The sequence below is a fragment of the Ochrobactrum teleogrylli genome (assembly GCF_037482325.1).
GTDB classification, from domain to species: Bacteria; Pseudomonadota; Alphaproteobacteria; order Rhizobiales; family Rhizobiaceae; genus Brucella; species Brucella teleogrylli.
Window position 1 is genome coordinate 2,410,413 of sequence record NZ_JBBHKQ010000001.1, and the last position, 55,917, is coordinate 2,466,329.

A 55,917-nucleotide genomic window follows, 5' to 3' on the forward strand; every position below is an offset into this window, starting at 1 on the left:
ACGAGCTGTTGAAGACGCTGCGTTCCGGCAAGGCCGCAACCTTCATCGTCTTCCAGACACCGGAAGAAGGCGTCGGCATTCCCGTGGATTTGAAGGGGTTTGGTGAAGGCTTCGACGCCCTGCCCTAAGAACTATCGATATTCCGGCGCTGGCGGGCTGCAAACCGCATCCCGCTGCGCTTCCGGTGCTCATGTACCCTTAAGTACATTCCGCTCTGGTTCTTGCGGGCAACGGTTTTCGCCTCACCATCACCAGAATCTCAACAGTTCTTCATCGCGTGGTTGTTCTCAACCGTTTTAAGGCTTACATCCTGCAGCAGACCCATGCTGCAGGATTTGTTTTTATGAAAAGCCTGATCGACAGTTTCGATACCGGACGTGACGATATCGAACGCCTCGTCGCCGCAAGCCTCAAGGGCAGCGACGACGGCGAACTCTTCATCGAATATCGCGAAGCTGAAGCGCTCGTTTTCGACAATGGCCGTCTCAAGACCGGTTCCTTCAATCAGGATCAGGGTTTTGGCCTGCGCTCGGTTGCCGGTGAAGCCATCGGCTATGCCCATGCGGGCGACCTTTCGATGGCCGCGCTGAAGCGCGCCTCCGATGCGGTTTCCGCCACCATTAAGGGCTATGGCGGTTCCTATGCCGCTGCACCGGCGGGCACCAATCGCCATCTCTATACCGACGAAAACCCCATCGGCTCGCCGACCTTTGATGCGAAAGTGCAGCTTTTGCAGCAGATCGATGGCTATCTGCGCGCCAAGGACCCGAAAGTTCGTCAGGTTTCCGTCTCGCTGGCCGGTTCATGGCAGCAGGTTGAAATCCTGCGCGCCGACGGCCATTTCGTGCGCGATATCCGCCCCATGGTGCGGCTCACCGTTTCGGTCGTGGCAGGCAGCGGCGACCGTCAGGAATCCGGCTCGCATACGCTGGGCGGGCGCAAGGGTTTTGGCGAATTTATCACTGTTGAAAGCTGGCAGCACACAGCCGACGAAGCTCTGCGGCAGGCGCTGGTCAATCTGGAAGCGATCCCCGCCCCGGCAGGCACGTTCGACATTGTTCTCGCCAATGGCTGGCCGGGCGTCATGCTGCATGAAGCGGTTGGTCACGGCCTTGAAGGCGACTTCAACCGCAAGAAGACCTCAGCCTTTGCCGGACTGCTCGGCCAGCAGGTGGCATCCAGGGGCGTGACCGTCGTGGATGACGGAACGATTGCCGAGCGTCGCGGTTCGCTGACCATCGACGATGAAGGCACGCCGACCAATCGCACGGTGCTGATCGACGACGGCAAGCTGGTCAATTACATGCAGGACCGGCAGAACGCCCGCCTGATGGGCATGGAGGCGACCGGCAACGGACGCCGTGAATCCTATGCCCATGCGCCGATGCCCCGCATGACCAACACCTATATGCTGTCGGGCGACAAGACACCGGAAGAGATCATCGCCTCCATGAAGAAAGGCATCTATGCTGTTTCGTTCGGCGGCGGACAGGTGGACATCACCTCCGGCAAGTTCGTGTTCGGCTGCACGGAAGCCTATATGATCGAGGACGGCAAGATTGCCGCGCCAATCAAGGGCGCCATGCTGATCGGCAACGGCCCGGATGCCATGCAGCGCATTTCGATGATCGGCAACGACATGAAGCTCGATACCGGCAGCGGCAATTGCGGCAAGGGCGGCCAGTGGGTTCCCGTTGGCGTCGGCCAGCCGCATCTGCGTATGGATCAGGTCACCGTCGGCGGTACGGCGGTCTGAGGACCGTCGTTTAGCCAGAAACGCGGCGCATTTGATAAACCGCACAGAAGGCGTTTATAAAGCTCTCTGAAGGCTTATAGAAAATATAGGCCGATCTGGAGATGCATATGCCTGGTTCTTCATATGACTGGACAGGGAAGCAGCCCGACAAGCGCAACCGGCAAAAGCGCATGCTCATCATCACGGCGATCACGATGGGCGCGCTCATCCTGCTATTGGGCATGGTGGACGGACTTTTGATCCTGCTCGGTTGATGGTGCCCGTTTACGAAATCGACTGCGCAGGCGTGACAACGCCAGACGAACTCTGGCGACGCTACCTTGCCGCGGTCCCGGCGCAGGATGTGCAATCCTTCGGCTATACGCTCGATTCTTTCTGGGATGCGGTGCAATGGCAAGGGCCAGGTTGGCCTGGCGAATGCCAGCTTGTGTTTAAAAACACAGAAGCGCTGAGCAAATTGCGCACGCTCGGAGGCAAGCCTTTTCTGGAAGCCTTCAGACGGCTGGTGCATGACACCAGCCGCATTTCGATAAGGCTAAACTAGATCGTCAGATATTCTGACCGCCGGACACTTCGATGCGCTGGCCGGTGATCCAGCCCGTGCCGCCCGACAGAATGGCCGCTACTGCACCGCCAATATCATCCGGACGTCCCACGCGACCCATGGCAGTGGAGTTCGCCACCATCTTGTTGACTTCCGGCATGTCGCGCACCACGCCACCGCCGAAATCCGTTTCGATGGCGCCCGGCGCAATCGCGTTCACCGCAATGCCGCGCGGGCCAAGTTCGCGGGCGAGATAGCGGGTCAGAACCTCAATGCCGCCCTTCATGGTGGCATAGGCCGAATAGCCCGGCAGCGCGAAACGCGCGAGACCGGTCGAGACATTCAAAATCTTGCCGCCATCCTCGATCAGCGGCAGCAGGGACTGCGTCAGGAAGAAGACGCCTTTCAGATGCACATTCACCAGACCGTCGAAATCTTCTTCCGTGGTTTCGGCAAATGGCTTGTGAACGCCATGACCGGCATTATTCACCAAATAGTCGAAGGTTGTGCGGCCCCATTTTTCCTGAAGCGCCTGCTGCAACTTTTCAGCAAAAGCAGCAAAACTTGCCACCTTCCCCGTGTCGAGCGGCAGGGCAATGGCGGTGCCGCCCTCGGCTGCAATTTCAGAAACCGCCTCGTCCGCCGCCTTCGCGTTGCTCTGATAGGTCAGGACGATGCCGACGCCCTGTCTGGCCAGATGCAGCGCTGCGCTGCGGCCAAGGCCCCGGCTACCGCCTGTGATGAGTGCAATCGTCATGTCAGTTTCCTTTCGCTCAACGAATTCTGGTTTCTATATTGCCGCTTTCCCGTTCGTTCGGCCTGCCACATTCTCCATGAAACATGCCCATTTCTCCGAAGGCTCCGATTTCTGTGTCACGGAAAACAAAGGCTTGCTATGCTTTTCCCATGTCCGAACACGCTTTAAATCTCGCAGCCCGCTGCATCGAAATTGCCCGCGAAACTGGGGTGGGGCCTTATCCTGCGCCGACCGGCATCGACGGCGTAACCGTGGTCTGCTCCCCGGCCATATCGGCCATTCGGCCCGATATGTATCAGCCGATGATTTGCCTGGTCCTCCAGGGCGCCAAAGAAATCCTGCATGGCGAACGGGCCGTTCGTTTCGATGCGGGCATGACGGCGATCGTCTCGCACGAATTGATCACAGGTGCGCGCATTGTCGAAGCCAGCCCCGATAATCCCTATATAGCCCTTGCTTGCCGGATCGATCTGGAGATTTTGCGCGCCCTTCAGGGCGAGATTGAGCCGGAGATGATCGCGGCGGCGCGTAGCGAAGCCGTGGCCACCGGCAGGGCGGATGCAGGCGTGACCGATGCCATGACGCGTTTGCTCGATCTGCGCGACAAGCCGCTGGAACGCCGCGTTCTTGAGCCGATGATCCGCAAGGAACTGCATTTCCGCGTGCTTCTGACCCGCAACGGCGCGATGTTGCGTCAGCTGGCCCAGCCGGGCAGCCCGGCAAGCCGCATCGCTAAAGCAATCACCCATATCAAGCAGCACTGGAACAATCCGATCCGCACGGAAGAGCTGGCGGATATTGCCGGAATGAGCCCTTCCAGCTTTCACGAGCATTTCAAATCCGTCATGGCCACCACGCCGCTGCAATATCAAAAGGCGTTGCGGCTTCTGGAAGCGCGCCGCCCGTTGAGCGAAACCGCCGTGCCGGTTTCATCGGTTGCTTTTGCTGTCGGCTATGAAAGCCCGACGCAGTTCAGCCGCGATTATCGCCGCGCATATGGCGCCCCGCCTCGCGACATGCGGACGCGATAAGGACTATTCTCCCGGCAAGGCCCGCACATAATCGATGAAGGCGCGCAATGGCTTTGGCGTGAACCGGCTGGAAAAATAGAGATGCGGCCCGTCAAAGGCTGGCCACCAGTCGGACAGCACCGGCACCAGTTCGCCGCGCTCGCGAAAGGGTTCCAGCCAGTTGCGGAAACTGTAGATCAGGCCATGTCCCGCCACTGCCAGATTGAAAGCGCCCCAAACACCCGTCGTGCCGATGATCAGCCGCCCCGGCGGATCGACAGTGACGGTCTCGCCGTCCTTTTCGAACTCCCATTCGGTCAGCGCCCCGCTGACAAACCGCATGCGGATGCAATCATGCTCCAGCACATCGCCCGGATGCTGTGGCATGCCCCGCCTCTCGATATAGCCGGGCGCCGCCATCAGCGCGCCCCATTGCCGACGCGGCCCAATGGGCACCGCGATCATATCCTGCGCCAGATGCTCGCCATAGCGGATGCCCGCATCACAGCCAGCGGCGGTGAAATCGATGAACCGGTCATCCACCATGACTTCAATCTGGACGTCTGGATGCTGGGCAAGAAAACCGTCGATCAGCGGCGGCAGAATGTCATACATGACTGCGCCCGGCACATTCAGCTTCAGCCTGCCCCGCACCGCGTTTTGCGAACTGGCGGCTTCATCAAGGGCAGCGCGCGCTTCGGCCATCACCGGGCCAAGCCGTTCCACAAGGGCGCTGCCCGCTTCGGTCAGGTGAACGCTGCGCGTGGTGCGGATCAACAATGGCACGCCCAGTCGCGCCTCAAGCCGCGAGACCGTCTCGCTGACCATGGATGCCGACACACCGAGCCACCGCGCCGCATTGCGAAAACCGCCGGAACGGGCGACCGCTAAAAAGACCGACACATCATCAAGGGGGAGTATCTGACTATTGTTCGCCATATCGAACAAGCTATCCGCTTCAGGCCCGGTTATCAATCCAAGGGCGATCAGTCACAGTTCCGAAAAAGGAGAATTCAGATGAGTGATCATTCGGCCACGGCCCCTGTAACGGACAACAAAGACGCCCCGGCAGCCGCTGCCGGACGCTTCACCTTCCCCGGCACCGCGATTTCCGTCAACAGGATGGGTTATGGCGCTATGCAGCTTGCCGGATCGCATGCGTTTGGAGAACCGCGTGATCCCGATGAAGCCCGCGCCGTGCTGCGCGAAGCGCTGACGCTCGGCATCGACCATATCGACACCAGCGACTTCTACGGTCCTTATGTGACCAACCGCCTCATTCGCGAGGCGCTCTATCCCTACCCCGACCAGCTGACGCTGGTGACCAAGATCGGCGCACGACGCGACGACAAGGGCGGCTGGGTCTTGCAGCGCGATGCGGATTTTCTGCGCCAGTCTGTCGAAGACAATCTCGAACGCCTTGGCCTCGACCAGATCGCCATCGTCAATCTGCGGATGGGTGGACCGGACGATGATATTGTCGCGCCCATGAAAGCCATGCGGCAAATGCAGGATGAAGGGTTGCTCGCCCATATCGGCATCAGCAATATCGACGCAGCGCAGCTCCAGACAGCGCGCGACATCGCGCCGATTGTCTGCGTGCAGAACCTCTATAATCTGGTGAACCGGACCGATGACGTGATGATCGACGGTCTTGCCGAAGACGGCATCCCCTATGTTCCCTTCTTTCCGCTGGGCGGTTTTACACCGTTACAAACGGAGGAACTGAACCGGGTCGCGGAAGAAATGGGCGCGACGCCGCAAAGCGTGGCGCTGGCCTGGCTCTTGCAACGCAGCCCGAATATCCTGCTGATCCCCGGCACGTCACGCAGAACCCACCTGCGCCAGAATATCGCCGCAGCCGCCTTGGCGATCAGCCCCGAACACAAGGCCCGTCTGGACGCCATAGCCGGACTTGCCCAATGATCAGATAAAATAAAACCGCCTCAAGGGCGGTTTTATTGTGATTGCGATGCTCAGATGCCCGGCTCTTCTTCGAGCAGGCCGGTCACGAAATCGAACAGGCCGGGGCGGCGGTCGCGACGCAGGCGCTCGGCCTCAATGATCGACTTGATCGCCGCAAAGGAGCGGTCGAGGTCTTCATTGATGACGATATAGTCGTATTTCACCCATTTCTGGATTTCAAAACGGGCATTCTGCAAGCGCGTTTCGATCACTTCCGGCGTGTCTTCCGCGCGGCGATTGAGGCGCTGCTGCAATTCGCGCATCGTCGGCGGCAGGATGAAGATCGACACCACATCGGCGGGCATCTTGGCCTGAAGCTGGTCCGCGCCCTGCCAGTCGATGTCGAACAGCATGTCCTGTCCGTCGGCCAGTGCAATCTCGGCGGTTTCGCGCAAGGTGCCGTAGAAATTGCCGTGCACTTCCGCCCATTCGATCAGCTCGTCATTGTCGCGCAGGCGCTCGAACTCGCGAATGGTCTTGAAGTGATAATGCACCCCTTCGATCTCGCTTGGACGGCGCTGGCGCGTCGTCACGCTGATCGACAGCGAGAGGTCCATCTTCTTGTCTTCCAGCAACAGCCGGGCAATCGTGGATTTTCCGGCGCCCGATGGCGACGAGATCACCACCATCAAGCCTCTGCGTGCGACGCCATGTTCAACTGAAGTGATGGCCATGTTACTCTTACTCCAGATTCTGTACTTGTTCGCGAAACTGATCGACGACCGCTTTCAGTTCCAGCCCGATGGCCGTGATCGACGCCGCGTTCGATTTGGAACACAGTGTATTCGCTTCACGATTAAATTCCTGTGAAAGAAAATCGAGCTTGCGCCCGACCGGCCCGCCATCGGCGAGCAATTTATGTGCGGAGGCGACATGGGTGTCGAGCCGGTCCAGCTCTTCCTGAATATCCGCCTTGGTCGCAAGGAAGGCCGCTTCCTGATAAAGCCGGGCCTCATCCAGTTCACGCGGGCCGTCGAGCAGCAGCGCAACCTCGGTGGCAAGCCGCGCCTTGATGGCATCCGTGCTTCGTGACGGGTCCTGACGCGCTGCTTCGGTAAGACGGCCAATCGTATCGACATGGCCGGACAGGATCGTGAACAGCGCCTTGCCTTCCTGCGTCCGCGCTTCGGCAATGGCCTTCAGCGCGCCTTCAAAGGCTGCCACGACGGCTGCTTCCAGTACCGCCCGGGCATCGTCGTCTTCCGAAACCTGCGCCTGATCGATCATACCGCGCAGCGACAGCACACCATCGACGCTGGCAGGCGCCAGACCGTGCTTTTCCTGCAATTCGGCACCGAGTTTCAGCACCTCGGCCAGCATGGCGTGGTTGATGACGAAATTGGCCTGCTCGTCGGTCCGTTCGACACTCAGGCTCGCCTGAAAATTGCCGCGGGAAAAATGACGCGCCAGCATGGAACGCACCGGATGCTCGGCCGCTTCCAGCCCCTGCGGCAGACGCAGGCGCAGATCAAGCCCCTTGCCATTGACCGAGCGCACTTCCCAAACGATACGCGCTTCGCCATTGGCGCCGTCATGCTGCGCGGCATAGCGCGCAAATCCGGTCATGCTCTGGAGCGCCATGCGTCCCTTCCCCTCAACCTGAGCCCGGAAGCGATAGTTCGCCGCCCGTGCACCGAAACTCAATCATGCACTCCAATACGCGGAATGCTGCATTCCTTTAGACATACAGAGCCGGCGCTTTTCAGCAACCGGCTCTGTCGAATCACACACAGATATGTCTGGCAGTCAGGTCACTGCGCAACCTTCTGGCTGCCAGCAGCGCCACCGGCGCTGTTCTGCTGTTCGACATTGCGCCACTTGCGGACATTGGCATTGTGTTCCTGCAAGGTCTTCGAGAAGACATGCCCGCCGGTGCCATCGGCAACGAAATACAAATCCTCGGTCGCAAGTGGATTGGCGACCGCTTCCAGTGCCGCCTTGCCCGGATTGGCAATCGGCGCCGGTGGCAATCCGTTGATGACATAGGTGTTGTAGGGCGTCGGCTTTTCGATATCCGACTTGAAGATCGGACGGTCGGACGGTTTGCCCGCACCACCGAACAAGCCATAGATGATCGTCGGGTCCGATTGCAGCCGCATGCCCTTGTTCAGACGATTGACGAAAACCGAAGCGACATGCGGACGCTCCGACGCGATACCCGTTTCCTTCTCGACGATGGAAGCGAGCGTCACGAATTCATTGCGGTCCTTGACCGGCAGGTCGGGGCCGCGCTTCGCCCAGATATCGTCAACCAGCTTCTTTTGCGAAGCGATCATGCGGTCGATGATTTCGGTCCGCGTGGTGCCACGCGTGAAATGCAACGTGTCGGTGAAGAGCGAACCTTCCGGCGGCATGTCTTTCGGCATATCGCCGACCAGAATCGGATCAGACGAAATACGATCGAAAATCTGCTTGACCGTCAGCCCTTCCGGCACCGTCAGCGGATACATGATCGACTTGCCGCTGATGAGAATATTCATCACGTCGCGCATGGTTGCACCCGCTGGAATGGCATATTCACCGGCCTTGAGGTCGTTTTCGTGACCATAGGCGCGCATGCCGAAACGGAAAATACGTCCATCGCTGACGATATCGCGGGCTTCGAGGCTGTTGGCGACTTCGGAAATGCCCGCGCCGCGCTTGACCACGAAAGTCGTCTCGCTTGCCAGCGGGCCCTGCCCGTCAAATTGCATCTTGCCGAAATAAAACAGCGCCGACGCGCCCAGCAAAGCGAGCACGACCAGCGACAGCATGAAATTCATGAAGACGACGATCTGGCTGCGCGCATGGCGCGAACGCTTGCGCGGCGGCGGCGTGCCGGGTTCAGGACGCAGAGCTTCCGACGCAGATTTGGGAACAAACGGCTTTGTGGCCGCAGCCGTTTCCGCCGGCGCTTCCGTTGGCGTCTCCGGCTTGCCAGCCTTGGCTTGCTCTTCAGCAGAGTTGGTTCCGGGTTGTGCCCCGGGCTGTACCTCTGAATTCACTCCGTCACCTCGGTCCTGTAGCCTTGACCGGCCTTGCCGCCAAGAGGCGTCAACGACCTGTCCCGAGCGGCTCTCCGCACTTGATGCCCAAATCCGCTCAGGCCGAAGCCTTCCGTCAATTCGAGCGTGCTCACCCTAACCACTATTAGCGATTTTAAATATCGCATCCGGTTATATTTTGACAAAAACGCGGAGAAATCCCCGCGTTTTTATTTATTCCTATCAGATTTGGTCTGTCCGGCCAGAAATGCCGGTCAGGAATAGCGACGCAACACCAGCGAAGCGTTGGTTCCGCCGAATCCGAAGGAGTTCGAAAGAGCCACGTCGATCTTGCGTTCGCGTGCCTTGTGCGGCACCAGATCGATCTTTGTCGAGACAGCCGGATTGTCGAGATTGAGCGTCGCAGGTGCGATATTGTCGCGAATGGCCAGCGTCGAGAAAATCGCTTCGGCAGCACCGGCAGCACCCAGAAGATGGCCGATGGACGACTTGGTCGAGGACATGGAAATCTTCGAAGCCGCATCGCCGACCACGCGCTCCACAGCGCCCAGTTCGATCGTATCGGCCATGGTCGATGTGCCATGGGCGTTGATGTAGTCGATCTGGTCCGGCGTGATTTCAGCGCGCTTGAGAGCCGCAACCATGCAGCGCTCCGCACCTTCGCCGCTCTCGGTCGGAGCCGTGATATGGTAGGCATCGCCCGAAAGGCCGTAGCCGATCACTTCGGCATAGATCTTCGCGCCACGCGCCAGCGCGTGTTCGAGTTCCTCCAGAACCACAACGCCTGCACCTTCGCCCATGACGAAGCCGTCACGGTCATCGTCATAGGGACGCGATGCGGCGGTCGGATCGTCGTTGCGCTTGGTGGACAGCGCCTTGCAGGCGGCAAAGCCCGCCAGCGAAATGCGGCTGACCGGCGATTCCGTGCCACCGGCAACCATCACCTCGGCGTCGCCGAAAGCGATCAGGCGGGCTGCATCGCCAATGGCGTGCGTGCCTGTTGCGCAAGCGGTGACGACCGAATGGTTCGGGCCGCGCAAATTGTGCTTGATCGACACATGGCCGGAAGCCAGGTTGATCAGACGGCCGGGAATGAAGAACGGGGAAATGCGGCGCGGGCCCTTGTCGCGCAGCGTGTAGCCTGCTTCGACTATGCCTTCGATGCCGCCAATGCCGGAACCGATCAGAACGCCGGTGCGCACCTGATCTTCGTCGCTTTCGGGATGCCAGTTCGCGTCATCCAGTGCCTGATCGGCCGCGCCGACGGCATAGACGATGAACGGATCGACCTTGCGCTGCTCCTTGGGCTCCATGTGGAGATCGGCATTGAACGTGCCGTTGGTGCCGTCGCCAACCGGAATGCGGCAGGCAATCTGGCAGGCCAGATCGTCAACCTCGAATTCCGTGATGCGGCGAGCCCCGCTTTCGCCAGCCAGAAGCCGCTTCCAGGACTCTTCCACACCGCTTGCAAGCGGTGACACCAGACCGAGACCGGTGATGACGACACGCCTCATATCCACCCCTTAAAACTGTTATGTCACGAGCATCTACCCGCAGGCTTTCACCGGCAGATGCAATGTCCGGGCCTGACTTTGAAAAGGGATGATGCTCCAATCGTTAAATCGGAGTCTGCCGCAAGAGCCTGTCGAAACGATCCGACACCGGCATGCCGGCAAATTCACTTGGATGCCGAAACGGCCCGTACAGACATGTCTGTACACTGTATTTTCTACACGCTTTATTCCCGACCATTCCCGGATGCGAGGCAACCTTCATTAAAAAGGCGCAGCATCCGGCAATGTCGGAATAGAGCTCAGAATACAGGCAGGGCCGGGTTCCGAAGAGCCCAGCCCTCAGCTCTGGTCCTGATTAGGCCGAAGCCTTGTCGATGAACTTCACAGCGTCGCCGACCGTGAGGATCGTTTCTGCAGCGTCGTCAGGAATTTCAACGCCGAATTCTTCTTCGAAAGCCATGACCAGCTCGACGGTGTCGAGGCTGTCTGCGCCGAGATCATCAATGAAGCTTGCGCCTTCCGTGACCTTGTCGGCATCTACGCCCAGATGTTCAACAACGATTTTCTTGACGCGCTCTGCGGTATCGCTCATGTCGGAACCTCGACCTGTTTGTTTGTTGCTCTGCCTTGGTTAGCGGCATGCAGGATTGTAATCAAGTTCTAAGATGACTGCCAGTTTCGAGCGAAGCCGCCCGGACAGTCATCCTGTGGATATTCCTTTCGGAACAGGATCGCGGCAAATTCTACGAAATGCCACAACTCTCGATGGGCGCATTACCATGCTTCTTGAGCAAGGCAAAGCGCCTTTTCCCGTCACGCCCCATGTATTAAGGTGTTTTATACCATAAACTGGCGGCGTGAAGGGGCTTAAATCATGGCCATGCCGCCATTGATATGCAGCGTCTGACCCGTCACGTAGCCGGCCTGATCGCTGGCGAGATAGACCACGGCAGCAGCAATATCGGCGCCAACACCCATGCGCTTCATGGGAATATTGGCCATGATCGCTTCTTTTTGCTTGTCGTTCAGCTTGTCGGTCATGGCCGATTCGATGAAGCCCGGCGCAATGCAGTTCACCGTCACATTGCGGCTTGCGATTTCCTGCGCCAGCGACTTGGAGAAGCCGATGAGGCCCGCCTTCGACGCGCAATAATTCGCCTGCCCCGGATTGCCGGTCACGCCGACGATGGAGGTGATGTTGATGATGCGGCCATTGCGGCGGCGCATCATCGGATGGGTCAGCTCACGCGTCAGGTTGAAAACCGAGGTGAGATTGACATTCAGAACGGCATCCCAGTCTTCATCGCTCATGCGCACGAACAGGCCGTCACGGGTGATACCGGCATTGTTGACCAGAATATCGACGCCGCCCAGCTCTTCTTCCGCCTTCTGGCCGAGCGCCTTGACGGCTTCGCGGTCCGACAGATTGGCCGGGAAGATGAAAACACGATCGCCGAGTTCGGCGGCCAGTTCCTTCAGCTTTTCTTCGCGCGTACCGTGCAGGCCGACAATAGCGCCCTGTGTATGGAGAGCGCGAGCAATCGCTTCACCCAGACCGCCGGTCGCACCGGTTACGAGAGCCTTGCGGCCAGTCAGATCAAACATATCGGATCCTTTTAGCTAATGAGCTTTTAGAGCAGCAAGCGCTGCTTCGATTTCTTCAGCCGAACCAACAGCGGAGCCCGACACATCCTTGGAGATGCGGCGCGCCAGACCGGTCAGAACCTTGCCCGAACCTACTTCATAAAGCGAGGTCACGCCATTGGCGGCAAACCATTCCACGGTCTCGCGCCATCGCACCTGACCCGTCACCTGCTCAACCAGCAGATCGGCGATTTCACCGGCGTCCGTCACCGGCGCGGCGCGCACATTGGCGATGAGCGGGACAACCGGATTGTGCTTCTCGACACTGGCCAGCGCTTCGCGCATTGCTTCAGCAGCCGGAGCCATCAGAGTCGAATGGAAGGGTGCGGAAACCGGCAGCATGATGGCGCGCTTTGCGCCCTTTTCCGAAGCAAGCTTTGCCGCCAGTTCGACCGCAGCCTTGGAGCCGGAAATTACCAGCTGGCCGCCGCCATTGTCATTGGCGATCTGAACAGAACCGGAAACCCTGGCTTCCGTGCAGATTGCTTCCACATCGCCATGCTCCAGACCGATGATGGCAGCCATCGCGCCTTCGCCAACCGGAACAGCCTTCTGCATCGCATTGCCGCGAATGCGCAGGAGGCGCGCCGTATCGGCAAGCGAGAAGGTGCCGGCAGCGCAAAGTGCGGAATATTCGCCCAGCGAATGACCGGCCACATAGGAAACCTTTTCCTTCAGCGAGAAGCCACGCGCTTCCATGACGCGCAGGACGGCCATCGACACGGCCATCAGTGCGGGCTGGGCATTGGCGGTGAGCGTCAGAACGTCTTCCGGGCCTTCGAACATGGTGGCGGACAGCTTTTCGCCAAGCGCTGCGTCCACTTCGTCGAAGACGGCGCGCGCTTCCGCGAACTGTTCGGCCAGGGCTTTGCCCATGCCTACCGCCTGGCTGCCCTGTCCGGGAAAGGTAAATGCTACCGCCATTGATGCCTCGTTCTGGTTCTATGCATATGATAAAGGTGAAACCGGTATCCGTTTTCGCCGCCATGCCTGCAATGAAATGCACAATTTGGCGCGATGTGCCTTAGCCTTGGGCGAAAAGTCAAGCTTTTGTCGGTTTTTCGGGGATATCGCGCTTGCAAACAAGGGGAAAAACACGTAATAGCCGCCCGTTCATTGCTCGGCACCAGCTGGGGGCTGAACGGAGGGCCGTGTCTTCTTGCCGTTAAAAGCAGGATAGCACGTTGGAAGTCATAAGCGCTTCTGCCTCCCGTGTCTCCGCTCTCGACCGTCTCAAATACGCGTCCTTTCTTCACCGGTTTCCGGCAAAAGAGAAGTCGCAGGGGCTTAGCCGCTGGTGTCGGCGTGATATAACGAAGAAAGGCAAAGCCAATGGCTCTTTATGAACATGTGCTTCTTGCCCGCCAGGACATTTCCCAGCAGCAGGTCGACGCTCTCGTCGAACAGTACAAGGGTGTCCTCGAAGCTAATGGCGGCAAGGTCGGTAAGGTTGAAGCTTGGGGTCTGCGTCCCCTCACCTACCGTATCAACAAGAACCGTAAGGCGTATTATACGCTTCTGAACATCGACGCTCCGGCTGCTGCCGTTGCTGAAATGGAACGTCAGATGCGTATCAATGAAGACGTCCTGCGCTTCATGACCATTCGCGTTGAAGAACACGAAGAAGGCCAGTCGGCTATGCTGACCCGCCGTGACGACCGTCGCGAGCGTGATGGTGATGACCGTCCGCGCCGCCGTGAAGGTGGTTTCGACCGCGGTGATCGTGGCGACCGCGGTGATCGCGGCCCACGTCGCCCACGCGACAACGAAGCTGGTGAAGGAGCATAATCATGGTTGATATCAATCAGATCCCGACCCGCCGTCCTTTCCATCGCCGTCGCAAGACGTGCCCGTTCTCCGGCGCAAACGCACCGAAGATCGACTACAAGGACATCAAGCTTCTGCAGCGTTACATTTCCGAACGCGGCAAGATCGTTCCTTCCCGTATTACGGCTGTCAGCCAGAAGAAGCAGCGTGAACTCGCCAAGGCGATCAAGCGCGCCCGTTTCCTCGGCCTGCTGCCTTACGTTGTGAAGTAAGACTTTTCGGGAGGCATCTCATCAGAGTTTGCCTCCCGGACCCTTTCCTCCCTTGCGATGGGCGCAACGGAGCGTACTGAAAACCCAAGTTGGGGCATTTGCCTCTAACTGCACGAGCCGGCAAGACCGGGGCAGGACAGCGAAACTGATGAAATTCAATGGAACCATAGTTGGTGTCGGCATATTGGCGGGGCTTGCCTCGGCACTGATGTCGTCCGGCGTCATTGTCCAGTCGGGCATGGCGATGGTTCTGTATTTCCTGACACCGCTTCCCATTTTCGTTGCAGCACTCGGCTGGGGTTCGACCGCCGGTATTGTCGCAGCAGCCGTAGCAACTGTAGCGGTCGGCGTTTTCGCCGTTCCGATGGCGGCCCTCCTGATGGCGCTGACGAGCTATATTCCTGCGGCCATCGGTGCATATCTGTCCGGCCTTGCGCGCCCCGCCGAAGAACTGGGCGGACCGAAAGGCGTGATGGTCTGGTATCCGCTGTCGGATATCGTTTTCCGCCTTGCCCTGATGGTGGCGGTTTCCTTCATCATCATCGGCGCTGTTCTGGGCTTCGGCCCGGATATGGCGCGCGAGCTTGCCAATGCGGTTATCGACCGCGTTGCCGAAGCCGACCCGCAATTCACCGCCAGCGATGAAATGCGCAACACCATGTCGGCGCTGCTGATGTTCGCCCTTCCGGCGATCCAGCCCGCCACGTGTCTTGCCATTCTGGTCGGCAATCTCTATCTGGCGCTGCGCCTGACTGCCATGTCGGGCCGCCTGCGCCGTCCGCGTGACGACTGGCCCGCAACGCTGCGCATGCCGCGCACGGCGCTGATCGTTTTCGCGGTTGCACTTGCAGTCGCTTTCCTGTCGGGCGCCGCCGGTCTGGTGGCAACCGTCGTGGTCGGCTCGCTCGGCGCAGGCTTCATGATGGCGGGCCTTGCCATCATGCATATGCGCACACGCGGCAAGGTATGGCGCCCGATGGCGCTGTGGTTTGCCTATTTTGCGATCATTCTTTTCGCATTTCTGCTTTTCGTCTTCATGGTTCTCGGACTTTTCGATACGTCGCGTGGCGCGCCGATCTCGAAAATTCCGGGCAATGACAAACAACAATAACCTGGATTAAACACTCGAAAGGAAACTCCAATGGAAGTCATTCTTCTGGAACGCATTGGCCGCCTCGGCCAGATGGGCGAAACCGTCAAGGTCAAGGACGGCTATGCCCGTAACTTCCTGCTCCCGCAGGGCAAGGCTCTTCGTGCCAACGAAGCCAACAAGAAGAAGTTCGAAGGCCAGCGCGCTCAGCTCGAAGCCCAGAACCTGGAACGCAAGAACGAAGCCAGCGCCGTTGCTGAAAAGCTGAATGGCCAGAGCTTTATCGTCGTGCGTTCGGCTGGTGAAACCGGTCAGCTCTACGGTTCGGTTTCGACCCGCGACATCGCCGACATCATCACCGCAAACGGCTTCACCCTGCACCGCAACCAGGTTGAACTGAACCATCCGATCAAGACCATCGGCCTGCACGAAGTTTCGATTTCGCTGCATCCGGAAGTTCAGGTTGAAGTGACCGTCAACATCGCTCGTTCGAACGAAGAAGCTGAACGTCAGGCAAAGGGTGAAGACCTCACCTCGATCGAAGCCATCTACGGCATCGAAGAAGCCCCGCTTTCGGAAGAAATCTTCGACGAAGACGAAGAAGCTGAAGACCAGGCTTAATTGTTACACTTACCGCCGGAAAAGCCAGCGTTGTCAGCAGGCGTTCCAATGGTGGTAAACTTTAAATGATCATGCCCGGCGACCTCCGCCGGGCATTTTCTCTTTCCAGAACGGGAAAACTGCCTATTCTTCTCCATGGTAATGTATTGGAGAGGGTGCAGACGGAAACGTCCGCGTTGCTTAAGACAGCGTTCCCAGGGCCGGTAGACCTTACGGAAACTGCCTGAAAATCTGATGACAGTGTGGCTCGAGAAGAGGATACACAAGCCGCCTGCCATGCAACCGCATGGATGCTACGCCTGTCTCACTCCATAAAAGGAGATGGGGCCGATGTATGGAATGATGCGTACTGTTCTTTCGCATATGATTAAAACCGGAGACCTGACGGTCACCGATTCTAGTGGTGCGCGTTCGCAGTATGGCGACAAGACCGGGGTGCCGGTTCATATACACTTCAAGACAAAGCACGCCGAGCGCGCCGTAGCGCTCGACCCCGAACTGAAGCTCGCCGAATGTTTCATGGACGGCGAGATCGACTTTCTGGACGGCGATATCTACACGCTGCTTCAAATCGTGTTCGAAAACACCGGGCCGACCGCCGCGACAGAACCGTGGATGAAGGCGCTGGCGAAACTGCGCATCCTGTTCCGCCGCTTCCAGCAGATGAACACGATTGCGCGCTCGTCCGACAATATCAAAAGTCACTACGACCTTTCGGGCGAGCTTTACGACCTGTTTCTCGACCCGGACAAGCAGTATTCCTGCGCCTATTTCGAAACACCGAATGCAACGCTTGCCGAAGCGCAACTTGCAAAAAAGCGCCATATCGCCGCGAAAATGCTGGTGAAGGAAGGCGACAAGGTGCTCGATATCGGCTGCGGCTGGGGCGGCATGGGGCTTTATCTCGCCCGCCATCTCAAGGCCAATGTGACCGGCGTGACCCTTTCGGAAGAACAGCACGGCATCGCCAACCAGCGCGCCGCCGATGAAGGACTTTCCGACCGCGCCAAGTTCGAGCTGACCGACTATCGCAATATCGAAGACAAGTTCGACCGGCTGGTTTCGGTCGGCATGTTCGAGCATGTCGGTGTCGGCCATTTCGCGGAATATTTCCAGCATGTGGCGCGACTGATGAAGCCGGATGGTGTGTTCATGCTGCATGCCATCGGGCGTGCCGATGGACCGGGCGCGACCAATCCGTTCATCCGCAAATATATCTTCCCGGGCGGTTACATTCCTGCTTTGTCGGAAGTGCTGCCGCATATCGAAAAGGCCGGGCTCTATGTCACCGACATCGAAATCCTGCGGCTGCATTATGCGGAAACGCTGAAAGCCTGGCGTGAGGCCTTCATGGCCAATCGCGAACGGGCCAAGGCGCTTTATGACGAACGCTTCTGCCGCATGTGGGAGTTTTATCTGGCCGCATCGGAAAGCGCCTTCCGCTGGCAGAACATGATGGTGTTCCACATCCAGATCGCGCACCGGCAGGAATCCGTTCCGCTGACGCGCAACTATATCGAAGCGGAAGAAAAGCGCCTCAAGCGGCTCGACAGCGCTCCGAAGGGAGCCAATAGCGAGGCCCGCGCCGTCAAGAAAAGCGCGAACGCCTGATCCGGCGAGCACCGGTTCACAAAAAGGGCTGCCGTCTCCGGCAGCCCCTTTTGCATTTTCACTCGACCTTCGGCACTGATCCTTGTTTTAGTCGGCCTTCGGCACTCCGGTTTCCCACTTGTCCCAATGGGTAACGATATCATCGACCAGCGGCGAACCGACGAGATAGATGTTCTGCACCGTCTCCGCAAAACCGCCTGCCGTCTGGCCCGGCGCTGGATCAAGATGCTGCAAGGTGGTTTCGTTCGGGTTGCCCTGATCGAAGTTCACCGAGCCGCGCAGGCTGGCGATACGATCCGTGCCGAACTGGCGCTTAATGACCAGCGTAATTGCAGCCGCTTCCATTTCCGTCACCAGATAATCGTCCGCACCGTAGAGATGCGCGATATATTGCGCCTCTTTCGACAGGCCGGGCCCGTGGAAGAACGTATCGCCGGTCATATGCGTGCCTGTCTTGAGCGACGGCTTGGCCTGTGCCGCCTTGTCGGGATAACGCATGCGATAGTTCTGAGCGTCCTGCGAATCGAGCAGTTCGACCTTCGAATCGAGGCGAAGCGCGGCGGCGATCAGATCTGGATTCAGCTTGAAGACCCGGTAGTCCTCATAACCCTTGCGCGGCATGAAAACCGGCTCGCCGGGCTTGCCTTCTTCCGGCGCCCAGCGATGGCCGAGATCGTAATCGACTAGCCAGGTCGCCCAACTGACATCGCCGATGGTGCCGCGCGATGGCGGCGTACCACCGACGCCCGACAGAATATAATAGCTCTTCGAGAAATCGAAGGCCGGATCGAGCAGAATAGCCTGCAAGCTGGAGGAGGAATTGACCTTGCCCATGCCAAGCACCGAGCCGCAAACGCCGTCATTGTTGCAATAGACCGGCTTCAGCGCGCCCTTCACTTCGATGGGCTTTGCGTCTTTCCAGTAACGGTCATACCACCACTGGAATTCACCGGCGCGATCACCGCTATTCTGTCCGATTTCGAACATGGCGGCGATGAAGACCTTGACCTTGATCGGCTCGGCAGCCGTAGCCGGTGCCGTAAACGAAGCGAGATAAGCAAGGCAGGAAAGCCCGGCTGCGATCAGACGATGCCGCATGAATGAACCTTTGCATGAAGAACCTGTCATCGGGATCTGGCACGACGGTGGACAGGGTGAATTTGATGATCGGGAGGCAGAGTAATATCCACTGCTATTCGCGGCAACGCCCGTCAAGAACATAGCGCTCATGCACAGGCGCAAACTGTGAATCAGTGTGAATCATGGTATAGCTTATCCCTTCCAGCAGGAATCATCCGAAGCCGCGTTGCGTTTGGCATCACATGACGGTTAGCTGGCAGCATCAGGGACAGGATCAAGAATCATGGCGGAAGCGGCGGTACGCAAACTCGAGGATGTGCACGATCAGAAGGACGCACTCTATCGGGAAGCACCACACAATATCGAAGCGGAACAGGCATTGCTGGGCGCAATCCTGATCAACAACGATGCCTTTTACCGCATATCGGACTTCCTGAAGCCGACCCATTTCTTTGAGCCGCTGCATCGCCGTATCTACGAAATCACCACCGATCTGATCCGCGTCGGTAAGATGGCCAATCCGGTTACGATGAAGACCTTTCTGCCCGAGGGCAAGGTCGGCGATCTTTCGATCTTCCAATATGTCACCCGCCTTGCCACCGAGGCCGTCACCATCATCAATGCTGCCGATTATGGCCGCGCGATCTACGATCTGGCGACCCGCCGCGCGCTAATCGGGATCGGCGAGGACATGGTCAATCTCGCCTATGATGCGCCGGTCGACAACGCGCCGCAGGAGCAGATCGAGGACGCCGAGCGCCGCCTGTTCGAACTGGCAGAAACCGGTCGTTACGATGGCGGATTCCTGCCGTTCAAGGACGCCGTGACCACCGCCGTGGACATGGCCAATGCCGCTTTCATGCGCGATGGCCACCTGTCGGGTATCTCCACCGGCATTCACACGCTCGACGGCAAGATGGGCGGCTTGCAGCCGTCCGACTTGATCATCCTCGCCGGACGTCCGGGCATGGGTAAAACCTCGCTCGCCACCAATATCGCCTTCAACATCGCCAATGCCTATGAGGGCGAACAGCAGGCCGATGGAACGGTGAAAGCCAAGAATGGCGGTGTAGTCGGCTTCTTCTCGCTCGAAATGTCGGCGGAACAGCTCGCCACCCGTATCATTTCCGAGCAGACGGAAGTGTCGTCCTCGAAAATCCGCCGTGGTGATATCACCGAGACCGATTTCGAAAAGCTGGTCGCCTGCTCGCAGGTGATGCAGAAAATCCCGCTTTATATCGACCAGACCGGTGGTATTTCCATCGCGCAGCTGGCCGCCCGCGCCCGTCGCCTCAAGCGCCAGCGCGGCCTTGATGTTCTGGTCATCGACTACGTGCAGCTGATGACCGGCTCGTCCAAGGCCTCGGCACAGAACCGCGTGCAGGAAATCACCGAAATCACCACCGGCCTGAAGGCGCTCGGCAAGGAACTGAACGTTCCGATCATCGCGCTTTCCCAGCTCTCGCGTCAGGTGGAAAGCCGCGACGACAAGCGCCCGCAGCTCTCCGATCTTCGTGAATCGGGCTCGATCGAGCAGGACGCCGACGTGGTGCTGTTCGTGTTCCGCGAGGAATATTACGTCAAGAACCTCGAACCGCGCGACGAGTTCGACCCGAAATACGAAGAATGGAAGCAGCATTTTGAAAAAGTGCGCGGCACTGCCGATGTCATCATCGCCAAGCAGCGCCACGGACCGACCGGCACGGTCAAGCTCGCCTTCCAGTCCGAATTCACGCGATTTGCAGATCTGGCCGAGGGTTCCTATCTTCCCGAACAGTATGAATAATATCTCTTCGAAAAAGGCGCGTCTCTGATGGCCAAGGCGCGCATTCAGTTCATCTGCCAAAATTGCGGCACAGTGCATACGCGCTGGGCGGGCAAGTGCGATTCCTGCGGCGAGTGGAACACGCTTGTCGAGGAAGGCACCAATAGCGGTATCGGTTCCGGTCCGGGCGCCATGTTGTCGAAGCGCAAGGGCCGCGCCGTGGCGCTGACCTCGCTGTCCGGCGACATTGAAGATGCCCCGCGCATTATTTCCGGCATCAGCGAACTCGACCGTGTAACCGGCGGCGGCTTCGTGCGCGGTTCTGCGCTGTTGATCGGCGGCGATCCCGGCATCGGCAAGTCAACGCTTTTGACGCAGGCGGCAGCAGCCCTTGCCAATCGCGGCCACCGCATCGTCTATGTTTCAGGCGAAGAAGCGGTCGCGCAGATCCGCTTGCGCGCGCAGCGTCTCGGTGTCGCCACATCGGCAGTGGAACTTGCCGCCGAAACCAATGTCGAAGACATCATCGCCACCATTTCCGACGGCAAACGTCCCGATCTCGTCATCATCGATTCGATCCAGACCTTGTGGACCGACATGGCGGATTCTGCCCCTGGCACGGTCACACAGGTGCGCTCCTCGGCACAGGCCATGATCCGTTACGCCAAGCAGACCGGCGCTGCGGTTGTTCTGGTCGGCCATGTCACCAAGGACGGCCAGATTGCCGGTCCCCGCGTGGTCGAACACATGGTCGATGGTGTTCTCTATTTCGAAGGCGAAGGCGGGCATCATTACCGCATCCTGCGCACGGTGAAAAACCGCTTTGGCCCCACCGACGAAATCGGCGTTTTTGAAATGTCCGATGGCGGCTTGCGTGAAGTGTCCAATCCGTCGGAGCTTTTTCTGGGCGAACGCAACGAAAAAGCGCCGGGAGCGGCGGTTTTTGCCGGGATGGAAGGCACGCGCCCGGTTCTGGTGGAAATTCAGGCCCTTGTCGCACCCTCCTCGCTCGGCACGCCGCGCCGCGCGGTGGTGGGCTGGGATGGCGGGCGTCTCGCCATGATTCTCGCCGTGCTGGAATCCCATTGCGGGGTGCGTTTTGGGCAGCATGACGTCTATCTGAATGTCGCGGGCGGCTATCGGATCAGCGAACCGGCTGCCGATATTGCGGTTGCATCGGCGCTTGTTTCCTCCATGGCCGGTATTGCCCTTCCGCCAGATTGTGTTTATTTCGGCGAAATCAGCCTTTCCGGTGCTGTTCGTGCGGTGACGCATGCAGTACAGAGATTGAAGGAAGCGGAGAAACTCGGCTTCCGGCAGGCGGAAGTGCCAAGCGGCAGCGGCGAACTTTGGAAAGATCGCAGCTTCCGTCTCATGGAAACCGCCGCCCTGCCCGACCTCGTTGCGCGCATTGCAGCATCGGGTGCCGGAAAGAAGTAATAATTCAGGGGCTTAACGCGGGAAGATTCTGTCAACCTTCCGATGTTAAGCTTCCGCGTCTTTGACTGCCCTGCGCACCGGAACGCATGCGCGAAACACTGAGGACAGGCCAGAATGCCGATAACCATACTTGATGGAATTCTACTCGGAATAACGCTGGTATCAGCGGTTCTGGCGATGGTGCGCGGGTTTTCCCGCGAAGTGCTGTCGCTGGTATCCTGGGCCGCTGCCGCCGCTGCTGCATTCCTGTTCTACAAGCCGGTGCTGCCCTACATAAAGCCCTATATCAATAACGACACGCTGGCCATGATCGCCGCTATGGCTGCGGTTTTCCTCGTGGTGCTGATCATCGTTTCGCTGATCACCATGAAGATCGCGGATTTCATCATCGACAGCCGCATCGGCGCGCTCGACCGCACGCTGGGCTTCCTGTTCGGTGCGGCCCGCGGCGTGCTTCTGATGGTCGTCGCCATGCTGTTCTTCAACTGGGCGGTGCCGGATAACCAGCCTGCGTGGATCACCAACGCCAAATCGAAGCCGATGCTCGATTCCTTCGGCGAACAGTTGCGCAATCTCCTGCCGGCTGACCCGGAAAAGATGGTCGACAAGTTCAAGCCGCAGCAGAACAATGCTCCGGCCACTGGCGAGCAGGAAGAAGCGCCTGTCCCGGATGACGCGCCTGCACAGCAATGATCACAATCTGATGTGAAAAATTGAAACCGGCTTGTGCCGGTTTCATCTGTTTTTGGCCCCAATAAAGGCCTATATGATCAGCTTAACTGACGCGGGTTCAAGGGATCGCTTTCAAAACGGCGTCCTTTCATGTAAATGTTGTTTTTAACAACCCGCAATCGAAAGGCCTTGCGGACAATGTTCCAACAGTCGCATGATGAGACTTCCTTTATGCTGGATGACGACACCCTGCATGAAGAGTGTGGTGTATTCGGCATTTTGGGTCATGAGGACGCCGCAGCGCTGACAGCGCTCGGTCTGCACGCCCTTCAACATCGCGGGCAGGAAGCCGCCGGTATTGTGTCCTATCACAATCGCCGCTTCCACTCCGAACGCCATATGGGCCTCGTCGGGGACCATTTCACCGACGCCGCCACGCTGAACCGCCTGCCCGGCGACCGCGCCATCGGCCATGTGCGCTATTCCACCACCGGCGAAACGATCCTGCGCAATGTGCAGCCGCTTTTCGCAGAACTGGAAGTCGGCGGCATTGCGATTGCCCATAACGGCAATTTCACCAACGGCATTTCGCTGCGCAAACAGCTGATCGCCTCGGGTGCGATCTTCCAGGCGACTTCCGATACGGAAGTCGTTTTGCATATGATCGCCCGGTCGCGTTTCGCCTCGTCTTCCGACCGTTTCGTGGATGCGATCCGTCAGGTTGAGGGCGGTTATGCCATGCTGGCGCTGACCCGCACCAAGCTGATCGCCGCGCGTGACAGCATCGGCATCCGTCCGCTCGTCATGGGCGAACTGGACGGCAAGCCGATCTTCTGCTCGGAAACCTGCGCCCTCGACATCATCGGCGCGAAATATATTCGCGACGTCGAAAATGGCGAAGTGATCGTCTGCGAAATCCAGCAGGACGGCTCGATCACCACCCAGTCCATCAAGGCGGAAAACCCGCAGCCGGAACGGCTGTGCCTGTTCGAATATGTCTATTTCGCCCGTCCGGATTCGGTCGTCGGCGGACGCAGCGTCTATGTGGCGCGCAAGAACATGGGCATTGAACTCGCCGGTGAAGCCGGTGTCGAAGCGGATGTCATCGTGCCGGTGCCCGATGGCGGTACGCCTGCGGCGCTCGGCTTTGCGCAGGCAAGCGGCATTCCATTCGAATATGGCATCATCCGCAATCACTATGTCGGTCGCACCTTCATCGAGCCGACGCAGCAGATTCGCGCCCTGGGCGTAAAGCTGAAGCATTCGGCCAATCGCGCCATGATCGAAGGCAAGCGTGTTGTGCTCGTGGATGATTCCATCGTGCGCGGCACCACTTCGGTCAAGATCGTGCAGATGATGCGCGATGCGGGTGCGAAGGAAGTGCATATTCGCGTGGCAAGCCCGATGATCTATCATCCGGATTTCTACGGCATCGATACACCGCATGCCGACAAGCTTCTGGCCAATCAGCATGAAGATCTGGAATCCATGTGCCGTTACATCGGTGCGGATTCGCTGGCCTTCCTGTCCATCGACGGTCTCTACAAGGCTGTCGGCGGCAAGGTTCGTGATCCGAAGGCGCCTGCCTTCACGGATCACTATTTCACGGGTGACTACCCGACCCGCCTTCTCGATCAGGAAGGCGAAAGCAACATCCACACGCTGTCGCTGCTTGCCAGCAACGGCTGACGCATATTCGCGAACGGGCGGCCTCCGGGCCGCTCCAATCTCTTCATAAAAGTCATTGGGGACGGAATGACAATCGACCTTACGGGCCGGCTGGCCTTGGTAACGGGCGCATCGCGCGGCATTGGCTATTTTCTTTCGCTGGAACTGGCAAAGCGCGGCGCGCATGTGATCGCTGTGGCGCGCACTGTCGGCGGCCTTGAAGAGCTGGACGACGACATTCGCAAGCTCGGCGGCAACGCGACTTTGGTGCCGCTCGACATCACCGACATGGAAGCCATCGACCGCCTTGGCGGCTCGATCCACGAGCGCTGGGGCAAACTGGATATCATGGTCGCCAATGCGGGCGTGCTGGGCACCATCTCCCCGATCGGCCATGTGGAGGCAAAGACCTTCGAGAAGGTCATGAATGTCAACGTGACGAGCGTTTGGCGTCTGATCCGCTCCACGGACCCGCTACTGCGTCTTTCCGATGCCGGGCGCGCTATTCTGCTTTCATCCGGCGTTGCGCATAGCTGCCGCGCCTTCTGGGGGCCTTATGCGGCCTCCAAGGCGGCTGTCGAGGTCATGGCCCGCAGCTGGGCCGAAGAGACCAGGCAGATGGCGCTGAACATCAACTCGGTCAATCCCGGCGCAACCCGCACCGCCATGCGCGCACAGGCGATGCCGGGCGAAGACCCTGACACCCTGCCGACACCGCAGGAAGTGGCCGAAAAAATCGTGAAGCTTGCCGATCCGGCGCTCAATGTCACGGGCAAGCTGTTCGACGTGCGGCAGGACCGCTTCCTCGACTATCACATGCCGTCCTAATACTATTTGGCTGGCCTTGCCAATTAGCAAGGCCAGCGTTATTTTACAAATACTTGCCCCTTCGCTGCCTTGTCTTCGGCCTTTTTTAGCGGGCTTTTTCCCTCTCCCCTCCCAAAGAAATCCATCGTCACCGGCATGCGCTTTCGCACGCCGCAACTCACTTCATTTGTCTGGAGAACAGAATGGCTGACAACCAAGCCCGATTTCACGTCATCAGCGGCGGACCCGGATCGGGGAAGAGCACGCTGATCGACGCACTCGAACAGCACGGCTACGCCCGCACCGCGGAGGCCGGACGCGCCATCATTCAGGATCAGGTTGCCATTGGTGGCACGGCCCTGCCCTGGGACGACCGCGCTCTTTTCGCCGAGCTCATGTTATCGTGGGAAATGCGCTCATACCGCTTGGCGCAAGACCAAACAGGGCCGGTCTTCTTTGATCGCGGCGTGCCGGATGTGATCGGCTATCTTTCGCTTTGCAACTTGCCCGTACCGCCGCATATGGAAGCGGCAGCACAGCAGATTCGTTATAACAAAACAGTGTTTCTCGCCCCGCCATGGCCGAAGATTTTTGGGCAAGATGCCGAGCGCAAGCAGGATTTCGACGAGGCTGTGCGCACCTTCACGGCGATGGAAACAACCTATCGCCGGTTCGGATATGAAATCGCGCTCCTGCCGAAAACTTCGGTTGAGGAGCGCGTTGCGTTCATTCTGGAAAAGCTGCCGTCAGTTTTCTTCTGACGCCGACGACTTTTCTTCCTCGCTCTCGGTCGCGGGTTCTTCCGCCGCTGCCCGATCCGCAGCCTCGCGGCGGTTCCACGCGGCAAGGCTGAACGGCAGGAACGCCAGATAGGCGAGAGCTGTCAGGCTCAGCGTCTGCCATGTGAAGCTCATCAGGAACGCCACGTAGACGACCACGCAGAGGATCAGCGGCATGACGATATCGCGGCGCACGAGGCTGCCCGCCGATTTGCCGTTATAGACTGGCAGGCGGCTCACCAGCAGGAACGCGATGGCTACCGTATAGATGGCGACGCCGAAGGCCAGCCCGCGCGAGGGCGTCAGGCCGAGAAAACCGAGATAGACCGGCAGCAGCACCAGCATGGCCCCTGCGGGCGCAGGCACGCCGATGAAATAATTGCTCTGCCATGCAGGCCGGTTCGGGTCTTCCAGCATCACATTGAAGCGCGCAAGACGAAGGCAGCAGGCAATCGCATAGAGAAGACCGGCGATCCAGCCGAAGGAACGCGCCTGATCCAGCATGAAAGCATAAAGCACCAGCGCGGGCGCAACGCCGAAATTGACGATATCGGCCAATGAATCCATCTGCTCGCCGAATTTCGACGAGCCTTTCATCATGCGCGCGACACGTCCGTCGATGCCGTCGAGAAATGCCGCAACCAGCACCATAGCGACGGCCAGCTCGAAGCGGTTTTCGAAAGCAAGACGAATCCCGGTCAGACCAGCGCAAATGGCCAAAACCGTAATGAGGTTCGGAATAACAATACGCAGCGGTATCTGCGACAGCTTTGGGCCGCGGGATGAATCCACGCGGCCATTGGGCTCAAAAGGCGGAAAAGGTGTTCCCATCGGCTACGCAATCCGGACGACGGGTTCGCTACGGTTGCTGCCATAATCGGCAAGCACCGTTTCACCAGCAACAGCCGTCTGACCGACGGCAACGCGCACAGCCGCATCGGCAGGCAGATAGACATCGACGCGGGAACCGAAGCGGATAAGGCCAAAACGTTCTCCGACCGACAGATCGTCATCCTGATTGGACCAGCACACGATGCGGCGCGCCACCAGACCAGCGATCTGCACCACGCCGACCTTGCCATGCGGGCTCTCGATCAGAACGCTGTTGCGTTCGTTTTCGGTGCTGGCCTTGTCGAGTTCGGCATTGAGGAACTTGCCCGGGCGATGCTCGACCTTAACGATCTGACCACGAACCGGCGAGCGGTTGATGTGCACGGAAAAGACATTCATGAACACGGAAACGCGCGTCAGCGGCTCGTCACCGAGATCAAGCTCCGCAGGCGGAATGGCCGGGCCGACGAAGGATACCTTGCCGTCAGCCGGGCTGATGACGAGATCATCGTCCATCGGCGTCACGCGCTCGGGATCACGGTAGAAATAGATGCACCAAACCGTCAGCACCATGCCGATCCAGAACAGCGGATCCCACAACCAGCCAAGGATCAGCGAAACCACGAAAAAGCCCGCTATGAACGGATAGCCTTCCCGGTGAATCGGCACGAAAGTGTTGCGGATAGTGTCAGTCAGGCTCATCGCTTGTTCCTCGCGTTTCGCCGTATGTAGCGCATCCCTTCCAGAATCTCAAAATGCATTTCGCAATTTATGCACGACTGTCAGGTGGCGTGATCACTCCGCCGCAGGCGTACCGCGCACAACGACGCCCAATTCGTCACTTTCGCGCACCTGACGCAGGCGTTCTTCGGCTTCGTCGGCCTCGCGCTGGCGATCCCACATCGAAGCATAAAGGCCTTTGTGCTTCAGAAGCTGGCGATGCGTGCCGCGCTCGGCGATCAAGCCATCCTTCAACACGATGATTTCATCAGCACCGATCACCGTTGAAAGGCGGTGCGCGATAACCAGCGTCGTGCGGCCACGGCTGACGATATCCAGCGCCGACTGGATTTCCTGCTCGGTCGCCGTGTCCAGCGCCGAGGTCGCTTCATCGAGGATCAGGATCGGCGGTGCTTTCAGGATCGTGCGCGCAATCGCCACGCGCTGCTTTTCGCCACCTGAAAGCTTCAGGCCGCGCTCGCCCACCATGGACTTATAGCCGTCCGGCAGATGCTGGATGAAACGGGAGATCTGCGCCATTTCGGCTGCCTTCTCCACCTCTTCCTCGGTCGCATCGGTGCGGCCATAGCGGATATTATAGGCGATGGTGTCGTTGAACAGCACCGTATCCTGCGGGACCATGCCGATAACCTTACGCAGGCTTTCCTGCGTCACATCGCGGACATCCTGCCCGTCGATGGTCACCGAGCCCGACTGGATATCGTAGAAGCGGAACAGCAGCCGCGAGATGGTGGACTTGCCCGCGCCCGAAGGCCCGACAATCGCCACGGTCTTGCCCGCCGGAACTTCGAAGCTGATGCCCTTGAGGATCGGGCGATTGGAATCATAGGCAAAATGCACGTCATCGAAGCGGATTGCGCCCTTGTCGACCTGCACCGGCTTGGCATCCGGCTTGTCACTCACTTCCTGCTTTACGTCGAGCAGGTCGAACATCTGTTCGATATCGGTCAGACCCTGACGGATTTCGCGATAGATGAAGCCGATGAAGTTGAGCGGAATGGAAAGCTGCATCAACAGCGCATTGATGAACACGAAATCGCCGATGGATTGCGTTCCGGCGCGCACTTCCAGCGCCGACATCACCATGACGATCGCCATGCCGACACCGAAGATCACCGCCTGACCGAAGTTCAGCCAGCCGAGTGAGGTCCAGGTCTGGGTCGCAGCCTTTTCATAACGCGCCATGGAGCTATCGAAACGCTTGGCCTCCATCGCCTCATTGCCAAAATATTTCACGGTCTCGAAGTTCAGCAGGGAGTCGATAGCCTTGGTGTTGGCGTCCGTATCGGAATCATTCATCTCGCGACGGATGTTAATGCGCCAATCGCTCGCCTTGATGGTGAACCACGTATAGAGCCACACCGTCGCCGCGACGACGACCAGATAGGAAATGCCGTAGGAGACGGCGAAGATCACCGCCGTCATTGCAAATTCCAGAATGGTCGGCAGAGTGTTGAGAATGGTGAAGCGGACGATGGTTTCGATGCCCTTCGTGCCGCGCTCGATCACGCGTGACAGGCCGCCCGTGCGCCGCTCCAGATGAAAGCGCAGCGAAAGCTGGTGCATGTGCACGAACGTCCGATAGGCGAGCTGACGCACCGCATATTGGCCGACACTGGCAAACAGCGCGTCACGCAGCTGGTTGAGACCGGCCTGCACGACCCTCGATCCGTTATAGGCCACCACCAGCATGACCGCGCCGGTCAGGAAGAGCGGCACATAGCCCGGCGCTTGCAACTGTCCGTTCAGCGCATTCGTCGCCCATTTGAAGAAATAGGGAACGAGAATGAGTACGATCTTCGAAATGACCAGATAGAACGTCGCCCACACCACGCGCATGCGCAGGTCCGGCCTGCCCTCGGGCCACATATAGGGCCAGAGATTGCGCAGGGTCTTGAATGTTTCGCCGGATTCGGCAGAAACCGTTTTGGAGGAGCTCATCAGGCGTTCTTTCGGGTCAGATCATAACGTGCAACAACCACCGGCGAATGCGGCAAGGTGGGTGCGAATGGCATTGATTTGCTGCCAGTTGACGCTGTAGCGCGAAGACTGGCGTTCGGGTCTATAGTCGATCAGCCTTGCGGTCACGAGAACCTTCAAATGCTGCGAAACAGTGGATTGGGCGAGATCCAGCCTGCCGACAATGTCCTTGCAGCAGCAGGCGTCCTCAAGGATCAGCTGCCGTAAGATGGCGATACGCACCGGATGCCCCAGCGCGGCATAGATCCGCGCGGCATCCTCGTCGCCTTTCGCCATCGTGCCGAGATCGGCTGCGGGCTGATCATTCATGGAAATCTTCATCGTATATCGACGATAAACGATTATACCTTAAAGCACAAGATTTCACGGCGTCTTTTCCAAAAAACGCCGTGAATGTAAAAACAAGCTATCGTGATTGTTGAGTATAATGAAGACCGGTCAGTTTTGACGTTCTTGCCTCTGGCGCTTCACTTCCTCATCGCCCAGTGGTTCTTTCGGCATGTGGAACACCTGCCCCGGCCAGATGAGGTCCGGATTCCTGATCTGCTCGCGATTGGCCAGATAGATCGTTGTGTAGCGTGTGCCCTTGCCATAAGCGCGCTTGGAAATCGTCCACAGATTGTCGCCGCGGCGGATGATCACCGAACCATCGACCTTTTGCAACGTGGCCTTGTCCTCGGCACCGGCTTCCGCGGGCACAGCGCCACCGGCGGCGGGGGCAACCGCCGAAATATTTGCGCCAGCCTCGCGGCGGAACGGCACACGCGCAGTTGCGACGATTCGATTGGCATTGTCGAGCAGATCGGCGCGAATGATGTAATCGGCGACAGCCAGCGGCTGCGTGCTCTGCACGAGGAAACGGCCTTCCGGCGAAACGGCGCTGGAGCCGATCAGAATATCGTTGGCATGGACGATCACGCGATTTCCGCCCTTGGCGTTGCCTGCCACGAAGATGGCGTCTCCTTCGATTTCCACCGCTTCGATGGCAATCGGAAGTTCCTCCGCAGGCTTGGCCTGCGAGCTTTCGCCCGGGGTCGGCGCTGTAGCCGCGCCATTCGACGGGCCGGAAGCGCTGTCGGCGGGCTGCGCGGGAGCCGCTTCGGGCTTGGTGATCAGGCGGCTTGCTGCGCCCGGCTCTTCAACCAGCGCCAGAACCTGTCCGCTTTTTGAATCCGGCACGGAGACAATGGCGGTTTGGGCGGAAGTGGCAACCTTGTCCTGCCCGGAGGCGCGCAGCACCAGCTGATGATCGCCCGGCTTCAAAGGATCGTCCAGCACCACGACGAAATCGCCATTGGGGCCTGCCTTGGCCTTGCCGAGAACACTGGCGCCCGCCACGACTTCGACGTCCGAATTCGGCATGGCCTTGCCTGCGATCACCACGGAGCCATCCGGTTCTACGCGCAAGACGTCGAAGATCGGCGTCTGGTGTTGCTGTTCCGGTTCAACGGCAGCCTGTTCGGTAGGGGTGGTCGGCTTATCAGCCTTTGGCGCAGCCGCAGCGGATTGCGCTGGCGGTGTTTCCGTCTGGGGCGTTTGCGGCTGTGCTGCCTGTTGTTCGCCGCCGGAAGCGGCGGGCGCGGAAACGCCGGCCTTCGGCGTATCTGGCTCTGTCTTTTTCGCGTTCCAATAAAGACCAAGCCCGACAATAACCGCCATCACGCCAGCGCCGAGCAATCCAAAGCTGTTCTTCTGCATTTCGTTTCGAAACCCACGCCAGAGACTTGCGCGTTTCCGGTTAAAACGGAGACTTTGGAACCGCGCTATCTATTTTGTCTGCGCATTATCCAACGCAAAACCGCTTCGCACTTTTGCTGGAAATGCTAACTTCTTCCCCTGTCGCATTATCCAACACAAAACCGCTTCGCACTTTTGCTGGAAATGCTCTCTAGAATGGGTTTATAGCTTTTGGCTTCCCCCCACAACAAATCTGCACCGAATTAGCGAAAGCTACGAGGGTTTTTCTTAGCTTGCTTATTGTTCTGCACAGCTTGTAGGCTTTTCCTGTTCCGGGTCGTCCATAAGGTTGTAGAGACTGGCCTCCTGGCCCTTGGTCCACCAGACATAAACGCCACCGGCATATTTCGCGCCGGAGCCGGAAATAACGTTGGAAGCGATGATGGTTTCATCATCCAGCTCAAGCTCGGCCAGCGAAATATCACCGGCATTGTAATAGGTGACGGACACGTCCTTTTCGCCGCATTTATAAAGGACGGAATTGGTCGTCACCGCCGTATCGTCCGGCAGTTTGATGGTAATTTCAGCAGCAGATGCCGCGGAGGCGGTCAGGGACAGTGCAAAAAGCGCGACGGACAATTTCATTGGTGACAACATTTTCAAATTCACTCCGATTTGATTTGCAAAATAAGACTTAGAATACCGGCCCTGAATGTACAGGACATGAACGGTTTTTGCGCCACTGCGGCGTGACGCCCGACTTGACGCTTACGCATCAAAAGCCCAAAAAAGCACTATGTCTGAGATTCGATCCATTTGCGTTTATTGCGGCTCTTCCATGGGCCAGAACCCCATCTATCGCGAAGCGGGACTGGCGCTTGGCCGCTCGATTGCCGAGCATGGCCTGCGCCTTGTCTATGGCGGCGGCACACGCGGCATCATGGGCGCGGTGTCGCAGGGCGTGATGGAAGCTGGCGGCGAAGTCACCGGCATCATCCCGACTTTCCTGCTCAACAAGGAAGCAAGCCTCGAAAAGGCGGAACAGCTGACCGAACTGATCGTCGTTGACGATATGCACGAGCGCAAGCACCTGATGTTCCAGAAGTCGGATGCATTCGTCACACTGCCCGGCGGCATCGGCACGGTCGAGGAAATCGTCGAGATGATGACTTGGGGACAGCTCGGCAAGCATCGCAAGCCGATGGTCTTCGCCAATATCAACAATTTCTGGCAGCCCATGCTGTCGCTGCTCGACCACATGCGCGCGGAAGGGTTTCTCCATACCGCCCATCAGGTGCAGCCGCTGGTCATCGACCGGGCGGAAGACATTGTGCCGGCCATCATCGCCGCCAATGGCAAGCCGCGCGAAGGCGACCGCGAAATCATCGAAAAGATGTAAGCCCTGCCCTCACAAGGGCTGCCTTCTTATTCTTTATGCATTGAACCATCTGTACCGCCCGTACAGATGGTTTTTGTTTTTAGAGCATAATCCGATCGGAGTGAAACGAGGATCGATAAGATTATGCTTGAAATATAGAAGCTTAGAGCGCTCATCTGATTCATTCAGATCGAAACGCGCTCTAAGCACGCAACTGCCACCACAGCCCATTGAAAAACGTTCACCCATATGGTTGACTATTTCCATGGATGACGTATATTCAACCTTACGGGTGAATAATGAACGAGGATGCTCTGTCACATATTCTCAAAGCCGTCGGAGACGTTACGCGACGGCATATCTTGACGCTGCTCGTACAGGAGGGGCCATCAAGAGTGACTGCGCTCGCCGCTCATTTCGACATGTCGCTCAACTCGGTCTCCAAGCACATCAAGGTGCTGGAGGAAGCAGGGTTGGTCACCCGCAAGACTTTGGGCCGCGAGCATTTCATTGCCGCTGAACTGGAACCAGTACGGGAAGTGGAAAACTGGTTCGCGGAACTGAAGTCTGTCTGGGAACTGCGCCTGACGGCGCTGGAGGATGTACTCGTTTCGAAGGAACAGGAAAATGAGTGAGCTTGAACTGACAGTCAATCGCAGGATCGCCGCTCCCCGGGAGAAGGTTTTCAACGCATGGCTCTCGCCCGCAACGCTGGCGAAATTCATGCGCGCATCAAGCGACAGCACCGGTCCGTCCGATGTCACCACGGATGCGGTGAAAGGCGGTCGCTTCTCCATTTTGATGCACATGGTCGACCGCGACGTGCCGCATTCGGGCACCTATCTCGAAATCGACCCCCATGCGCATCTGGCATTCACGTGGAATTCGCCCCATTCGCTGGACGACAGCGTGGTGACGATCGACCTGAAGGAAGTGGACCCGAACACCACTGACATCACGCTGAAGCAGGTCAAATTCCGCAGCCCCGAAGCGCGCGACGGCCACATCAAAGGCTGGACCACCATTCTGACGAATTTCGACGGACTGGCCAACTAAGCCTGACGATAGAAATAAAAATGCTGGGCGCTCGGCCCGGCATTTACTGCTTTATTTCTTCACCAGTGTCACAACCGCTTCCACATGCGGCGACCACAGGAACTGGTCGATGGGCGTGACGCGCTGGATGCGATAGCCACCCTTTACCAGAATGGCGAGATCGCGGGCGAGCGTCACCGGGTTACACGACACGGCAACCACCCTTTCCACTTTGGACTTGGCCAGTTCCTGCGCCTGTTCTTCGGCACCCGCACGCGGCGGATCGAAGACCACGGCGTTGTATGGCAGCAATTCCTTCGGCATCAGCGGACGGCGGAACAGGTCGCGCCGCTCGACCGAGACAGGCTTCAAGCCCTGCACATGGCGCACGCCACGATCGAGCGCCGCCAGCGCGGCAGCGTCGCTTTCCACCGCATGGACAGCGCTTTTCTCTGCGATTCTGAGTGCAAACGTACCGACACCGCAGAAGAGATCGGCCACACGCTTTGCCTTGCCGACATGGTTCAGCACCAACGCCGTCATGGTTTCCTCGGCTTCAGCCGTCGCTTGCAGGAAGCAGCCGGGCGGCACTGGCACCGGAACCTTGCCGAAATGGATCAGTGGCTTTTTCGGCTCGACGATGATTTCGCCCTCGTGGGAAAGACGCGCAAAGCCTTTCTTGATGACCAGCGCGGTCAGGGCGCGGCGCTGGTCGTCATCCAGCACTCCGCAGCCGCTTGCCGCCAGATCGAGGCCGGATGCCGTCAGTGTTGCCGCCAGCTTGAACGGTTTGGAACCGGGCGCCAGCAAAGCGCCGACATCGCGCAGATCGTCGAGGCGCACAATGATTTCCGGCACAGTAACCGGGCATTCGACAATATCGATGATTTCGTGGCTGAGATGGCGATTGAAGCCGAGCAGAACGCCCTTTTCCGTCTTGCGCGCGGCAAAAACGGCGCGGCGGCGCGTATGCGGCGCGCAGGCCACCAGCGGTTCAACCTCTGCGTCGATGCCCCTGCCCTTCAGGGCCGCGACCACCAGTTCGCGCTTCCACAGGCGATAAGGCTCATCCTGCCAGTGTTGCAGCGCGCAACCGCCGCAGGCTTCGAAATGCTGGCAGGCCGGGTCCTGCCGTTCCGGCGAGGCTTCCAGCAAGGCCATCAGCGTCGCGCGGTTCTTGTCGCGCGCCACATTGGCCACTTCGCCCGGCAGGGTGAAAGGCACATAGATCTGACCATCGGGAAGATTGGCGACGCCATCGCCGCCCGCACCAATCGAGCGGATATTAACTTGCCCCGTTACTGGCGTCGTCATTGGTCTTTCTTTCCTGCCAAGAGATATTCACGATTGCCATCACCACCTTCGATGGGCGACGGGCAAAGGCCGAGCGCGCGCCAGCCAGGCTGCGTCTCAAGCCAGAGTTTGAGTTCTTCTGCGATGCGTTCGCCGTCTGCCGCGTCGCGCAAAATGCCGCCCTTGCCGATGGCTTCACGTCCTGCCTCGAATTGCGGCTTCACGAGAAGCGCGCAGATAGCATCTTTTTGCGCAAAGGCCAATGCCGGGGGCAAAGCCAGCTTGAGCGAGATGAAACTGACATCAGAGACAACGCAGTCGATGTCGCGTCCATCGAGATGGATAAGCTCCAGCGCGCGGGCGTTGACGCCCTCCTTGTTGGTGACGCGGGGATCAGCGCGCAGGCTGTCATGCAATTGGTCGTGGCCGACATCGATAGCGATGACATGGCTTGCACCGCGCTCCAGCAACACCTGCGTAAAGCCTCCGGTGGATGCGCCAATATCGAGCGCCGTGCGCCCCGTCACATCGAGGTCGAAATGATCAAGCGCCGCAATCAGTTTCAACGCGGCGCGGGAGACATAGGCGCTGGCCGGGTCGTCCACCGCGATTGCCGCGTTCTGCGCCACGGTCTGGCCCGGCTTGGTGACGGCTTTGCCATCCACCTTGACCGTGCCGCGCTGGATCGCATCGCGGGCGCGCGAGCGCGTGGCGAACAATCCGCGTTCCACCAGCAACTGGTCAAGGCGCGGACGACTATCGGCAGATGGCACGCTCATAGGATCAGGCCCTGAAATCAGGCACGGAACGGTGTCGCGATATCTTCGCGGCCAAGCGCCGAAAAGACCGTGTGCACGATACCGGCACGGTCGAGACCAGCGCTGGCATACATCGCATCCGGCTTGCCGTGATCCTGATAGAGATCGGGCAGCGTCAGCGCACGAACCTTGAGGCCGCGATCCAGCAAGCCATCGGTGGCGAGGAATTGCAGCACATGCGAGGCAAAGCCGCCTACCGCACCCTCTTCGACCGTCACCAGCACTTCATGCTCACGGGCGAGACGACGGATGAGATCGTGATCGAGTGGCTTGGCAAAGCGCGCATCAGCAACTGTCGTCGAAAGTCCGGCAGCGCCCAGATCATCGGCGGCGGCAAGGCATTCCTGCAACCGCGTCCCGAAGGATAGCAGCGCCACTTTGGTGCCTTCGCGCACGATGCGGCCCTTGCCGATTTCCAGCACCGAGCCGCGCTCCGGCAGATCGACGCCGACGCCGTCACCACGCGGATAGCGGAAGGAAATCGGGCTTTCGTCATATTCGGCGGCAGTGCGCACCATATGGCGCAGTTCAGCCTCGTCGGAAGCCGCCATGACGACAAACCCCGGCAGAGCCGCGAGGAAACCCGTATCGAAGGAGCCTGCATGGGTGGCGCCATCGGCACCCACCAGACCGGCGCGGTCGATGGGGAAGCGAACCGGAAGGTTCTGGATCGACACATCATGCACGACCTGATCGTAACCACGCTGCAGGAAGGTCGAGTAAATAGCGCAGAACGGCTTGAAGCCCTCGCTGGCGAGACCGGCTGCAAATGTGACGGCGTGCTGTTCGGCAATGCCCACATCGAAAGTGCGCTTCGGGAACACTTCACCGAAGAGATCAAGCCCGGTGCCGGTCGGCATGGCGGCAGTGATCGCCACGATCTTGTCGTCGTGACGCGCTTCTTCGATCAGGCTCGTGCCGAAAATCTTGGTATAGCTCGGCGCATTCGCAGGCGGCTTCGCCTGTTTGCCGGTGATGACATCGAACTTGTTGACGCCATGATATTTGTCGGCGGCAGCTTCGGCAGGCGCATAGCCCTTGCCCTTCTGCGTCACCACATGGATCAGCACAGGGCCTTTTTGCGTATCGCGCACATTTTTCAGCACGGGCAGAAGATGGTCGAGATTATGCCCGTCGATAGGACCGACATAATAGAAGCCCAGCTCCTCGAACAGCGTGCCGCCGGTGAAGAAGGCGCGGGCATATTCTTCTGACTTGCGCGCCTTGTCCTGAAGAAATTTCGGCAGTTTTTGCGCTACCTGCTTGGCGGCTTCGCGAACGCTGCGATAGGTGCGGCCCGAAACGAGGCGCGCCAGATACGCGCTCATGGCGCCGGTCGGCGGCGCAATCGACATGTCGTTGTCGTTGAGGATCACGATAAGCCGCGCATCCAGCGCACCGGCATTGTTCATCGCCTCATAGGCCATGCCAGCCGACATGGAACCGTCGCCGATGACGGCAATGACATTGCGCTTTTCGCCGGAAAGATCGCTGGCCACCGCCATGCCGAGACCGGCGGAAATCGACGTCGAGGAATGCGCCGCGCCGAATGGATCATATTCGCTCTCGGAACGCTTGGTGAAGCCGGACAAGCCGCCTTCCTGCCGCAGCGTGCGGATGCGGTCGCGACGACCGGTCAGGATCTTGTGCGGATAGGCCTGATGGCCGACGTCCCAGATGATGCGGTCATGCGGCGTATCGAAAACATGGTGCAGCGCGACCGTCAGCTCGACCACGCCCAGCCCCGCGCCCAGATGCCCGCCCGTGGTGGACACGGCGTCGATCAGTTCGGCGCGCAGTTCTGCCGTCAGTTGCGGCAGGTCCTGCTCCGGCAAAGCGCGCAGGCGATCCGGGGTCGGCGCCTTGTCGAGCAATGGGGTGTTGGGTCGGGACATCGAAACAACCTGTCTTTGGGATTATCTGGATTGGTCGTCGGTATAGCAGCAGCGTGGCCAGATCAAGCAGCGCAGGCCGATCTGCGCCAATCTAACACGATAAGAAGTCAAATCATGCAATGCTACACGCATGTCGTCACCGGAAAACCGGTTCCCACTTTTCCGCGACATACGCTATCATTCAGGCAAAGGTATGAAATCCTGTTCGTCGCCCGGCACGATATCGAAACGACCTGTGCGCCATTCTTCCTTGGCCTGCTCGATGCGCTCCTTGGAGGATGAAACGAAATTCCACCAGATGTAACGTTTCGAGCCAAGCGCCGCACCGCCGAAAAGCATGATATGCGCGCCTTCAGGCCCGGCCTGCACGACGATATCGTCACCGGGGCGGAAGGCCAGAAGCCGGTCGGGCGGAAACACTTCGCCGCCAATGCCCACATTGCCGCTCAGCGTATAGATCGCGCGTTCTTCCGCTGTCGGCGGAATGGGAAAACGACCATGCGGCTTGATGCGGATATCGGCATAAAGCGTATCGGCATGCTGGATGACCGGCGATTTCAGCCCAAGCATCGAACCGATGATCAGGCGACCGTCAAATTCCGGATCCGTCATCAACGGCAGATCGGGCGCATTGGTATGATAGAAATGCGGGTCGATTTCTTCCAGCGCATCGGGCAGCGCCAGCCAAGTCTGCACGCCGGAAATCGAGAGCGGCCCATTGCGCTCTTCTTCCGGCGAGCGCTCGGAATGCACAATGCCGCGCCCCGCCGTCATGAGGTTCACATCGCCGGGCCGCACCACCATTTCCGTGCCGAGGCTGTCGCGGTGGCGGATATGCCCATCGAACAGATAGGTGACCGTCGAAAGGCCGATATGCGGATGCGGGCGCACATCGAGCGCATCGCCATCGCGCAGCACTGCCGGACCCATGCGGTCGAAGAAGATGAACGGCCCCACCAGCCTGCGGCGAACGGTCGGCAGCGCGCGGCGCACTTCCAGCCCGCCAATGTCGCTTGTGCGCGGAATTACCAGCGTCTCAATCGCATCCACTGTCGTCTTGTCGCCAAGCACCGGATCGGGACAGGGGAAAAAGCTCATGAGACATCCTTTCCAACCGGATCAGCCGCAAAACCAGCCGATCAAATCTGTTCAAAACAAAACCGCACCGGCAGGCCGGTGCGGTCCGCATTCATCAATATGGCGCTAGCTCCACGCTTTTCCAGAGCCGCATTATCCTACGCATCGAAGCGGGATCAGAAATCAGTCCAGTGGACTGATTTCCCCGCGTAGGCGCTACGCACTTTTGCTGGAAATGCTTTAGCGACCCTGCAACAACTTGGAAAGCGCGTTGGTGTCCGGCACCTGACCGTTGGCGGTCAGCTTGTCCACCAGACCCGGCAACACCTGCGAAAGCTGGTTCAGCAATTCCTGCTGGTCAATGCCTGCATGCTGGGCAATTTCGCTAAGCGTCTTCTGGCCAATAGCATCGCCAAGCTGGCCCGGCTCGATGGGATGGTTCTGCCCCTGGCCGACCCAAGATTCAACCTTTTCACCAAGACCTGCCTGGTTCAGCTGTTCCAGCAGACCGCCAAGGCCACCGCTGAGCGGACCCGGCGCGGAAGGTGCTGCCGATGCGTTGCCCGCAGCAGCGCCACCAAGCAGGCCACCAAGCCCGCCGAGAATGCCACCGAGCAATCCACCACCAAGGCCGCCAGCCTGACCCGCAGACGGTGCAGCAGAAGCATTACCGGCAGCGCCGCCGCCAAGCAGGCCACCGAGAAGATCGCCCAAGCCGCCGCCAGCCTGAGACTGGTCAGGCACCGGCTGCGCCTGCGTCGGTGCGGGTTCTTCCTTGCTGCCGCCGAGCATCTTGCCAACCAGCAACGCGCCAAGTGCAATCATGATTGGCTTGGCAAGACTGCCGCCGGGGATCGGCGAACCGTTTGAGTTATCGTCGTAACTACCCATGACGCAATACTCCCTGTTATCCCATGCAGCTTGACGTGCATGCGGTAAGTTGAAGTTAAAACGATTTCTCGTTTTGACAAGCATATTAACTTGCCTCTGCGCAATAAATATGAAAATTTTCCGCGAGCGCGAAACAAATGTTTATCTGCGCTTCGGGAGATATAAGATGTCTGTAATAAGCTGGATCATACTCGGCCTGATTGCTGGTTTCGTCGGCAGCAAAATCGTTAATAAAAGCGGTCAAGGCGTCTTCTTTGACATCGCATTGGGTATTGTCGGCGCAATCGTCGGCGGCGTGCTTTCATCTTCACTGTTCGGGCGCGGCGTCACCGGCGCATTCGATCCGATCAGCCTTATCATCGCCATTGTCGGCGCAGTCATCGTGCTTTGGGCCTATCACGCCATCACCGGCAAACGTTCTATCGGCTGATATTTTGATTTATATGTTTCCGGCTCCGGTCCGCGCCGGAGCCGTTTGCGTTTCAGGACCAGCGGTTTCTCAGCAAAGATGTTGAATTTATGAGCTTTCTCGAACCCTACATCACAGCCTATGGCGCGTTGGCGCTGTTCGTCATCGTCTATTTCGAGTCGTTCGGCGCGCCGCTTCCCGGCGAAAGCGCGCTGATCGCAAGCTCGCTTCTGGCGCTGCATGGCACGCTGGATATAGAAGCCGTGCTGCTGGCGGTGTTTATCGGCGCGGTACTGGGCGATTGCACCGGCTATCTGATCGGGCATTTCGGCGGGCGCAAGCTGATCCTGCGCTATGGCCATCTGGTCAAGCTCACGCCGGAAAGGCTCTATCAATTTGAAAAGCTGTTCGACAGCAAGGGGTTTTATGTGGTCGCGACGGCGCGCTTCGTCGTGCTATTGCGTCAGCTCAACGGCATTGTCGCGGGCTCCATGAATATGAACCCGCTGCATTTTCTGGCTGCAAATGTGATCGGTGCCGCGGGATGGACGCTTTGCTGGGGCCTTGGCCCCTATTTGCTGAGCGGCGTGCTCGCGCCCCATGTCTCTCAACTCAGGGCGCTGTTCTAACTATTCCGCGTCGAGCGGTTCCGTGCCGACAGGCTGACCATCGCGGCCGATGCGGATTTTTTCGACCTTGTCTTCCGCCGATTTCAGCAGCGTGTCGCAATGCTTTTTCAGCGCTTCGCCGCGCTCATAGATACGAATGGATTCTTCCAGCGGCACATCGCCCCGCTCCAGATCGTCGACGATCTTTTCAAGCTGCTTGAGGGCATCCTCGAAGCTCATGACCGCAATATCGGCGTTGGACGGTTCGGTTACCATGATTCATCCTTTCAACAGCCGCGTAATATGCGTAGATGCGGACTGCGACAAGCCCTCTAGATCATATCCACCCTCCAGCACACTCACGAGCCGGTGATCGCAGAAGCGTTCCGCCCGTTCCATGAGTTTGCCGGTCGCCCAGTCGAAGTCCGCCTCGTCGAGATTGATCTCGGCCAGCGGATCGCGAAAATGAGCATCGAAGCCAGCCGAAATAAGGATCAAATCTGGCCGGAAGTTGTCCAAAGCGGGCAATACACGACTATTAAATGCTTCGCGAAATTCGCGGCTGCCCGTATTGGGTGATAGCGGCGCATTGACGATATTGCCGACGCCGGCTTCATCCTTCGCGCCCGTGCCGGGATAGAGCGGAAACTGATGCGTGGAGCAGAACAGAACGCTTGGATCGTCCTGAAAAATATCCTGCGTTCCGTTGCCATGATGCACGTCCCAATCGATGATGGCGACCCGCTCGGCACCGTGTCGGCGCTGCGCATGACGAGCCGCAATGGCAATCGAATTGAACAGGCAAAAGCCCATGGCGCGCTCACGCTCGGCATGATGGCCCGGGGGGCGTGCAGCGACAAAGCCGTTGCTGGCGGCGCCTGAAAACACGTCATCCACCGCGCCCATCGTTGCGCCGATGGCGGTCAGCGCTGCCTCCATACTTTTCGGGCTGACATAGGTGTCGCCGTCGAGCTTCACGACGGGCTGCGGCGCTTCTTCATCCTCGACCGGCTCCGGGATTTTGGCGCGCACCGCGTCAAGATGCTCTTCCGGATGGACGAGAAGGATCGCGTCTGCGCTCGCCTTCGATGCCTCGACCCGGTCGAGCCGGTAAAAATCCGGCCCTTCCAGCTCGCTCATCAGCGCGCGAATGCGATCCGGGCGCTCGGGGTGCCCGGGCGGTGTCAGATGTTCCAGAAAGATCGGATGCCAGTAAAGCCGTGTCGTCATGCGTCCACTATAGCATCAGGCGAGCACATGACCATGACGGTCCTGTGCATATCCTGCCTGCAGGTCTTCAGATGATTTCGGTGCGGGCAATGCCGATGCCGAAACCTTCGAGGCCGACATAGTGACGTTCGCGCGAGGCCAGCAGCACGATGGAGGTGATGCCCAGATCTTTGAGGATCTGCGCGCCAAGGCCGATCTGCCGCCATTCCTCTTCACGGGCGCGGGCTTCCGCATGGCTTTCATGCTCGCCTGGCAGATTATCGCGGGCGCGCGCATCGTGATGATCGGCGCGGACACCGACAGAACCTTCACGCAGATAGACCAGAACGCCACGGCCTTCCTTGCCCATGCGCTCCATGATCGCGTCGAGATTGCTGCCGCCCTTGCCGAACACGTCGTTCAACACGTCCTCGCGATGCAGGCGCACCGGCACTTCCTCGCCATCGCGAATGTCGCCGAAGACAACGGCCACATGCTGCATCGGCTCCCATGGCAGTTCGTAAGTGTAGGCGTGGGCATTGCCAGCGCAGGTCTTGATCGCCGCATCGCCGACGCGCTTGACCAGCGTTTCCTTGCGCTGGCGATAGGCGATGAGATCGGCCACCGTCACGCGGTGCAGCGAATGTTTTTCGGCGAAAGCGGTCACATCGGGGCCGCGCATGACCGAGCCGTCATCATTGACCAGTTCGCAGATGACGCCGATGGGCGGCAGATTGGCCAGCTTGCAAAGATCGACGGCAGCTTCCGTATGGCCGGAGCGCATCAAAACGCCACCTTCGCGCGCGATCAGCGGAAAAATATGGCCGGGACGCACAAAATCATCCGCACCTGCATTCGGGTTCGCCAGATTGCGCGCCGTCAGCGTGCGGTCTTCCGCCGAAATGCCGGTGGTCGTGCCATGGCGATAATCGACCGTGACCGTAAAAGCGGTGGTGTGGGCGGATTCATTCTCGGCGACCATTGGCGCGAGATTGAGCCGCTTTGCTTCCTCACGCGGCATCGGCGTGCAGACGATGCCCGATGTGTGGCGCACGATGAATGCCATCTTTTCCGGTGTGCAATGCACGGCGGCAACGATCAGGTCGCCTTCGTTCTCGCGACCATCATCGTCCATGACGACGACGATTTCGCCGCGCTCGAAAGCGCGCAATGCATCCACAACCTGCTTCTGATTATAGCTCATCGACAAACATCCTTGTTAAATCCGTCCGGTCTGGCCCCGTTTTATCAGACGCGGCCAGTCTGGCCGCGGTGACGCAGATAATGATCCGCAATGGCGCATGCGACCATCGCCTCGCCAATCGGCACGGCGCGGATGCCCACGCATGGATCGTGACGTCCCTTGGTCATCACGTCCACTTCCTTGCCATCCTTGTCGATGGACTGGCGCGGCGTCAAAATGGAAGACGTCGGCTTGACCGCAAAGCGCGCCACCACCGGCGCGCCGGTGGCGATGCCCCCCAAAATGCCGCCGGCATGGTTGGACAGGAACAGCGGCGTGCCGTCATTGCCCATCCGCATTTCATCGGCATTTTCCTCGCCGGTCAGGCGCGCAGCTTCAAAACCATTGCCGATTTCGACACCCTTCACGGCGTTGATCGACATCAGCAGGCTGGCAATATCCTGATCGAGCTTGCCATAGATCGGCGCGCCGATACCGGCGGGCACGCCCTCGGCCACGATCTCGATCACCGCGCCGACCGACGATCCGCTCTTGCGAATACCATCGAGATAATCCGCGAACAATTCAACCGACCCGGCATCCGGCGAGAAGAAAGGATTGTTGTCCACTTCCGACCAGTTCCAGCGGCGGCGGTCGATACCGTGTACGCCCATGGCAACCAGCGCGCCCTTGACTTCAAGGCCCGGCACGATCTTGCGCGCAATGGCCCCAGCCGCCACACGGGCCGCCGTTTCCCGCGCCGACGAGCGGCCCCCGCCACGATAATCGCGAATGCCATATTTGACGTCATAGGTGTAATCGGCATGACCCGGACGGTACTGGCGGGCGATCTCGCCATAATCCTTGGAGCGCTGATCGGTGTTTTCGATCATCATCGAGATGGGTGTGCCGGTGGAGGTCATGGTCACGCCGTCTTCGCCGAGAAGAACGCCGGATAGCACGCGCACCTGATCCGGCTCGCGACGCTGGGTGGTATATTTGGACTGACCGGGCTTGCGCTTGTCGAGATAGGACTGAATTTCAGCTTCGGTGAAGGTGATGCCGGGCGGGCACCCATCCACGACGCAACCGAGCGCCAGACCGTGGCTTTCGCCCCAGGTGGTTACGCGGAACAGATGACCGAAACTATTATGAGACATGCGCGACGCCTGACTAAAATGACCCCGGAACGCCCCGGAGGCGAACCCTGACGGGCAGGATACCAGCTACTTCATCGGGCGTTTTATTGAGCTTTTCGGGATCGGTCAAATCATGGCCACCGCCGACCCGAAATTTCCTTCGGATCATCCCGTTCCGGTATTTTTTTTGACACATTCGACACGCTAGATTGAGGGCAACAAAGAGCAAGTCGCTAATAGACAAATGGCGACGTCGTGTCGATTCGGTGAAGTCTTGCTTCACGACAATGAAACCGGGCGAAAGAGCGGGCAAAGGAACGGAAAACCATGCAGTATCTGGTCGGATTGATCCTCATTCTCGCCTCGCTGTTTTCAACAGTCGCCATGGCCGACGATGCCGAAGGCAAGATCACGTCCATCAACAAGGACAGCGAAACGCTTTCGCTCGATGACGGCAAGACCTACAAACTGCCCGGCGAATTCGATTACAGCGCCATCAACAAGGGCATGAAGGTCATCATCATCTACGATATGGTCGACAATACCCGCTTCATCACCGACATTCAGGAAGCGCCGTAAGCGCTGGCTATGGGCAGTTGGCAGGTTTGACGAGCGGCTGAAAAGCCGCTCTTTTCATGGGTGAAACCAGCCGCTGCGCACCACGCGCGCCCAATCCGGACGCCCGGCCTTCTCCGCAAGCGCCACCATGCGCGACGTGTCGTAAGGAATGCTGCGCATCGTCACGAGCCAGCCGGACGGGCCTTCCTCTATCACGGCATAAGATGCATTGGGATTGCCGGTCTGCACGACATGCGGGCGCGGCTGATCATCGTCATAGCCGGGGCAACCGACACTGCCGGGATTGACCAGCAGGCTGCCATCGCTCAGGCGCAAAATGCGCGGCATATGCGTGTGTCCGCACAACAGCAGCGACGCGGAAATATCCCCGGCTTCCGCTTCTATCACCGCCCGCGATTGCAAAATGACATCGCCGCTTTCAGTCACAGTCTCGAGCCAGTAGCATGTGTCGCTCGTCGGCGTGGCGTGGCAGGCGAAAATGCGACCATCGGCCAGCTCGCGCGTTGCAGGCAAGGCGCGCAACCATTCCAGATGCGTCTCATCTATCTGCTCCCGCGCAGCGCGGTCCGACTGGCTCATGTCGTCAATGGACTGTTCAACCAGCCAGCGATCATGGTTGCCGCGAATGGAGATCATATCGCGGGCAATCAGCATGTCGGCTGTTTCGCGTGCAGCAAGCGGTCCGCTCAGATGGTCGCCCAGATTGATGATTGTTTCGATGCGCTGCGCGTCAATATCAGCAAGCACCGCCGCCAGCGCATCGCTGTTGCCATGAATATCTGCAATGACGGCAAAGTGTTTGAACGGCATCATGTGACCTCTTCGCTATGTGAGCGCAATTCTGCTGCCGATCATAGCCGCCATCAGCGGCTTGTCACACCCACTCCAGCTTGCCGTTTTCGAACTTCAGAATCTTGTCCTGCGGGATGGAGAGATTGGCGGCGTCGTGGCCGTCCAGATCACCATAGAGATAAAACAGCGTGCGAATGCAGCCGCCATGCGTCACGCAAACGGTTGGCCATTCCACGGCCTCCACCCAGCGGCCAATGCGCTGCGACAGGCTCATATAGCTTTCAGCGGTGGTGCCCGGCGGCATGAAATTCCACTTGTCGCGGGCGCGCGCTTCGATGAGATCGTTTCTCTCCCTGGCAATGTCTTCCATCATGAAGCCCTGCCAGTCGCCGAAATTCACTTCCATCAATTGCGGATCGGTGCGGAAATCATAAGGATCAAGGCCCATGCGCAGCCGGATGCGTTCCATCGTCTCGCGCGTGCGGCGTAATGGGCTTGCCACGAAATCGAAGCCTGCGCCATCACCGATTAGCGATTTCAGCATATCGCCATTGCGATCAGCCTGGGTGCGTCCATGGGCATTGATGTCAATATCGAGCTGCCCCTGAATGCGCTGCGAAACATTCCAGTCCGTTTCGCCGTGACGCGAAAAGTAGATGATCTCCCGGGCCAAAGCCTTACCTCTAAAGCGTTGCCAGTCGAAAACAGCTGTCGAAGCCGTTCCGGCTGTTTCCTCTTTCTCTTAGTGTCTGAATCAAAAACCGGCAGGCTGTGGCGAAAATGGTGATTTCGAGAACCGGAGCGCAGCGTACATTTGGGTACGTGAGCACCGGAAGCGCAGAAATTGCCATTTGCAGACCGGCATGGCGGCTTTTGGATCAGGCGCTAAAACAGGGATAACTTTCCCGGTCCGGGAAAGACAAAGAAAAATCCCGAAAAGCGTCTCAACTTTTCGGGATTTCAAAAGGATCGTATCAGTCCTTGACGACTGAAATGTCCGGCGCGTCCACCGCCTTCATACCGATGACGTGGTAACCGCTATCAGCGTGGTGCACTTCACCCGTCACCGAACGCGACAGGTCGGAGAGGAAGTAGAGGCCAACATCGCCCACTTCTTCAATCGTCACGGTGCGGCGCAGCGGCGCGTTATATTCGTTCCATTTGAGAATATAGCGGAAGTCGCCAATGCCCGAAGCGGCCAGCGTCTTGATCGGGCCTGCCGAAATCGCGTTGACGCGGATGTTCTGCGGGCCGAGATCGACGGCGAGATACTTTACGCTTGCTTCGAGTGCAGCCTTGGCAACGCCCATGACGTTGTAATTCGGCATGACCTTCTCGGCGCCGTAATAGGTCAGCGTCAGGATCGACCCGCCATCAGCCATCAGCTTTTCCGCGCGGCGGGCAACTGCGGTCAGCGAATAAACCGAAATCAGCATCGTATTGGTGAAATTGGCTTCCGACGTATCGAGGTAGCGGCCGGTCAGTTCGTCCTTGTCGGAGAAACCGATGGCGTGCACGAGAAAGTCGATCTTGCCCCACTTCTTCTCAAGCGCGTCAAAAACAGCGTCGATGCTCGCGGCATCCGCCACGTCGCAATGACCGGCAACAAAAGCGCCAAGTTCTTCGGCAAGCGGCTCGACGCGCTTCTTCAATGCATCGCCCTGATAGGTGAATGCGAGTTCTGCGCCGGCATCGCGGGCGGCCTTGGCAATGCCCCAGGCGATGGAGCGGTTGTTGGCCACGCCCAGAATCAATCCACGCTTGCCCTGCAACAAACCAGACTGTGCGGTCATTAAGGGTCCTCATTGAAAAACTATAAACTTGTTGCCCTATCGCACAGGCTTGCATCACCTTCAAGCAATTGCAGCGAAAAAGCCGGGCATTGTCACTTTACTGCCGCAAAGCTACAACACCCGGCCCGCATTTTGGCCCGCGTGACCACAGAAAAACAGTTCTGATCGATTGAAAAGCAATTCAATCGATCAGAATCGCATAAATTCTTATTGTGTGGCCTTATTGCCTCCCAAAGCGATTTCCGCTTCGGGAGAACAATATCAGCCTTCGCGGCGCTTCTGGAGGAATTCTTCCAGTTCCTTGTCACCGCCCTCCGGCAGCATGATGCGGATATGAACATAAAGGTCGCCGCGCCCGCCCGCTTTCAGCGGCAGGCCCTTTTCCTTCAGGCGCAGCACCCGATCCGAACTCGACCAGGCGGGAACCTTCACCGCAATACGCCCATCGAGCGTCTCGACCTCTTCCTTGCCGCCAAGGGCTGCATCGCTGAGATTGACCGGCAAATCCACATGCACGTCGCGCCCTTCAAGACGGAAACGCGGATGCGGCTTGAAGCGGATCGTCACAAGCGCATCGCCGGGCGTTCCGCCCATCAGCGGCTCGCCCTGCCCTTTCAAGCGGATGGTCTGGCCATCCTCGACATATTTCGGCAGCTTGATATTGAGATGCTTGCCATTCGGGAAAATCGCCTCGACCTTCTCCGCGCCTGCCGCTTGCGACAAGGTCACGTCGATGGATGCGGACAGATCTTGGCCCTTGGCATTGGTGCCCGCGCGGCCACGCTGCCGTCCGCCGCTGCCAAAAGCACCGCCGAACAAATCGTTCAGAATATCTTCTGCGCCGCCGAAGCCGCCGCCCTGACCGCCGGGACCGGAACGGAATTCGAAATGGCTGTTGCCGCCGCCCTGGCGGAAGCCCGCAAACGGGTCGCCATGTGCACCGCCGAAACCACCGCCGCCCTGGAAACCCTGAAACAAGGGCTTGCCTTCGGCATCGATCTCGCCACGGTCGAACTGACCGCGCTTATCCTTGTCGCCGACGATTTCATAGGCCTGATTAACTTCCGCAAAGCGCTCCTGCGCCTTTGGATCATCCTGGTTCTGATCCGGATGGTGCTTTTTGGCCAGCTTGCGAAAGGCCGATTTTATTTCTTCGGGCTTCGCCGTTTTGGCGACGCCCAGCACGCTATAGGGATCGCGCATATAGTTCCTCATTCAGGAAAATGACTGTGAAGTCAGTGGTAAGACTCAATTGAGCCTAATATGCGCATCAGGCAAGAAAAGTTCCAGTCTGTACCGACGTCAGACTGCGCATATTGTCAGATCGGTGCAAATGCCGTGACAGTCCACTGGCCGCCGCGCTGCATGCAGGTTTCACCGCGATAGATGGAAACGCCGTCAAAAGCTTCGCGTGAGGTCTCGAATTCACGGCAGAGCTGATCGTTCTTGTTGCTCTCGGCAACGGTCGTGATCGTGCCCTGGCTGCCAGTATCCGGATTGGTCCACGGCACCGGCTTCTTACCCCATTGCGTGAAGTTTAAAGCGGAAACCACGTTCTTGACTGTTGACTGATCGGAAAGCGTACTGGAATCCGGCACGGTCGGCTGCTGCACCGAACCGGTGATGGTGGTCGAATCAGGAACGGCCTTGTCGATGCTGACGCCACCCATGGCACAACCGGCCAGCGAAAACAGCGTCATGCCGATCACGGCATTGCGCAGGGCCGCAGCAAAATCAACGGCAGAGCGGATATGTTTCTGGTGACAGACAGTTCCAGCAGCCAAACGCTACGTCCTCAATTTTACACGCTATGGATGCAGCGATTATGGCGGTGGTGGGTTAACAAGCGATGAGCTGGCAAGGTAAACAAAACCATACCAATGCACAACAGCAACTCTGTGGGTTTCCTCAGCCGACGGGCAGAAAAATCCACGCCCATTCTTGTGATGCGGCATATGCATTCAACCCCGCCCCCGTCCCTGACCAGGAGGTGGACAAGACGCGCTTTATGGAGGAAGCTCGCGCCAGTTTTTCAGGTCGGGATTCCCGTTCCGACCCCGCCTATCACCACAATCATTCGAGAATAGTGGAAATGACCAGCTCAAGCGACGATTTCACCCTGTCTTCCCAGCCTTTCAAGCTTTTTGCGGAGTGGCTGGCCGATGCAGGCAAGACCGAACCGAACGATCCTAACGCCGTAGCGCTTGCCACCGTCGATCCTGATGGGCTGCCCAATGTGCGCATGGTGCTGCTGAAGGATTTCGACGAGCAGGGTTTTGTCTTCTACACCAATTATGAGAGCAAGAAGGGGCAGGAAATCCTGTCGGCTGAGAAGGCTGCCATGTGCTTCCATTGGAAGACGCTGCGCCGTCAGGTGCGCGTGCGTGGGCCGGTTGAGAAAGTCAGCGATGCCGAAGCCGACGCTTATTACGCCTCGCGTCCACGCGGCAGCCGTATCGGCGCATGGGCCTCAAAACAGTCGCGCCCGCTGGAAAGCCGTTTCGCGCTGGAAAAATCTGTCGCGGAATATACCGCGAAATATGCCATCGGCGACATTCCACGTCCGCCGCACTGGTCGGGCTTCCGCATCCGCCCGGTTTCCATCGAGTTCTGGCACGACCGCCCGTTCCGCCTGCATGACCGCGTGCTGTTTACCCGGCCCGTGCCGGAAGGCGACTGGAACAAGGACCGGCTTTATCCGTAAGGGAAAGAAAAGCTGCTACCCCCGCCCTCACCCTGAGGTGCGGAGCGTAGCGAAGCCTCGAAGGGTCGGGGCGGGGTCTGGAGTTCGCCAGCTCCTCACCCTTCGAGACGCCGTCTTCGACGGCTCCTCAGGATGAGGGGAAACTGCGTCCTTCCTCCCCTGTCTACACAATCGGCTTGATCGCCACCCAGAGGCTGCCGAAAACGAGGCCGAGGAAGATCAGCCAGCCGACGATATTGTTCGACTTGAACAGTTTCAGGCACTGGTCGGGGTTGTCGATATCGAGCACGATAATCTGGCGGTAGAGATGTACGCCAGCGGCCAGCAATCCGGCCAGCGCCGGCATCGGCACCTGCGCCACCGCAAAAGCGGCGGCAAAGAAACCGATAGCGCCGCCATAAAGGATCATCAGTGCGGTCTTGGTGTGCTTCCCGAACAGGCGCGCCGTGGAACGCACGCCGACCAGCGCGTCGTCTTCCTTGTCCTGATGGGCGTAAATCGTGTCGTAACCGATGGTCCACAGGATCGCGCCGATATAGAGCAGCACCGGTGGCAACGAGAGCGATCCTTCGACCGCAGCCCAACCCATCAGCGCGCCCCATGAAAAGGCGAGACCCAGCACAAATTGCGGCCAGTCGGTAATGCGTTTCATGAAGGGATAGGCAGCGACGATCAAAAGCGAGAAAATGCCGAGCGCAATCGAAAACCAGTTGAATTGCAGCACCACGACAAGCCCGACTAGCGCTTGCAGGACGAGAAAGGCCTTGGCCTGACCGCGTGTCACCTGCCCGGCAGGCAGCGGGCGTGAACGGGTACGGTCCACCTGATCGTCGATATCCTGATCGACCAAATCATTATAGGTGCAGCCCGCGCCGCGCATGGCGATGGCACCAACCAGAAACAGGAACAGGTGCCAGATCGAAGGCACGACCGACCATGCGCCGTCACCGGGCTGCGCACCGGTGCCCGCCACCAGTGCCGCCGACCACCAGCACGGCCACAACAGAAGCTGCCAGCCAATCGGGCGATCCCAGCGCGCAAGCTGCGCATAGGGCCAAAGCGACTGCGGCAACAACTTATAGACCCAATGGCCCGACGGAGCGTCCTTTACGCGCCCTTGCGCATTGCGTGACTGAATCGATCCGTGTAGTTCGGGCTGTGACATGGCGAAATCCTTGATATATGCAGCCATCACTATAACCCCGACGAAGACGGAGCAAGCAATGAGAGTTCTTTTAATCGGTTCTGGCGGTCGTGAACATGCTCTGGCCTGGAAACTGTCCGCTTCTCCGTCACTGACAAAACTCTATTGCGCGCCGAGCAATCCTGGCATCGCGGAAGCCGCCGAGCTGGTCGATATCGATGTCAGCGACCATAAGGCCGTCATTGCCTTCGCCAAGGATAAGGCCATCGATCTGGTCATCGTCGGACCGGAAGCGCCGCTGGTTGCAGGCCTTGCCGACGATCTGCGCGCCGAAAACATCCGCGTCTTTGGCCCCTCCAAGGCGGCAGCCCAGCTGGAAGGCTCCAAGGGTTTCACCAAGGATCTCTGCGCCCGCTTCGATATTCCGACCGGGGCCTATGGCCGTTTCAACAATGCGCCGAAGGCCAAGGCCTATATCCGCCAGCAGGGCGCGCCCATCGTAGTGAAGGCTGACGGTCTGGCCGCAGGCAAGGGCGTGGTCGTCGCCATGACGCTCGATGAAGCGCTGGATGCGGTCGATGCCTGCTTCGAAGGCGCGTTCGGCTTTGCCGGGGCCGAAGTGGTGGTGGAAGAATTTCTGGACGGCGAAGAAGCAAGCTTCTTCTGCATCTGCGACGGCAAAACGGCCCTGCCGCTTGGCTCGGCGCAGGATCACAAGCGTGTCGGCGATGGCGACACCGGCCCCAATACGGGCGGCATGGGCGCTTATGCCCCAGCTCCGGTCATGACGCCGGAAATCGTTGAGCGCACCATGCGCGAACTGATCGAGCCGACCATGCGCGGCATGGCGGAAATCGGCGCGCCCTTCTCCGGCATCCTGTTTCTCGGCCTGATGATCGGCAAGGACGGCCCAAAGCTGATCGAATACAACACCCGTTTCGGTGACCCGGAATGTCAGGTGCTGATGATGCGCCTCAACAGCGACTTGCTGGCGCTGATCAATGCCGCCGTCGACGGCAAGCTGGATCAGGTTTCGCCGGACTGGAAAGATGATCCGGCGCTGACCATCGTTATGGCTGCGGAAGGCTATCCGACCAATGTAAAGAAGGGCAGCGTCATTCGCGGTCTCGACGCGCTTGACGGTCTCGATGGTGTCAAGGTCTTCCACGCAGGCACGGCTGAAAAGGACGGCAATCTCATTGCCAATGGCGGTCGTGTGCTGAACATCACCGCAGTCGCCAGCACTGTCGCGGAAGCACAGGCGAAAGCCTACGACGCCATCAGGAAGATCGACTGGCCGGAAGGTTTTTATCGCACCGATATCGGCTGGCGTGCTGTGGAGCGGGAACGTTCCGGCAAATAGTTTTAATGACAGCACCGGCATGATCGCATCCTTTTGACAGATAGGATGCGATTGGAGCCTGTTTTCATCATGCAATAGGCTGCGAGAAAATATTGACGTTTACGTAATAAGCCGATAGCTCTTGTGTTGAAGAAGACTGATACTCCCTCTGCACGCTTGCAGATCGGAGGCCGGGGTTTCCGAGGAGGGGCCTCGATGAGCACGATGTGGAGGAAAGATGTATCGCGCGCCGGTTTCTGAAATTTCCCATACGCTGATGAAGGTTGCGGGGCTTGAAAAAGCGCTGGCCGACAACCGCTTTCCCGAATTTTCCGCCGATCTGGCCGCAGCCATTCTCGAAGAGGCCGGAAAGTTTGCCGCTGAACGTGTCGAGCCCTTACGCATCCCCGGCGACCGGCATGGCGCGACCGTCAAGGACGGCGTCGTCACCACCGCGCCGGGCTGGAAAGACCTTTACCGCGACTGGATTGCAGGCGGCTGGAATTCGCTGACGGGCACGCCGGACTATGGCGGTCAGGGTCTGCCGACCATGATGTCGGTCGCCGTCAATGAAATGTGGAATGCCGGTTCGCTGTCCTTCGCCATCGGGCCGACGCTCACCACGGGTGCGATTGAGGCGCTGGAAAAGCATGCCTCCAGGGAATTGAAGGATATCTATCTCGAAAAGCTTATCTCCGGCGAGTGGATGGGCACGATGAACCTGACCGAGCCGCAGGCCGGTTCCGACCTTGGCGCGCTGCGCAGCCGCGCCGAGCGCAGCAATGACGGCACCTATCGCATTTTCGGCCAGAAGATTTTCATCACCTATGGCGAACATGACCTGACCGATAACATCGTGCATCTGGTGCTGGCCCGCCTGCCCGATGCGCCTGCGGGCACCAAGGGCATTTCGCTGTTTCTCGTGCCGAAATTCCTCGTCAATCAAGACGGTTCGCTCGGTCGCCGCAACGATCTGTTCTGCTCTGGTCTTGAACACAAGATGGGCATTCACGCCTCGCCGACCTGCACCATGATCTATGGCGACGGTTTCGTGAAAGGCGAGGAACAGGGCGCGGTCGGCTATCTGATCGGCGAAGAGAATCGCGGCCTCGCCTGCATGTTCACCATGATGAACAATGCCCGCCTGCTGGTCGGCATTCAGGGCGTCGGTGTCGCGGAGGCAGCCTACCAGCAGGCGCTCAACTATGCCAAGGAGCGCAAGCAGGGCCGCGCCATCGGTGCGAATCCCAAGGAGGGTATGAGCCCGATCATCGAACACCCCGATGTGCAGCGCATGCTTTTGACCATGAAGGCGCTGACGCAGGCCGCCCGTTCCATCACCTATGCCTGCGCCCATGCCATCGACATGAGCCATGCGACCGAAGGTGCCGATGCACAGCATTGGGCCGACCGTGCCGGTTTGCTCACGCCGCTGGCGAAGAGTTTTGCCACCGATGTCGGCGTGGATGTCGCGTCGCTCGGCGTGCAGATCCATGGCGGCATGGGATTCATTGAGGAAACCGGCGCGGCCCAATTGCTGCGCGATGCGCGCATCACGCCGATTTACGAAGGCACCAACGGCATTCAGGCCATCGATCTGGTGATGCGCAAGTTGCCGCTTGGAAATGGCGAGCATATCAAGGGTTTCCTTGCCGAATTGCAGCAGGATGCCGACAAGGCAGTTGCCTCCAACCACCCGGAACTGGGCGAAACCGGCGCACGTCTTGCAAAGGCGCTCTCCGAAGCGCGTGAAGCGACCGACTGGCTGCAAAAGACAGTTGCCGAAGGTGGCGCAGAGGCAGCGCTTGCCGGTGCAACGCCTTATCAGCGTCTGCTGTCCCTTACTTCCGGCGGCGCTTATCTGGCCCGCGCAGCCCTTGCAGGCGACGATAAGGGTCGCGCCGTTCTTTGCCGTTTCTTCGCCGAGAACATGCTGGCGGAAGTATCGTCGTTGAAAGACACCGTCATCACCGGCGCAGCCAGCCTCGCCGCCGCTAAATCCGCACTGGAGGCTTGAACGTGAGCGAACATATTCTCGTCGAACGTCGCGATGCGGTGCAGATTATCCGGCTGAACCGGGCCGACAAGAAAAACGCCATCACCCGCGCCATGTATGCCACCATGGCCAAGGCGTTGAAGGATGGCGACGCCGACGACGCGGTGCGCGTCCATGTGTTTCTTGGTGTGCCGGGTGCGTTTTCATCCGGCAACGACATGCAGGATTTCATGGCCGCAGCGGCTGGCGGCGGCGATATGGGCAAGGATATTCTGGATTTTCTCTATGCCCTGTCGAGCGCCAAAAAGCCGGTCGTCTCAGGCGTTGATGGCCTTGCGATTGGCATTGGCACGACGATCCATTTCCATTGCGACCTGACATTTGCAACGTCACATGCGCTGTTCCGCACGCCATTCGTTGATCTCGGTCTCGTGCCGGAAGCCGGTTCCAGCTTGCTCGCGCCACCGCTGATGGGGCATCAGAAGGCCTTTGCCCTTCTGGCGCTCGGTCATGGTTTCAGCGCGGAAGCAGCGCTTGAAGCAGGCATCGTCTATAAAATCGTGGAAAGCGCAGAGCTGGAAGCGGAAGTGCTGAAGGCTGCGGAAGAAATCGCCGCCAAGCCGCCGGAGGCCATGCAGATCGCGCGGTCGCTCATGCGCATGCCCGCCGAAAACATCGCGGATCGTATTGCGCGGGAAGCGAAGCTTTTCGGCGAACGCCTGACCTCCAATGAAGCGCGTGAGGCCATCACGGCCTTTCTCAGCCGCAAGAAGTAAACCCCGGCTCTGATCGATAAAAAAGAACCCGGATGGGGAAACCCATCCGGGTGGCTTTGTCTGGAGGTCAGCCAATTAATTTAGCTTCAAAATGAAGCAGTCTCCTAAACCTAGCGGCAGAATGGGACGAGATCGTGATCACACGACAATGTGAATAATCTCGCCCGTTCAACTTTTCCGCTGCGGTCAATTCCGGGCGATGATTTCCTTGCCTTCGATCACCAGACGGACGCCCAGCGTGCCAGCCTTGCGGCGGGCGAGGAAGCGGGGGCGGCGACGGCGCGTCTCGTGCCCCTGACGGCGGGCCTGCGGTTGGCTGGTGCGCACCGGGCCGGTGCTTTCGTAAAGCGGACGGGCGACGCCGTCTTCTTCCACCAGCATCATCGGCAGGTTGAACGCAGCCGCCCAGGCGCGCCAGTCGGCGGCAACATCGGTCAGGTCATGCGCCACCAGAAGCGGCACGGAAAGCTGCGGGTCCTGATGCATCAGTTCCAGCGTGACCGTGATTTCGCCATATTCGTCTTCGACCGCGCGGGCGACAACACCGACAAAAGCATGGATCGGCAGTGCAATCGACATGGGCAGGCCGCTCGACGGCAGAACCTGCCGGATGACCGCGCCCCGTTCGTTGATGGTGAAGGTGACGTCGGTATTGCCGTCGTGCGATGCGTAGCTCACCACCTGCGGAAAGTGAAACGGATCGAGCCGCAGTTCACGGCCTGCCCAGTCTGGCTTCAGTCCCTTGCTCATCATTGTCAACGCCTCTGTCTCTCTGTCTCTGTCGAGAGCCGGTTATTCCAGCTTCTCTTTGATTGGGCTTTCTGCCCTCGTTGAGATGGAGAATAGACCGCGTTTGTTACCGATGGCCTTAAGGAGTTGGG

58 protein-coding genes and 1 pseudogene (1 of these 59 cut by a window edge) are annotated in these 55,917 nt (G+C 58.9%); 27 read left to right on the top strand and 32 right to left on the bottom strand.

The window, feature by feature from the left end; all coding sequences use genetic code 11:
• The 4 genes from WIX40_RS11315 to WIX40_RS11330 all read left to right on the top strand — a co-directional run.
• On the top strand, positions 1–128 hold the final stretch of the coding sequence (locus tag WIX40_RS11315) for an invasion associated locus B family protein (RefSeq protein ID WP_109368489.1). The gene continues 487 nt to the left of window position 1, outside the view; the window shows 128 of its 615 coding nt (coding positions 488–615); its start codon lies off the left edge, out of view; the stop codon is at positions 126–128.
• Between the two features lie 215 nt (positions 129–343).
• Positions 344–1,756: a metalloprotease TldD gene (gene tldD / locus WIX40_RS11320; protein ID WP_339439929.1), complete on the top strand. Its 1,413-nt coding sequence runs from the start codon at positions 344–346 to the stop codon at positions 1,754–1,756.
• Between the two features lie 107 nt (positions 1,757–1,863).
• Positions 1,864–2,010: a hypothetical protein gene (locus WIX40_RS11325; protein ID WP_167836051.1), complete on the top strand. Its 147-nt coding sequence runs from the start codon at positions 1,864–1,866 to the stop codon at positions 2,008–2,010.
• Entirely contained in the window at positions 2,010–2,300 is a 291-nt protein-coding gene (locus WIX40_RS11330) for a barstar family protein (protein ID WP_339441008.1), read from the top strand. The genes WIX40_RS11325 and WIX40_RS11330 overlap by 1 nt, the downstream gene beginning before the upstream one ends.
• Before the next feature lie 4 nt (positions 2,301–2,304).
• On the opposite strand, the gene WIX40_RS11335 is transcribed toward WIX40_RS11330, so the two are convergent.
• A complete protein-coding gene (locus WIX40_RS11335) occupies positions 2,305–3,057 on the bottom strand; it encodes an SDR family NAD(P)-dependent oxidoreductase (protein WP_339439930.1) in 753 nt (250 codons plus the stop codon).
• Between the two features lie 149 nt (positions 3,058–3,206).
• Here WIX40_RS11335 and WIX40_RS11340 point away from each other — a divergent pair, with 149 nt between their 5' ends.
• Entirely contained in the window at positions 3,207–4,088 is an 882-nt protein-coding gene (locus WIX40_RS11340; RefSeq protein WP_339439931.1) for an AraC family transcriptional regulator, read from the top strand.
• Between the two features lie 3 nt (positions 4,089–4,091).
• Here the strand turns inward: WIX40_RS11340 and WIX40_RS11345 are convergent, their stop codons facing one another.
• Complete coding sequence (locus WIX40_RS11345) at positions 4,092–5,006, bottom strand: LysR family transcriptional regulator (protein ID WP_339439932.1); 915 nt, start codon at positions 5,004–5,006, stop codon at positions 4,092–4,094.
• Between the two features lie 78 nt (positions 5,007–5,084).
• Between WIX40_RS11345 and WIX40_RS11350 the strand changes: the two genes are divergently transcribed.
• Entirely contained in the window at positions 5,085–5,993 is a 909-nt protein-coding gene (locus WIX40_RS11350; RefSeq protein ID WP_109368485.1) for an oxidoreductase, read from the top strand.
• 50 nt (positions 5,994–6,043) lie between these two features.
• Here WIX40_RS11350 and gmk read toward each other — a convergent pair whose 3' ends face one another.
• From gmk to fabD, 7 genes are all read right to left on the bottom strand, one after another.
• Complete coding sequence (gene gmk, locus WIX40_RS11355; protein ID WP_339439933.1) at positions 6,044–6,706, bottom strand: guanylate kinase; 663 nt, start codon at positions 6,704–6,706, stop codon at positions 6,044–6,046.
• 7 nt (positions 6,707–6,713) lie between these two features.
• Complete coding sequence (locus WIX40_RS11360) at positions 6,714–7,613, bottom strand: YicC/YloC family endoribonuclease (RefSeq protein ID WP_339441010.1); 900 nt, start codon at positions 7,611–7,613, stop codon at positions 6,714–6,716.
• Between the two features lie 170 nt (positions 7,614–7,783).
• Entirely contained in the window at positions 7,784–9,016 is a 1,233-nt protein-coding gene (mltG, locus tag WIX40_RS11365) for an endolytic transglycosylase MltG (protein ID WP_109368482.1), read from the bottom strand.
• A gap of 254 nt (positions 9,017–9,270) precedes the next feature.
• Positions 9,271–10,530 (bottom strand): beta-ketoacyl-ACP synthase II, encoded by a 1,260-nt coding sequence (fabF, locus tag WIX40_RS11370; RefSeq protein ID WP_109368481.1) that lies wholly within the window; start codon positions 10,528–10,530, stop codon positions 9,271–9,273.
• Positions 10,531–10,885: 355 nt separating this feature from the next.
• Positions 10,886–11,122: an acyl carrier protein gene (locus WIX40_RS11375; RefSeq protein ID WP_002963616.1), complete on the bottom strand. Its 237-nt coding sequence runs from the start codon at positions 11,120–11,122 to the stop codon at positions 10,886–10,888.
• A 275-nt stretch (positions 11,123–11,397) separates the two neighbouring features.
• Positions 11,398–12,135, bottom strand: a complete 738-nt coding sequence (gene fabG, locus WIX40_RS11380; RefSeq protein WP_339439934.1) for a 3-oxoacyl-[acyl-carrier-protein] reductase — start codon at positions 12,133–12,135, stop codon at positions 11,398–11,400.
• Between the two features lie 15 nt (positions 12,136–12,150).
• On the bottom strand, positions 12,151–13,098 hold the full coding sequence (gene fabD, locus WIX40_RS11385) for an ACP S-malonyltransferase (RefSeq protein WP_339439935.1): 948 nt from the start codon (positions 13,096–13,098) through the stop codon (positions 12,151–12,153).
• A gap of 408 nt (positions 13,099–13,506) precedes the next feature.
• Here fabD and rpsF point away from each other — a divergent pair, with 408 nt between their 5' ends.
• The 5 genes from rpsF to WIX40_RS11410 all read left to right on the top strand — a co-directional run bounded on the left by rpsF (position 13,507) and on the right by WIX40_RS11410 (position 17,535).
• Entirely contained in the window at positions 13,507–13,962 is a 456-nt protein-coding gene (gene rpsF, locus WIX40_RS11390; RefSeq protein WP_121537353.1) for a 30S ribosomal protein S6, read from the top strand.
• A 2-nt stretch (positions 13,963–13,964) separates the two neighbouring features.
• On the top strand, positions 13,965–14,213 hold the full coding sequence (rpsR, locus tag WIX40_RS11395) for a 30S ribosomal protein S18 (RefSeq protein ID WP_006466219.1): 249 nt from the start codon (positions 13,965–13,967) through the stop codon (positions 14,211–14,213).
• Positions 14,214–14,361: 148 nt separating this feature from the next.
• Positions 14,362–15,324: a DUF2232 domain-containing protein gene (locus WIX40_RS11400; RefSeq protein WP_339439936.1), complete on the top strand. Its 963-nt coding sequence runs from the start codon at positions 14,362–14,364 to the stop codon at positions 15,322–15,324.
• 30 nt (positions 15,325–15,354) lie between these two features.
• A complete protein-coding gene (rplI, locus tag WIX40_RS11405; RefSeq protein ID WP_109368476.1) occupies positions 15,355–15,924 on the top strand; it encodes a 50S ribosomal protein L9 in 570 nt (189 codons plus the stop codon).
• Positions 15,925–16,254: 330 nt separating this feature from the next.
• Entirely contained in the window at positions 16,255–17,535 is a 1,281-nt protein-coding gene (locus WIX40_RS11410; protein ID WP_109368475.1) for a cyclopropane fatty acid synthase, read from the top strand.
• 87 nt (positions 17,536–17,622) lie between these two features.
• Here WIX40_RS11410 and WIX40_RS11415 read toward each other — a convergent pair whose 3' ends face one another.
• On the bottom strand, positions 17,623–18,633 hold the full coding sequence (locus WIX40_RS11415; protein ID WP_339439937.1) for a purine-nucleoside phosphorylase: 1,011 nt from the start codon (positions 18,631–18,633) through the stop codon (positions 17,623–17,625).
• A gap of 265 nt (positions 18,634–18,898) precedes the next feature.
• Between WIX40_RS11415 and WIX40_RS11420 the strand changes: the two genes are divergently transcribed.
• From WIX40_RS11420 to WIX40_RS11445, 6 genes are all read left to right on the top strand, one after another.
• A complete protein-coding gene (locus WIX40_RS11420) occupies positions 18,899–20,401 on the top strand; it encodes a replicative DNA helicase (protein WP_339439938.1) in 1,503 nt (500 codons plus the stop codon).
• A gap of 27 nt (positions 20,402–20,428) precedes the next feature.
• Positions 20,429–21,820, top strand: a complete 1,392-nt coding sequence (gene radA, locus WIX40_RS11425; protein WP_109368472.1) for a DNA repair protein RadA — start codon at positions 20,429–20,431, stop codon at positions 21,818–21,820.
• A gap of 114 nt (positions 21,821–21,934) precedes the next feature.
• Positions 21,935–22,513, top strand: coding sequence for a CvpA family protein (locus WIX40_RS11430; protein ID WP_109368471.1), 579 nt, complete (start codon positions 21,935–21,937; stop codon positions 22,511–22,513).
• A 177-nt stretch (positions 22,514–22,690) separates the two neighbouring features.
• Positions 22,691–24,181 carry an amidophosphoribosyltransferase gene (purF, locus tag WIX40_RS11435; protein WP_109368470.1) on the top strand — a complete coding sequence of 497 codons (1,491 nt, stop codon included), beginning with the start codon at positions 22,691–22,693 and terminating at the stop codon, positions 24,179–24,181.
• Positions 24,182–24,247: 66 nt separating this feature from the next.
• A complete protein-coding gene (locus WIX40_RS11440; protein WP_109368469.1) occupies positions 24,248–24,988 on the top strand; it encodes an SDR family NAD(P)-dependent oxidoreductase in 741 nt (246 codons plus the stop codon).
• 182 nt (positions 24,989–25,170) lie between these two features.
• Positions 25,171–25,728 (top strand): AAA family ATPase, encoded by a 558-nt coding sequence (locus WIX40_RS11445; RefSeq protein WP_339439939.1) that lies wholly within the window; start codon positions 25,171–25,173, stop codon positions 25,726–25,728.
• On the opposite strand, the gene pssA is transcribed toward WIX40_RS11445, so the two are convergent.
• From pssA to WIX40_RS11480, 6 genes and pseudogenes are all read right to left on the bottom strand, one after another.
• A complete protein-coding gene (gene pssA, locus WIX40_RS11450) occupies positions 25,714–26,577 on the bottom strand; it encodes a CDP-diacylglycerol--serine O-phosphatidyltransferase (RefSeq protein ID WP_339439940.1) in 864 nt (287 codons plus the stop codon). The two genes, WIX40_RS11445 and pssA, sit on opposite strands and share 15 nt — an antisense overlap.
• 3 nt (positions 26,578–26,580) lie before the next feature.
• Positions 26,581–27,285, bottom strand: a pseudogene (locus WIX40_RS11455) (phosphatidylserine decarboxylase); the annotation flags it as partial.
• An 87-nt stretch (positions 27,286–27,372) separates the two neighbouring features.
• Positions 27,373–29,259 carry an ABCB family ABC transporter ATP-binding protein/permease gene (locus tag WIX40_RS11460; protein ID WP_339439941.1) on the bottom strand — a complete coding sequence of 629 codons (1,887 nt, stop codon included), beginning with the start codon at positions 29,257–29,259 and terminating at the stop codon, positions 27,373–27,375.
• A 21-nt stretch (positions 29,260–29,280) separates the two neighbouring features.
• The gene (locus WIX40_RS11465; protein WP_349496900.1) at positions 29,281–29,607 is read right to left on the bottom strand and encodes an ArsR/SmtB family transcription factor; all 327 of its coding nucleotides are present in this window, start codon (positions 29,605–29,607) and stop codon (positions 29,281–29,283) included.
• Between the two features lie 129 nt (positions 29,608–29,736).
• The gene (locus WIX40_RS11470; protein ID WP_339439942.1) at positions 29,737–30,996 is read right to left on the bottom strand and encodes a LysM peptidoglycan-binding domain-containing protein; all 1,260 of its coding nucleotides are present in this window, start codon (positions 30,994–30,996) and stop codon (positions 29,737–29,739) included.
• Between the two features lie 276 nt (positions 30,997–31,272).
• A complete protein-coding gene (locus tag WIX40_RS11480; protein WP_371834129.1) occupies positions 31,273–31,632 on the bottom strand; it encodes an MliC family protein in 360 nt (119 codons plus the stop codon).
• Between the two features lie 139 nt (positions 31,633–31,771).
• Here WIX40_RS11480 and WIX40_RS11485 point away from each other — a divergent pair, with 139 nt between their 5' ends.
• From WIX40_RS11485 to WIX40_RS11495, 3 genes are all read left to right on the top strand, one after another.
• Positions 31,772–32,374: an LOG family protein gene (locus WIX40_RS11485; RefSeq protein ID WP_339439944.1), complete on the top strand. Its 603-nt coding sequence runs from the start codon at positions 31,772–31,774 to the stop codon at positions 32,372–32,374.
• A gap of 278 nt (positions 32,375–32,652) precedes the next feature.
• On the top strand, positions 32,653–32,988 hold the full coding sequence (locus WIX40_RS11490) for an ArsR/SmtB family transcription factor (protein WP_109368460.1): 336 nt from the start codon (positions 32,653–32,655) through the stop codon (positions 32,986–32,988).
• Positions 32,981–33,409, top strand: coding sequence for an SRPBCC family protein (locus WIX40_RS11495; protein ID WP_339439945.1), 429 nt, complete (start codon positions 32,981–32,983; stop codon positions 33,407–33,409). The genes WIX40_RS11490 and WIX40_RS11495 overlap by 8 nt, the downstream gene beginning before the upstream one ends.
• Before the next feature lie 51 nt (positions 33,410–33,460).
• Here the strand turns inward: WIX40_RS11495 and WIX40_RS11500 are convergent, their stop codons facing one another.
• From WIX40_RS11500 to WIX40_RS11520, 5 genes are all read right to left on the bottom strand, one after another.
• On the bottom strand, positions 33,461–34,702 hold the full coding sequence (locus tag WIX40_RS11500) for a class I SAM-dependent RNA methyltransferase (RefSeq protein WP_339439946.1): 1,242 nt from the start codon (positions 34,700–34,702) through the stop codon (positions 33,461–33,463).
• Positions 34,699–35,460: a TlyA family RNA methyltransferase gene (locus tag WIX40_RS11505; RefSeq protein ID WP_124915195.1), complete on the bottom strand. Its 762-nt coding sequence runs from the start codon at positions 35,458–35,460 to the stop codon at positions 34,699–34,701. Before WIX40_RS11505 ends, WIX40_RS11500 begins: the two co-directional genes overlap by 4 nt.
• 17 nt (positions 35,461–35,477) lie before the next feature.
• Positions 35,478–37,394, bottom strand: a complete 1,917-nt coding sequence (dxs, locus tag WIX40_RS11510) for a 1-deoxy-D-xylulose-5-phosphate synthase (protein WP_339439947.1) — start codon at positions 37,392–37,394, stop codon at positions 35,478–35,480.
• Between the two features lie 177 nt (positions 37,395–37,571).
• The gene (locus tag WIX40_RS11515; protein ID WP_339439948.1) at positions 37,572–38,492 is read right to left on the bottom strand and encodes a pirin family protein; all 921 of its coding nucleotides are present in this window, start codon (positions 38,490–38,492) and stop codon (positions 37,572–37,574) included.
• A gap of 219 nt (positions 38,493–38,711) precedes the next feature.
• Positions 38,712–39,362 (bottom strand): YidB family protein, encoded by a 651-nt coding sequence (locus WIX40_RS11520; protein ID WP_109368453.1) that lies wholly within the window; start codon positions 39,360–39,362, stop codon positions 38,712–38,714.
• A gap of 166 nt (positions 39,363–39,528) precedes the next feature.
• Between WIX40_RS11520 and WIX40_RS11525 the strand changes: the two genes are divergently transcribed.
• On the top strand, positions 39,529–39,792 hold the full coding sequence (locus WIX40_RS11525) for a GlsB/YeaQ/YmgE family stress response membrane protein (protein WP_109370181.1): 264 nt from the start codon (positions 39,529–39,531) through the stop codon (positions 39,790–39,792).
• Between the two features lie 89 nt (positions 39,793–39,881).
• Positions 39,882–40,400, top strand: a complete 519-nt coding sequence (locus WIX40_RS11530) for a DedA family protein (RefSeq protein WP_339439949.1) — start codon at positions 39,882–39,884, stop codon at positions 40,398–40,400.
• On the opposite strand, the gene WIX40_RS11535 is transcribed toward WIX40_RS11530, so the two are convergent.
• The 4 genes from WIX40_RS11535 to aroC all read right to left on the bottom strand — a co-directional run bounded on the left by WIX40_RS11535 (position 40,401) and on the right by aroC (position 43,931).
• Positions 40,401–40,655 carry an exodeoxyribonuclease VII small subunit gene (locus WIX40_RS11535; protein ID WP_078338030.1) on the bottom strand — a complete coding sequence of 85 codons (255 nt, stop codon included), beginning with the start codon at positions 40,653–40,655 and terminating at the stop codon, positions 40,401–40,403. It lies immediately after the preceding gene.
• 3 nt (positions 40,656–40,658) lie between these two features.
• On the bottom strand, positions 40,659–41,609 hold the full coding sequence (locus WIX40_RS11540; protein WP_339439950.1) for a histone deacetylase family protein: 951 nt from the start codon (positions 41,607–41,609) through the stop codon (positions 40,659–40,661).
• Positions 41,610–41,676: 67 nt separating this feature from the next.
• Positions 41,677–42,792: a 3,4-dihydroxy-2-butanone-4-phosphate synthase gene (ribB, locus tag WIX40_RS11545; RefSeq protein ID WP_109370180.1), complete on the bottom strand. Its 1,116-nt coding sequence runs from the start codon at positions 42,790–42,792 to the stop codon at positions 41,677–41,679.
• Between the two features lie 44 nt (positions 42,793–42,836).
• Positions 42,837–43,931, bottom strand: a complete 1,095-nt coding sequence (aroC, locus tag WIX40_RS11550; protein WP_339439951.1) for a chorismate synthase — start codon at positions 43,929–43,931, stop codon at positions 42,837–42,839.
• 306 nt (positions 43,932–44,237) lie between these two features.
• Between aroC and WIX40_RS11555 the strand changes: the two genes are divergently transcribed.
• Positions 44,238–44,489, top strand: coding sequence for a DUF1344 domain-containing protein (locus WIX40_RS11555; RefSeq protein ID WP_109368449.1), 252 nt, complete (start codon positions 44,238–44,240; stop codon positions 44,487–44,489).
• Positions 44,490–44,543: 54 nt separating this feature from the next.
• On the opposite strand, the gene WIX40_RS11560 is transcribed toward WIX40_RS11555, so the two are convergent.
• The 5 genes from WIX40_RS11560 to WIX40_RS11580 all read right to left on the bottom strand — a co-directional run bounded on the left by WIX40_RS11560 (position 44,544) and on the right by WIX40_RS11580 (position 48,858).
• Positions 44,544–45,299: a metallophosphoesterase family protein gene (locus tag WIX40_RS11560; protein WP_339441012.1), complete on the bottom strand. Its 756-nt coding sequence runs from the start codon at positions 45,297–45,299 to the stop codon at positions 44,544–44,546.
• A gap of 64 nt (positions 45,300–45,363) precedes the next feature.
• Complete coding sequence (locus tag WIX40_RS11565; protein ID WP_124915190.1) at positions 45,364–45,954, bottom strand: histidine phosphatase family protein; 591 nt, start codon at positions 45,952–45,954, stop codon at positions 45,364–45,366.
• Positions 45,955–46,255: 301 nt separating this feature from the next.
• On the bottom strand, positions 46,256–47,074 hold the full coding sequence (fabI, locus tag WIX40_RS11570; RefSeq protein WP_109368447.1) for an enoyl-ACP reductase FabI: 819 nt from the start codon (positions 47,072–47,074) through the stop codon (positions 46,256–46,258).
• 261 nt (positions 47,075–47,335) lie between these two features.
• On the bottom strand, positions 47,336–48,277 hold the full coding sequence (locus WIX40_RS11575; protein WP_339439953.1) for a DnaJ C-terminal domain-containing protein: 942 nt from the start codon (positions 48,275–48,277) through the stop codon (positions 47,336–47,338).
• Between the two features lie 116 nt (positions 48,278–48,393).
• Positions 48,394–48,858 carry an RT0821/Lpp0805 family surface protein gene (locus WIX40_RS11580; RefSeq protein ID WP_371830798.1) on the bottom strand — a complete coding sequence of 155 codons (465 nt, stop codon included), beginning with the start codon at positions 48,856–48,858 and terminating at the stop codon, positions 48,394–48,396.
• A 308-nt stretch (positions 48,859–49,166) separates the two neighbouring features.
• On the opposite strand from WIX40_RS11580, the gene pdxH reads away from it, so the two are divergent.
• A complete protein-coding gene (gene pdxH / locus WIX40_RS11585) occupies positions 49,167–49,778 on the top strand; it encodes a pyridoxamine 5'-phosphate oxidase (protein WP_140025430.1) in 612 nt (203 codons plus the stop codon).
• A gap of 163 nt (positions 49,779–49,941) precedes the next feature.
• Here pdxH and ubiA read toward each other — a convergent pair whose 3' ends face one another.
• Complete coding sequence (gene ubiA, locus WIX40_RS11590) at positions 49,942–50,943, bottom strand: 4-hydroxybenzoate octaprenyltransferase (RefSeq protein WP_109370178.1); 1,002 nt, start codon at positions 50,941–50,943, stop codon at positions 49,942–49,944.
• Positions 50,944–51,001: 58 nt separating this feature from the next.
• On the opposite strand from ubiA, the gene purD reads away from it, so the two are divergent.
• The 3 genes from purD to WIX40_RS11605 all read left to right on the top strand — a co-directional run bounded on the left by purD (position 51,002) and on the right by WIX40_RS11605 (position 55,036).
• Positions 51,002–52,285: a phosphoribosylamine--glycine ligase gene (gene purD / locus WIX40_RS11595; RefSeq protein WP_339439954.1), complete on the top strand. Its 1,284-nt coding sequence runs from the start codon at positions 51,002–51,004 to the stop codon at positions 52,283–52,285.
• A 217-nt stretch (positions 52,286–52,502) separates the two neighbouring features.
• Complete coding sequence (locus WIX40_RS11600) at positions 52,503–54,281, top strand: acyl-CoA dehydrogenase family protein (RefSeq protein ID WP_171316555.1); 1,779 nt, start codon at positions 52,503–52,505, stop codon at positions 54,279–54,281.
• A gap of 2 nt (positions 54,282–54,283) precedes the next feature.
• A complete protein-coding gene (locus WIX40_RS11605) occupies positions 54,284–55,036 on the top strand; it encodes a crotonase/enoyl-CoA hydratase family protein (protein ID WP_171316560.1) in 753 nt (250 codons plus the stop codon).
• Positions 55,037–55,222: 186 nt separating this feature from the next.
• On the opposite strand, the gene WIX40_RS11610 is transcribed toward WIX40_RS11605, so the two are convergent.
• A complete protein-coding gene (locus WIX40_RS11610; RefSeq protein ID WP_121537334.1) occupies positions 55,223–55,789 on the bottom strand; it encodes a DUF6101 family protein in 567 nt (188 codons plus the stop codon).
• Positions 55,790–55,917 lie beyond the last annotated feature (128 nt).

Bases quoted from the DNA above. Each gene is read 5' to 3' on its own strand.
- tldD (WP_339439929.1), top strand. From the start codon at position 344: ATGAAAAGCCTGATCGACAGTTTCGATACCGGACGTGACGATATCGAA.
- WIX40_RS11325 (WP_167836051.1), top strand. From the start codon at position 1,864: ATGCCTGGTTCTTCATATGACTGGACAGGGAAGCAGCCCGACAAGCGC.
- WIX40_RS11330 (WP_339441008.1), top strand. From the start codon at position 2,010: ATGGTGCCCGTTTACGAAATCGACTGCGCAGGCGTGACAACGCCAGAC.
- WIX40_RS11335 (WP_339439930.1), bottom strand. From the start codon at position 3,057: ATGACGATTGCACTCATCACAGGCGGTAGCCGGGGCCTTGGCCGCAGC.
- WIX40_RS11340 (WP_339439931.1), top strand. From the start codon at position 3,207: ATGTCCGAACACGCTTTAAATCTCGCAGCCCGCTGCATCGAAATTGCC.
- WIX40_RS11345 (WP_339439932.1), bottom strand. From the start codon at position 5,006: ATGGCGAACAATAGTCAGATACTCCCCCTTGATGATGTGTCGGTCTTT.
- WIX40_RS11350 (WP_109368485.1), top strand. From the start codon at position 5,085: ATGAGTGATCATTCGGCCACGGCCCCTGTAACGGACAACAAAGACGCC.
- gmk (WP_339439933.1), bottom strand. From the start codon at position 6,706: ATGGCCATCACTTCAGTTGAACATGGCGTCGCACGCAGAGGCTTGATG.
- WIX40_RS11360 (WP_339441010.1), bottom strand. From the start codon at position 7,613: ATGGCGCTCCAGAGCATGACCGGATTTGCGCGCTATGCCGCGCAGCAT.
- fabF (WP_109368481.1), bottom strand. From the start codon at position 10,530: ATGAGGCGTGTCGTCATCACCGGTCTCGGTCTGGTGTCACCGCTTGCA.
- WIX40_RS11375 (WP_002963616.1), bottom strand. From the start codon at position 11,122: ATGAGCGATACCGCAGAGCGCGTCAAGAAAATCGTTGTTGAACATCTG.
- fabG (WP_339439934.1), bottom strand. From the start codon at position 12,135: ATGTTTGATCTGACTGGCCGCAAGGCTCTCGTAACCGGTGCGACCGGC.
- fabD (WP_339439935.1), bottom strand. From the start codon at position 13,098: ATGGCGGTAGCATTTACCTTTCCCGGACAGGGCAGCCAGGCGGTAGGC.
- rpsF (WP_121537353.1), top strand. From the start codon at position 13,507: ATGGCTCTTTATGAACATGTGCTTCTTGCCCGCCAGGACATTTCCCAG.
- rpsR (WP_006466219.1), top strand. From the start codon at position 13,965: ATGGTTGATATCAATCAGATCCCGACCCGCCGTCCTTTCCATCGCCGT.
- WIX40_RS11400 (WP_339439936.1), top strand. From the start codon at position 14,362: ATGAAATTCAATGGAACCATAGTTGGTGTCGGCATATTGGCGGGGCTT.
- rplI (WP_109368476.1), top strand. From the start codon at position 15,355: ATGGAAGTCATTCTTCTGGAACGCATTGGCCGCCTCGGCCAGATGGGC.
- WIX40_RS11410 (WP_109368475.1), top strand. From the start codon at position 16,255: ATGTATGGAATGATGCGTACTGTTCTTTCGCATATGATTAAAACCGGA.
- WIX40_RS11415 (WP_339439937.1), bottom strand. From the start codon at position 18,633: ATGCGGCATCGTCTGATCGCAGCCGGGCTTTCCTGCCTTGCTTATCTC.
- WIX40_RS11420 (WP_339439938.1), top strand. From the start codon at position 18,899: ATGGCGGAAGCGGCGGTACGCAAACTCGAGGATGTGCACGATCAGAAG.
- radA (WP_109368472.1), top strand. From the start codon at position 20,429: ATGGCCAAGGCGCGCATTCAGTTCATCTGCCAAAATTGCGGCACAGTG.
- WIX40_RS11430 (WP_109368471.1), top strand. From the start codon at position 21,935: ATGCCGATAACCATACTTGATGGAATTCTACTCGGAATAACGCTGGTA.
- purF (WP_109368470.1), top strand. From the start codon at position 22,691: ATGTTCCAACAGTCGCATGATGAGACTTCCTTTATGCTGGATGACGAC.
- WIX40_RS11440 (WP_109368469.1), top strand. From the start codon at position 24,248: ATGACAATCGACCTTACGGGCCGGCTGGCCTTGGTAACGGGCGCATCG.
- WIX40_RS11445 (WP_339439939.1), top strand. From the start codon at position 25,171: ATGGCTGACAACCAAGCCCGATTTCACGTCATCAGCGGCGGACCCGGA.
- pssA (WP_339439940.1), bottom strand. From the start codon at position 26,577: ATGGGAACACCTTTTCCGCCTTTTGAGCCCAATGGCCGCGTGGATTCA.
- WIX40_RS11460 (WP_339439941.1), bottom strand. From the start codon at position 29,259: ATGAGCTCCTCCAAAACGGTTTCTGCCGAATCCGGCGAAACATTCAAG.
- WIX40_RS11465 (WP_349496900.1), bottom strand. From the start codon at position 29,607: ATGAATGATCAGCCCGCAGCCGATCTCGGCACGATGGCGAAAGGCGAC.
- WIX40_RS11470 (WP_339439942.1), bottom strand. From the start codon at position 30,996: ATGCAGAAGAACAGCTTTGGATTGCTCGGCGCTGGCGTGATGGCGGTT.
- WIX40_RS11480 (WP_371834129.1), bottom strand. From the start codon at position 31,632: ATGTTGTCACCAATGAAATTGTCCGTCGCGCTTTTTGCACTGTCCCTG.
- WIX40_RS11485 (WP_339439944.1), top strand. From the start codon at position 31,772: ATGTCTGAGATTCGATCCATTTGCGTTTATTGCGGCTCTTCCATGGGC.
- WIX40_RS11490 (WP_109368460.1), top strand. From the start codon at position 32,653: ATGAACGAGGATGCTCTGTCACATATTCTCAAAGCCGTCGGAGACGTT.
- WIX40_RS11495 (WP_339439945.1), top strand. From the start codon at position 32,981: ATGAGTGAGCTTGAACTGACAGTCAATCGCAGGATCGCCGCTCCCCGG.
- WIX40_RS11500 (WP_339439946.1), bottom strand. From the start codon at position 34,702: ATGACGACGCCAGTAACGGGGCAAGTTAATATCCGCTCGATTGGTGCG.
- WIX40_RS11505 (WP_124915195.1), bottom strand. From the start codon at position 35,460: ATGAGCGTGCCATCTGCCGATAGTCGTCCGCGCCTTGACCAGTTGCTG.
- dxs (WP_339439947.1), bottom strand. From the start codon at position 37,394: ATGTCCCGACCCAACACCCCATTGCTCGACAAGGCGCCGACCCCGGAT.
- WIX40_RS11515 (WP_339439948.1), bottom strand. From the start codon at position 38,492: ATGAGCTTTTTCCCCTGTCCCGATCCGGTGCTTGGCGACAAGACGACA.
- WIX40_RS11520 (WP_109368453.1), bottom strand. From the start codon at position 39,362: ATGGGTAGTTACGACGATAACTCAAACGGTTCGCCGATCCCCGGCGGC.
- WIX40_RS11525 (WP_109370181.1), top strand. From the start codon at position 39,529: ATGTCTGTAATAAGCTGGATCATACTCGGCCTGATTGCTGGTTTCGTC.
- WIX40_RS11530 (WP_339439949.1), top strand. From the start codon at position 39,882: ATGAGCTTTCTCGAACCCTACATCACAGCCTATGGCGCGTTGGCGCTG.
- WIX40_RS11535 (WP_078338030.1), bottom strand. From the start codon at position 40,655: ATGGTAACCGAACCGTCCAACGCCGATATTGCGGTCATGAGCTTCGAG.
- WIX40_RS11540 (WP_339439950.1), bottom strand. From the start codon at position 41,609: ATGACGACACGGCTTTACTGGCATCCGATCTTTCTGGAACATCTGACA.
- ribB (WP_109370180.1), bottom strand. From the start codon at position 42,792: ATGAGCTATAATCAGAAGCAGGTTGTGGATGCATTGCGCGCTTTCGAG.
- aroC (WP_339439951.1), bottom strand. From the start codon at position 43,931: ATGTCTCATAATAGTTTCGGTCATCTGTTCCGCGTAACCACCTGGGGC.
- WIX40_RS11555 (WP_109368449.1), top strand. From the start codon at position 44,238: ATGCAGTATCTGGTCGGATTGATCCTCATTCTCGCCTCGCTGTTTTCA.
- WIX40_RS11560 (WP_339441012.1), bottom strand. From the start codon at position 45,299: ATGCCGTTCAAACACTTTGCCGTCATTGCAGATATTCATGGCAACAGC.
- fabI (WP_109368447.1), bottom strand. From the start codon at position 47,074: ATGACCGCACAGTCTGGTTTGTTGCAGGGCAAGCGTGGATTGATTCTG.
- WIX40_RS11575 (WP_339439953.1), bottom strand. From the start codon at position 48,277: ATGCGCGATCCCTATAGCGTGCTGGGCGTCGCCAAAACGGCGAAGCCC.
- pdxH (WP_140025430.1), top strand. From the start codon at position 49,167: ATGACCAGCTCAAGCGACGATTTCACCCTGTCTTCCCAGCCTTTCAAG.
- ubiA (WP_109370178.1), bottom strand. From the start codon at position 50,943: ATGTCACAGCCCGAACTACACGGATCGATTCAGTCACGCAATGCGCAA.
- purD (WP_339439954.1), top strand. From the start codon at position 51,002: ATGAGAGTTCTTTTAATCGGTTCTGGCGGTCGTGAACATGCTCTGGCC.
- WIX40_RS11600 (WP_171316555.1), top strand. From the start codon at position 52,503: ATGTATCGCGCGCCGGTTTCTGAAATTTCCCATACGCTGATGAAGGTT.
- WIX40_RS11610 (WP_121537334.1), bottom strand. From the start codon at position 55,789: ATGATGAGCAAGGGACTGAAGCCAGACTGGGCAGGCCGTGAACTGCGG.